45 protein-coding genes and 1 pseudogene are annotated in these 50,584 nt (G+C 38.6%); 6 read left to right on the top strand and 40 right to left on the bottom strand.

What is annotated here, in order from left to right:
- A partial coding sequence (locus SYJ56_RS23490; RefSeq protein WP_323838526.1) for a PAS domain S-box protein occupies window positions 1–506 on the bottom strand: 506 nt, incomplete at its 3' end.
- Between the two features lie 827 nt (window positions 507–1,333).
- Here SYJ56_RS23490 and SYJ56_RS23495 point away from each other — a divergent pair.
- From SYJ56_RS23495 to SYJ56_RS23510, 4 genes are all read left to right on the top strand, one after another.
- Complete coding sequence (locus SYJ56_RS23495; RefSeq protein ID WP_323838527.1) at window positions 1,334–1,864, top strand: DUF4402 domain-containing protein; 531 nt, start codon at window positions 1,334–1,336, stop codon at window positions 1,862–1,864.
- A gap of 63 nt (window positions 1,865–1,927) precedes the next feature.
- A complete protein-coding gene (locus tag SYJ56_RS23500) occupies window positions 1,928–2,788 on the top strand; it encodes a fimbrial biogenesis chaperone (protein WP_323838528.1) in 861 nt (286 codons plus the stop codon).
- Window positions 2,788–3,309 carry a DUF4402 domain-containing protein gene (locus tag SYJ56_RS23505; protein WP_323838529.1) on the top strand — a complete coding sequence of 174 codons (522 nt, stop codon included), beginning with the start codon at window positions 2,788–2,790 and terminating at the stop codon, window positions 3,307–3,309. Before SYJ56_RS23500 ends, SYJ56_RS23505 begins: the two co-directional genes overlap by 1 nt.
- 18 nt (window positions 3,310–3,327) lie before the next feature.
- Window positions 3,328–5,922 (top strand): hypothetical protein, encoded by a 2,595-nt coding sequence (locus SYJ56_RS23510; RefSeq protein ID WP_323838531.1) that lies wholly within the window; start codon window positions 3,328–3,330, stop codon window positions 5,920–5,922.
- Window positions 5,923–6,077: 155 nt separating this feature from the next.
- On the opposite strand, the gene SYJ56_RS23515 is transcribed toward SYJ56_RS23510, so the two are convergent.
- The 9 genes from SYJ56_RS23515 to SYJ56_RS23555 form a co-directional block, all read right to left on the bottom strand.
- On the bottom strand, window positions 6,078–7,046 hold the full coding sequence (locus tag SYJ56_RS23515) for a transposase (RefSeq protein WP_323838533.1): 969 nt from the start codon (window positions 7,044–7,046) through the stop codon (window positions 6,078–6,080).
- A gap of 71 nt (window positions 7,047–7,117) precedes the next feature.
- On the bottom strand, window positions 7,118–7,609 hold the full coding sequence (locus SYJ56_RS23520) for a transposase (RefSeq protein ID WP_323838535.1): 492 nt from the start codon (window positions 7,607–7,609) through the stop codon (window positions 7,118–7,120).
- A gap of 86 nt (window positions 7,610–7,695) precedes the next feature.
- Window positions 7,696–8,082, bottom strand: coding sequence for a response regulator (locus tag SYJ56_RS23525; protein WP_323838536.1), 387 nt, complete (start codon window positions 8,080–8,082; stop codon window positions 7,696–7,698).
- Window positions 8,075–9,085 (bottom strand): response regulator, encoded by a 1,011-nt coding sequence (locus SYJ56_RS23530; protein WP_323838537.1) that lies wholly within the window; start codon window positions 9,083–9,085, stop codon window positions 8,075–8,077. The genes SYJ56_RS23525 and SYJ56_RS23530 overlap by 8 nt, the downstream gene beginning before the upstream one ends.
- Window positions 9,086–9,103: 18 nt before the next feature.
- On the bottom strand, window positions 9,104–9,544 hold the full coding sequence (locus SYJ56_RS23535) for a response regulator (protein WP_323838539.1): 441 nt from the start codon (window positions 9,542–9,544) through the stop codon (window positions 9,104–9,106).
- A 9-nt stretch (window positions 9,545–9,553) separates the two neighbouring features.
- A complete protein-coding gene (locus SYJ56_RS23540) occupies window positions 9,554–10,897 on the bottom strand; it encodes a sensor histidine kinase (protein WP_323838541.1) in 1,344 nt (447 codons plus the stop codon).
- Window positions 10,898–10,900: 3 nt separating this feature from the next.
- The gene (locus SYJ56_RS23545) at window positions 10,901–16,084 is read right to left on the bottom strand and encodes a PAS domain S-box protein (RefSeq protein ID WP_323838544.1); all 5,184 of its coding nucleotides are present in this window, start codon (window positions 16,082–16,084) and stop codon (window positions 10,901–10,903) included.
- A gap of 2,114 nt (window positions 16,085–18,198) precedes the next feature.
- Window positions 18,199–19,182 (bottom strand): polysaccharide deacetylase family protein, encoded by a 984-nt coding sequence (locus SYJ56_RS23550; RefSeq protein WP_323838546.1) that lies wholly within the window; start codon window positions 19,180–19,182, stop codon window positions 18,199–18,201.
- Window positions 19,183–19,383: 201 nt separating this feature from the next.
- The gene (locus SYJ56_RS23555; protein ID WP_323838551.1) at window positions 19,384–20,481 is read right to left on the bottom strand and encodes a hypothetical protein; all 1,098 of its coding nucleotides are present in this window, start codon (window positions 20,479–20,481) and stop codon (window positions 19,384–19,386) included.
- Between SYJ56_RS23555 and SYJ56_RS23560 the strand changes: the two genes are divergently transcribed.
- Entirely contained in the window at window positions 20,482–20,679 is a 198-nt protein-coding gene (locus SYJ56_RS23560; protein ID WP_323838554.1) for a hypothetical protein, read from the top strand.
- Window positions 20,680–20,698: 19 nt separating this feature from the next.
- Here the strand turns inward: SYJ56_RS23560 and SYJ56_RS23565 are convergent, their stop codons facing one another.
- The 6 genes from SYJ56_RS23565 to SYJ56_RS23590 form a co-directional block, all read right to left on the bottom strand.
- Window positions 20,699–21,091: a four helix bundle protein gene (locus tag SYJ56_RS23565; protein WP_323838556.1), complete on the bottom strand. Its 393-nt coding sequence runs from the start codon at window positions 21,089–21,091 to the stop codon at window positions 20,699–20,701.
- 248 nt (window positions 21,092–21,339) lie between these two features.
- Window positions 21,340–22,569 carry a glycosyltransferase gene (locus tag SYJ56_RS23570; RefSeq protein ID WP_323838558.1) on the bottom strand — a complete coding sequence of 410 codons (1,230 nt, stop codon included), beginning with the start codon at window positions 22,567–22,569 and terminating at the stop codon, window positions 21,340–21,342.
- An 81-nt stretch (window positions 22,570–22,650) separates the two neighbouring features.
- Window positions 22,651–23,733 carry a glycosyltransferase gene (locus SYJ56_RS23575; RefSeq protein WP_323838560.1) on the bottom strand — a complete coding sequence of 361 codons (1,083 nt, stop codon included), beginning with the start codon at window positions 23,731–23,733 and terminating at the stop codon, window positions 22,651–22,653.
- Entirely contained in the window at window positions 23,715–24,800 is a 1,086-nt protein-coding gene (locus tag SYJ56_RS23580) for a glycosyltransferase family 4 protein (RefSeq protein WP_323838562.1), read from the bottom strand. The genes SYJ56_RS23575 and SYJ56_RS23580 overlap by 19 nt, the downstream gene beginning before the upstream one ends.
- Window positions 24,797–26,404, bottom strand: a complete 1,608-nt coding sequence (locus tag SYJ56_RS23585; protein ID WP_323838564.1) for a glucosamine inositolphosphorylceramide transferase family protein — start codon at window positions 26,402–26,404, stop codon at window positions 24,797–24,799. The genes SYJ56_RS23580 and SYJ56_RS23585 overlap by 4 nt, the downstream gene beginning before the upstream one ends.
- Window positions 26,401–27,630, bottom strand: coding sequence for a glycosyltransferase family 4 protein (locus SYJ56_RS23590; RefSeq protein ID WP_323838566.1), 1,230 nt, complete (start codon window positions 27,628–27,630; stop codon window positions 26,401–26,403). Before SYJ56_RS23590 ends, SYJ56_RS23585 begins: the two co-directional genes overlap by 4 nt.
- Window positions 27,631–27,798: 168 nt before the next feature.
- Between SYJ56_RS23590 and SYJ56_RS23595 the strand changes: the two genes are divergently transcribed.
- Window positions 27,799–28,569 (top strand): methyltransferase domain-containing protein, encoded by a 771-nt coding sequence (locus tag SYJ56_RS23595; protein ID WP_323838568.1) that lies wholly within the window; start codon window positions 27,799–27,801, stop codon window positions 28,567–28,569.
- Between the two features lie 17 nt (window positions 28,570–28,586).
- Here the strand turns inward: SYJ56_RS23595 and SYJ56_RS23600 are convergent, their stop codons facing one another.
- The 24 genes and pseudogenes from SYJ56_RS23600 to SYJ56_RS23715 all read right to left on the bottom strand — a co-directional run.
- A complete protein-coding gene (locus SYJ56_RS23600) occupies window positions 28,587–29,462 on the bottom strand; it encodes a glycosyltransferase family protein (RefSeq protein WP_323838570.1) in 876 nt (291 codons plus the stop codon).
- A 2-nt stretch (window positions 29,463–29,464) separates the two neighbouring features.
- Window positions 29,465–30,352: a glycosyltransferase gene (locus SYJ56_RS23605; protein WP_323838572.1), complete on the bottom strand. Its 888-nt coding sequence runs from the start codon at window positions 30,350–30,352 to the stop codon at window positions 29,465–29,467.
- Complete coding sequence (locus SYJ56_RS23610; protein WP_323838574.1) at window positions 30,349–31,212, bottom strand: glycosyltransferase family 2 protein; 864 nt, start codon at window positions 31,210–31,212, stop codon at window positions 30,349–30,351. Before SYJ56_RS23610 ends, SYJ56_RS23605 begins: the two co-directional genes overlap by 4 nt.
- Before the next feature lie 2 nt (window positions 31,213–31,214).
- Window positions 31,215–32,228 (bottom strand): glycosyltransferase, encoded by a 1,014-nt coding sequence (locus tag SYJ56_RS23615; protein ID WP_323838576.1) that lies wholly within the window; start codon window positions 32,226–32,228, stop codon window positions 31,215–31,217.
- Complete coding sequence (locus tag SYJ56_RS23620; RefSeq protein WP_323838578.1) at window positions 32,225–33,217, bottom strand: glycosyl transferase; 993 nt, start codon at window positions 33,215–33,217, stop codon at window positions 32,225–32,227. The genes SYJ56_RS23615 and SYJ56_RS23620 overlap by 4 nt, the downstream gene beginning before the upstream one ends.
- Before the next feature lie 11 nt (window positions 33,218–33,228).
- A complete protein-coding gene (locus SYJ56_RS23625; RefSeq protein WP_323838579.1) occupies window positions 33,229–34,293 on the bottom strand; it encodes a glycosyltransferase family 2 protein in 1,065 nt (354 codons plus the stop codon).
- Window positions 34,286–35,398 carry a glycosyltransferase gene (locus SYJ56_RS23630; RefSeq protein WP_323838581.1) on the bottom strand — a complete coding sequence of 371 codons (1,113 nt, stop codon included), beginning with the start codon at window positions 35,396–35,398 and terminating at the stop codon, window positions 34,286–34,288. Before SYJ56_RS23630 ends, SYJ56_RS23625 begins: the two co-directional genes overlap by 8 nt.
- Window positions 35,386–36,087: a class I SAM-dependent methyltransferase gene (locus SYJ56_RS23635; RefSeq protein ID WP_323838583.1), complete on the bottom strand. Its 702-nt coding sequence runs from the start codon at window positions 36,085–36,087 to the stop codon at window positions 35,386–35,388. Before SYJ56_RS23635 ends, SYJ56_RS23630 begins: the two co-directional genes overlap by 13 nt.
- A complete protein-coding gene (locus tag SYJ56_RS23640; protein ID WP_323838585.1) occupies window positions 36,084–36,998 on the bottom strand; it encodes a class I SAM-dependent methyltransferase in 915 nt (304 codons plus the stop codon). Before SYJ56_RS23640 ends, SYJ56_RS23635 begins: the two co-directional genes overlap by 4 nt.
- Window positions 36,998–38,239, bottom strand: coding sequence for an ABC transporter ATP-binding protein (locus SYJ56_RS23645; RefSeq protein WP_465038401.1), 1,242 nt, complete (start codon window positions 38,237–38,239; stop codon window positions 36,998–37,000). The genes SYJ56_RS23640 and SYJ56_RS23645 overlap by 1 nt, the downstream gene beginning before the upstream one ends.
- 167 nt (window positions 38,240–38,406) lie before the next feature.
- The gene (locus SYJ56_RS23650; RefSeq protein WP_323838588.1) at window positions 38,407–39,147 is read right to left on the bottom strand and encodes an FkbM family methyltransferase; all 741 of its coding nucleotides are present in this window, start codon (window positions 39,145–39,147) and stop codon (window positions 38,407–38,409) included.
- Between the two features lie 21 nt (window positions 39,148–39,168).
- Window positions 39,169–39,897 carry an FkbM family methyltransferase gene (locus SYJ56_RS23655; RefSeq protein ID WP_323838590.1) on the bottom strand — a complete coding sequence of 243 codons (729 nt, stop codon included), beginning with the start codon at window positions 39,895–39,897 and terminating at the stop codon, window positions 39,169–39,171.
- On the bottom strand, window positions 39,878–40,822 hold the full coding sequence (locus SYJ56_RS23660; protein ID WP_323838592.1) for a glycosyltransferase family 10 domain-containing protein: 945 nt from the start codon (window positions 40,820–40,822) through the stop codon (window positions 39,878–39,880). Before SYJ56_RS23660 ends, SYJ56_RS23655 begins: the two co-directional genes overlap by 20 nt.
- Before the next feature lie 39 nt (window positions 40,823–40,861).
- Window positions 40,862–41,662, bottom strand: a complete 801-nt coding sequence (locus tag SYJ56_RS23665; RefSeq protein WP_323838594.1) for an FkbM family methyltransferase — start codon at window positions 41,660–41,662, stop codon at window positions 40,862–40,864.
- A gap of 78 nt (window positions 41,663–41,740) precedes the next feature.
- A complete protein-coding gene (locus SYJ56_RS23670; RefSeq protein WP_323838596.1) occupies window positions 41,741–42,685 on the bottom strand; it encodes a hypothetical protein in 945 nt (314 codons plus the stop codon).
- Window positions 42,685–44,247 carry an MBOAT family O-acyltransferase gene (locus SYJ56_RS23675; protein ID WP_323838598.1) on the bottom strand — a complete coding sequence of 521 codons (1,563 nt, stop codon included), beginning with the start codon at window positions 44,245–44,247 and terminating at the stop codon, window positions 42,685–42,687. Before SYJ56_RS23675 ends, SYJ56_RS23670 begins: the two co-directional genes overlap by 1 nt.
- 611 nt (window positions 44,248–44,858) lie before the next feature.
- The gene (locus SYJ56_RS23680) at window positions 44,859–45,188 is read right to left on the bottom strand and encodes a hypothetical protein (protein WP_323838600.1); all 330 of its coding nucleotides are present in this window, start codon (window positions 45,186–45,188) and stop codon (window positions 44,859–44,861) included.
- Window positions 45,181–45,342 (bottom strand): hypothetical protein, encoded by a 162-nt coding sequence (locus tag SYJ56_RS23685; RefSeq protein ID WP_323838602.1) that lies wholly within the window; start codon window positions 45,340–45,342, stop codon window positions 45,181–45,183. The genes SYJ56_RS23680 and SYJ56_RS23685 overlap by 8 nt, the downstream gene beginning before the upstream one ends.
- Window positions 45,343–45,613: 271 nt before the next feature.
- Window positions 45,614–45,844 (bottom strand): hypothetical protein, encoded by a 231-nt coding sequence (locus tag SYJ56_RS23690; RefSeq protein WP_323838603.1) that lies wholly within the window; start codon window positions 45,842–45,844, stop codon window positions 45,614–45,616.
- 402 nt (window positions 45,845–46,246) lie between these two features.
- Window positions 46,247–47,260: pseudogene (locus SYJ56_RS23695) on the bottom strand (ATP-binding protein); the annotation flags it as partial.
- A gap of 27 nt (window positions 47,261–47,287) precedes the next feature.
- On the bottom strand, window positions 47,288–47,437 hold the full coding sequence (locus SYJ56_RS23700; RefSeq protein ID WP_323838605.1) for a hypothetical protein: 150 nt from the start codon (window positions 47,435–47,437) through the stop codon (window positions 47,288–47,290).
- Between the two features lie 633 nt (window positions 47,438–48,070).
- Complete coding sequence (locus SYJ56_RS23705) at window positions 48,071–49,387, bottom strand: RNA-binding domain-containing protein (protein ID WP_323838607.1); 1,317 nt, start codon at window positions 49,385–49,387, stop codon at window positions 48,071–48,073.
- A 180-nt stretch (window positions 49,388–49,567) separates the two neighbouring features.
- Window positions 49,568–49,786, bottom strand: coding sequence for a hypothetical protein (locus SYJ56_RS23710; protein WP_323838609.1), 219 nt, complete (start codon window positions 49,784–49,786; stop codon window positions 49,568–49,570).
- 607 nt (window positions 49,787–50,393) lie between these two features.
- On the bottom strand, window positions 50,394–50,584 hold a 191-nt coding region (locus tag SYJ56_RS23715; protein ID WP_323838611.1), incomplete at its 5' end, for a hypothetical protein.

Raw genomic sequence — 50,584 nt, forward strand, 5'->3', positions numbered from 1 at the left:
TCTCCAAGGACTTGAAAGCATTGCTTCAAATCCTGAGACCAATTGTTTGACTTCAATAGAATTTCATGAATTGAACTTATGACCTCAAGAAATTGCCGTTGTTCTTCAATACCCCTTTCCTGGTTGTACCTTTCAGTCAGATCAATTGCAGTTACAATTTCAGCTTTTTTACCATCAAAATTTATCAGATTACTCTTGATCTGTACGTGAATGACACTTCTATCCTTCTTTTGATGTCGGAAAAGCCCCTGCATAAAGGTCTCGGTTCTAGAACGTGCCTCTTCTACTGCATTTTCTAATTTTGGAATATCCTCTATGGGCCGTATATCCTTGATCGTCATTTTTAAAAACTCCTCTTCTGTATACCCATAGTGACGGACAGCTTCCTGGTTAACTGACAGAAATTCATAAGTTTTCAGATCATAAATCCACATTGGAAATGGAGCCAGATCAAATATTAAGTTGTAAGATTCGGGATTTCTTATGGTCAAGTTTTCAACAGACATTTTTCCTTATTTATTATAAAAGGTCGGATACTGCAAATATATCAATCTATAATTTAAATAATTGAAAAAGGTATTAGAAATACTGACAAATAAACGAATAATTATGTGTCTTTTTCTAAAAAAAAAATTCGATATCCAAGTAAATTAAAATAATAACGCTATAATTTTGGTAGCAAGGAAATTGAATAGTTGTTGGACAATATTTTAAGTGCATTATAATCCCCAGACTGAGGTAGTAATTACGCAATAGTTAACCCCTTTCTATATACAGTATTATTAACTAGAGTCAACTATTAAAAAGGTTTTATTCAACTGAAAATCAGTAGTTTAACACTTATTTGAAATGATATTACCACAATACTATCAGATTTCCATTAAACTCGTGTAGCACACTGAAATTACACAATAAATAAACAATGTAAATATTTCAAGAACTAAAATAAATAAAAAATAATTAATTTATTTTCGCATGCTAAAATTGACTCAAGATACATAATAGGGTATTGACAATGCATTTATTTTTTACAATCTTCTAAAACCATGAAATTGAAAGTAAAAATCAGCAACTCCTTTTATATAAAACTAAATGATTTTCACAAAATGTAATTTACATTTCAGCCCAATTTAATATTATTTTTTTGAATATAATATTAAAATTATCTTATTCATCTTGATATAATTGTCTATTTATAGACATCATACATACATTAAATTTTAAACTTGATTATGAGATTTTATTTCACATACATTTGAGCTGTGCATTTTCAATAAAGATGATTTATGTCATCCAAACAAATGCTTTAAAAACCCTCTAATACAATTAAACTATGAAGATCAATTACAAAATCCTCCCAGCCATCGCTCTACTTGTAGTAGGTCTTGCATTCAGTGCGACTGCGCAAACTGGCGATCCAGTAGAAGGAACAGCAACTGCAACTGCTACTATTATCACTCCATTGACGCTTACACATGTAGCTGATATGAATTTCGGAAATATCACGGCTACAACAGCTGGAGGAACAGTGATACTAGCTCCAGCAGGCGGAAGAACTGCTTCCGGTGTACAGTTACCTGGAACTACAGGAACTGTGGCAGCTGCTTCGTTTACCGTTGCCGGAGAAGCGAGTTATGCTTACACGGTTAATTTGCCTACTGCGCATACAATAACCAAAGCAGCCAGTACAGAAACAATGTCACTAGGAACCTTTACTAGTAGCTTGGTAGATAATACAGCTTCCCTGGACGGTACTGGAGCTGGTGCGTTTACGGTAGGTTCGACTTTGACTGTTGGTGCAAGCCAAGCAAGTGGTACCTATACTAACGCGACAGGTTTTACAGTATCTGTGGTGTACAATTAATCACCAGTAAATTTTATTGAATGTACCCCGAGGGATTCCTCGGGGTACTTTTACCATTAGAATATGAGCATACATATGAAATACGCAGGATGGTTGTTTGGAATGTTGATACTCCTTACGGATTTAAATCAGACCTATGCTCAAGGGGATTTGATGATCTATCCAAGACGCTTGATATTTAGTTCGAATCAAAGGTCAATGGACATTACCTTGGCCAATTCAGGATCGGATTCATCTTCTTATGCTTTATCTTGGAAAAATTACCAAATGTCTCCTTCAGGTCAGTTTATAGAAATTTATGAACCGGATTCAGGACAGTTTTTTGCCGAATCGGCACTCCGTTTTTATCCCAGAGAAGTTACCCTTGCCCCGGGAGAATCTCAAAAAGTAAGAGTTCAACGGATCAATAGCAGACCTATGGCAGCAGGGGAATATCGCAGTCACCTGGAGTTTAGATCAAGCAAACCCATGGAATCCATTCAGGCGCCGCCAACAACGGGTGTCCAAGAAGGAATCCAGACCAAACTTAACATGCATTTGGCTATCACTATTCCGGTTATCATGGAAATAGGAGATATCCATGCTCAAGTGACTCTAGACAATGCGATACTTGTTATTTCGGAAGACAGGAGACACAATCTTCAATTTGATATCAATCGAAGTGGCAGCAAATCCTCATTTGGAGATTTTATCCTTTCTCACAAAAGCCCTGATGGAAAATTAACTCAAGTGGGTCTGGTAAAAGGCGTCGCTGTGTATACTCCTATAGGAAGCAGGCGCTATTCAATTCCTTTGGCTATTGAGGAAACTGATATTTTGAATTCAGGAACATTACTTCTTGAATATGTTTCTCAAAAAAGGCGCAGGGAAGTATTGGCAAGTTTGGAATTTCCACTCGCTCAGTTACAGTCAAAACTAAACTAATGACCTCTAGGCATTATGCTAAAAGAAAATTAACATTTCAGTCATTAGGATTTCTTTCCTTTTGGAGATTTCTTTTGTTCATTTTCGTAAGTGTACTCCCTATAGTTTCAGAAGCGCAAATTCAAATATATCCGGAAAGCCCGCTCAACTTTGGAGATATGATCCTTTCAGAGACTAGCGGGACAGTGACTATTAATCCCGCGGGAGATCGAACTGCTACCGGAAATATCATTTTATTGAACAACTCTGAAATCAATCCTTTGATTTTGAGTGTGGAAGCTCCCTATGGGTCTAATATTCAGATCCAATTTGGCACTGAGCAATTACTTTACGGATCAAATGGAGGGCAGCTAGGACTAACTCTAAATGCCTCAAATCCTGTTTCCCCTTTTACCAGCTTGGCAACACCACCCCAAAGGACAACAATTTATATTGGGGGCACCTTGTCACTCGGAACAAGATCTACTTCTCCTGCGGGAGTTTATTCAGGATCGGTAACTCTGGTTTTCATACAGGAATAAATCAAACTACTGAATTTCATGGGAAGCCAAAACATGCGCAGGTTTTTCAAAAAACCCAGACTGGGGATTCTGACTCTTGGGTATATTATTTTTTTTCAAGCATTACCTCATTCCGCCTTATCTGAATCTAGGACATTTGATCACGTTTTGATTTCCTTAAGAGCATCAAAACTAGGAACCAGCGAAATCCCTGGATTGATTGAGGGGCAGACACTCTATCTGTCTGTCACTGACCTTTTCGATTTTTTAAAAATTAAATCCACATCTATATCTGATGGTATAATTGAGGGATATGTAATGGATCAGAATGATGTTTATCACATCAATTTATACGAAAACAAGATTACCTATAAGGACAGCATTTATATTCTACCTGCAAGAGCATTACAGCAGATGGACGGGTTTGTTTTCCTGAATTTAAACTCCTTTGGGGAGGTGTTTGGCCTATATTGTGAGTTTGATTATAGAAGTTTGGCTGTTACCCTCAATACTGAATTGGAACTACCAATCTACAGACAAATCCGTAGAGATTTGATGCGGAAAAATATGGGAATAGGCCAAATTGACAACGCAGATACAGTCCTTCGCAATAAATATTCACTACTAAAGTTGGGAGGCCTTGATTGGGATTTATCCATGAATAAATGGGTTGGACTGGCACCAAAGGAGGAAGGAGAATCTAAAAACTCATCAGTTCCGTCACGAGGATCATTGAATCTAGGAGGGGAGCTTGCTTATGGAGATTTTCAAGCGAGAATCACTTGGTTTGGCAGTCCAAAACTGGATTATAGAAATTTAAATTTTAGGTGGAAAAAAGTCCTGACTAATCAAAAAGTGCTTTCCCAGATTACATTGGGAAGGATAAATGGTGTATCATTTTCTTCGATTTTTCAGCCGATCACTGGAGTCACCCTTACAAATGCTCCTCCTGTCGCTCGAAAAGCCTTTGGGTTTCACACCATCAGGGATTTTACACGCCCTTTTTGGATAGTGGAGCTCTATCTCAACAATGAACTAGTAGACTTTGTCAAAACTGACGAAAGCGGGCTTTATCTTTTTGAATTTCCACTGAATTACGGAACCAACAAGCTTCAACTGAAATTTTATGGTCCCAATGGAGAGGAAGAAATTCAAGAGGAATCCTTGTTTGTGCCCTTTATTTTGCTTCCAAAGAAGGAATTGATTTACCAGATCAATGCAGGAGTGGTGCATGGCTCGAAGTTTGAAAAAATTGTGAATGCTCAATTAAATTATGGATTGACAAAAACAATTACGCTTGGAGCGGGATTAGAGTATTTTTCAGGATTGGGAGATCGTCTCTTAATACCCAGGCTTACATCCTCCACTAAGCTTGGGAAGAATATGATGCTTTCTTCGGAATGGTTGCCTGGTCTCCAAACATCTGGAGTTTGGAATGCCCGGACAAATAAGGGAATAGTCTTAGATTTGAGTTTTGAAAATCTAAAAGAAGGCCAAGAAGCATTTCCACAATTGAGGTACCTGAGTCTCTTGAGATTTTCAGGAATGATTCCCTTTAAAACAAAAAGAAAAGTCTACAGCTCGAGAATCAACCTTACGGAGTTTGTTTATCCCAGTTCTATAATCCAAACTCTCCAATGGTCAATAAATGGAGATCTATTTGGTGCATTTTCTAATTTTTCCACTTATGCATCAAGATATAACGGGGAGATTTTCCTAACCTCCACACTTCAGCAGACTTACAGATTACCCGCTAATTGGCGTTTGAATGGTAGAGTTCAAGTCAATTTCCAAAGGATGGATTATAGTAATCTGATGATGGGATTTGAGAAGGCCTTATCTAGGGATCTTCGAATAACTTCTTTTTATCAGACTGACTTTAAGATCCGAAAACCGCTTATGGGATTTAGTCTTAAGTTTAATTTGGGGATCTTTCAAGGAGCTACCAATTCAAGGCTACAAGGAGACCAATTGCTGATCAATCAATCATTGATGGGTTCAGTATCGCATGATGAGGTTAGCCGGAATCTAACTTTCTCCAGCAGATCAGAATTAGGCAGATCCACATTAATCATCCTCCCATTTTTAGACATCAACAACAACGACATAAAAGATAAAGATGAACCCTACCAGTTTGAACTGTCGGTAAAAGTAAAAGGAGCTAGTCCCTCCAAGGATCCCAATTCTGGAATAACCCGTATCAAAAATCTAATTCCTTACGAAGATTATCTCATCGAGCTGGATGAAAATTCTCTTGCAGATATTTCTTGGAGACTTGACCACAAAAAGATTCAACTGAATATAAAGCCCGGAAACTCTAACAAACTGGAAGTCCCAATCAAGGTGGTACATGAAATCGAAGGGAAAGTATTGCTAAACAATGAAGCTCTAGGAGGGATAAAGGTTCAGTTTTTTAATCATCAAAATCGACTGATAAAAGAGGTTGTTTCCCAGCGTGACGGCTCATTTTACTATTCAGATTTGAAAACCGGTAGTTATACTTTTCAACCTGATACTAGCCAGTTAGAAACACTGGGAATGACTTGGCATCCAAAAAAATCATATATCCAGTTTGAGGAAGGTAGCCAAGGAGAGTATAGTTCGGGCTGGGTGATAAAATTGTCAAAAACATAAAACGTAAAGCTATCCAAGAGTAATTAGAGAGTTTGATGATAACCTACTTATTGCAAAATCCGATGATGATGACCTCCTACTAACGATTTATGCTGACCCTTTTCCGCTAACAAGATCTTGCTCTACCGGAAATTATTTAGGGCCTGCTGAAAAACTCAAGCCGCCCAAGTTATAAAACCCAGTCCAGATTCGCAGTTGGACTGGGTTTTTGATTTCAGAGAGACAGGCGTTGTTCTTATACCGGAATTAAGCTTGTAATTCAGCCATTCCCATGCTGAAAAACTCAGACATACCAGTGCCATCCCGGCCAGTTTGACCAGGTTCAGCACTAGGATTATGGAGGCAATCCAGGATTGGCTGGTGTTTTTGAGTCTTGCCCTGATCCGGTTCATTCCGTATCCGTTTTTGGCCTGACCAAACTTCCCCTCAACTGGGTTCCTCTCTCCGGGTCTTACGTGGTTTGCCACTGCCTTTGCCGAAGGACGGCCTAAGGGTTTGGCCGCCAGTCGGATGTTTAGGTCCTTCAGCCACTTCCTGTTTGTCCTGGTACAGTAGATCTGGTCTGCCAGTACTTTTTCAGGATAAAAGCCGAAACGTTTTCTGTAATTTTCCACATAGTCTTGCAGGTGGCTCCCTTCGTTGAAGGCATCCCAGGAGATGGTATCCAGAAACGAAAACCCGTCTACCAGACTCAGGTGGATCTTGGCTCCGAACTCGGTCTTTGCCCTGGCCTTCCCCCGGACGATGGGGCGGATATGTGGCTGATCGATACTGACTATCCTATGCTCCACCTGATGAATTCCGGCTTCAAACATCTTCAGCTGCTGGGCATATACGGTCTGGATGATCCAATACCTGCGCTGCAGCCGAGGAGACAACGGAAACAGGGTAAAGCCATCGAGCTGTTTTTCAATCGTTTTGAAGTTCCTCCTGAGGTATTGAAGCTGGGATTTGATGCCTTTGAGGATGACTTTCCTAGAGGGGTTTCTATTTTGGGCTACCTTCAAAAAGTACTTTCTGGCTATTTTACGGTAAGTCCGGGGCTTCTTCCCCTGTGGATTTTCCGCATGGAGTTCATCGATGATCGCTTCTGTGATCTCCCGGGATCTGTTCAGCAATCCCACATCGGTGGGATAGGCTATGTCCTGGGGACAGGCAGTGGCGTCATAGATTACTTCGCCTTTGTTGGTGCAGGCTACCGCATCCCCATCGGGACAGGGAGAGGCTTTATCTTTTTTTTTACAGTGCCGGCCTTAGAAAATTTAGGAATCTTACCGTTCATCTCAGCGAGCAGTTCTTCTCCGAGGCGCTTTCTGACATCCACAAACAGCGAGGCATCGAAAGGTGGTTTTTTGATATAGGAACTGTAGCCGAGAAAATATTGCAGGTACATGTTTTCGGTGATCTGGGTGACCGTCTCCCGGTCGTCCAGGTTGAGCATGTGCTTGATGATCACCGCCCCGATCAATACTCTGGGGTTTAGCGCAGGCCTTCCTGTGGATTTAGGCGGATTACGTTTGTTGAATAGGTTTACCAGCCCGTCCCAGGGAATCTGTGAACTGAGCACAACCCAGCGGTTGGAGGGATCCAGACCATTATAAAAAGGGGTTTCAAATCCTGAAAAGGAAAGTTGACTTTGGCTGGTGTATTCGCTGCGTGGTGCACGCCTTTTGGGAGTCTTTTGCATAGTTCCTTGCACTTGGCTTCCCTTAATTTCTAAATATAATCCCTTGATTCAATCATATGCCCACTTTTTTATTTTCTAAGCAGACCCTAATTACTATTCAAAATTTCGATTATGTTATTACTGTTTAATGGTTTGTGATAAAATTTTTTAACGCATGAATATTGTTTGGCTCTTTCTATATCACTCTTGTCTATTGATGATGACAAAATATACAGTGTAATGTTTTGGTAAGCGCTCAATTGGCTGGAATCTATTTCGTCCAAAAAGCCCCATCCGTCTAAGACGGGCATGTTCAAATCTAAAAGAATAATACATTTGGAAGAAGCTTCAAGATGGTCTTTTAATTTATTCAAGCCTACTTTCCCGTTTTCGCAGTGAATAACAACTAAAGGACTATAAACTTTACCCATCATCTTCTCTACAATTAAACGAAGGAGTGGGTCATCATCTATTATGAAAACAGTTTTATTCATTGTTTCTATTTAGTTGGATATATTGAGATTCTTCTGTGATCTTTCTTACGATAGCATCCATTTCATCAGAAGAAATTCTTAATTGATTGAGCCAAAACGTCAAATCATCCAAACTATCCCGTTGAGTTTCAATTAAATTGATAATTCCCAAAATTCTTGATAGCGGAGCTCTTACTACATGTGATTGTGTCCAGGCAATGTTTTTTAATTTTTCATTTTGTTGTTCAATCGTTTTGACATGATCTATGATGGTTGTTATGTCAGTAGATTGCACAATGATGCCTTTTCTGCCTGTATTGAATATCATTTTTTTTAAGGATAATTCAACCTTAATCTCCTCTCCATTTTTCTTCAGTTGTGTAAATTGGTTATTAGCGTTCTGAGCAGGGATATCCACCAGTTTTCCTATCAATAACTCACTTTCTTGAGCCGGATGTAAATCCATTAAAGTAAGTGATAGACATTCATCAAGCGAGTATCCGTACTTTTCAATTGTTGCTTCATTGACATCTAAGATTCTAAAATTATCTGGATGCAGCAGCCACATAGGCTGTGGGCTAAGGTTGAATAGGCTTTTGTAATTTTCACGCTCTCCCTCTAACTGGCTTGTGAAATTCTTTCTGGAAAGTGAGAAATCGATACTTTTTTGAAGTAAACTTGGATTAATTTCATCCTTGATCAAAAAGTCATATACACCTAGTTCGATACTTTGCCTGGCAAGGTTTACATCCCCGTATCCTGTTAATACAATTATTGGCGTGTTTTTACAGATTTTCAACATTTCGTTGATGAGTTCAATACCGCTTAAACCGGGTAAATTTAAATCCAATAAGATTGCAGTGTATTCGTTGTTCTGTTGTATTAAGTCTTTCTTCGCGGCATCAAAGTCAATACAATGTTGGATATGTATTTTTTTATAAGATTCAATTAAAAAATCCTCTACCAAAATAAAGTCTCCCTCATTGTCTTCTATGACCAAAACGGAAAGATTGCTATTCTTCATATTCTATTGCGTATTACATTATTCAGATAATACTGATAGCTGCAACCAAAACTCTTCAATTTTCAGAACAGCTTCCATAAACTCTTCCATTTCCAATGGCTTTTTCACATAGCTGTTACAGTAGTTTTTGTATGCCTTTTCAATGTCTTTTTGATTGGAGGAAGTAGTGAGCATAATTACCGGTATTTTTTTTAAGCTTTCATCCTGCTTAATATCTTCTAATACTTCCAGCCCATTGAAGATGGGGATATTAATGTCCAATAAAATTATATCTGGTCGGTGAGCATTGGAGAACTCTCCCTTTTGGTATAAAAAGTCCAAAGCTTCCTGCCCATTTCTGGCAACACTAACTTGAGTCACTACTTTGCTCTCTTCAAATGCCTCAAGTGTGAGTAGAATATCGCCTTCATTGTCTTCTACAAGAAGGATATGTGCTAATTTTAAATTCTTTGTGTTCATATAATCTGATTATTTGTTTTTTGCAATTGTAAAATAAAAAGTAGTGCCTTCGCCCACTTTTGATTCAAGCCAAATCTCACCTCCAAGGAACTCTACACTCCGCTTGGCAATGGATAGGCCAATACCGGTACCATCGTATTTCTTTCTATTGTGAAGCCGTTGGAAAATGACAAAGATTTTGTCGTGGAACTTTTCATCAATGCCAATTCCATTGTCTTTTACAGCAAACTCCCACAGGGTCTCTTTTTCTTTAGCAAGAATTTCAATGCGGGGGGGAACGTTTTCTTTCACGTACTTTAAAGCATTGTCAAGTAAACTATGAATAACCTGAGTCATGGGTACCCTCATCGTTTGTAGAATGGGAAGCCCGTCAAATGTAATTGAGGCAATCTTTTCAGCGATCACTTTTCTTCTCAATTGCGTGTATTCATCTACGATCTCATTCAGGTTTAAAGGCTCAGGCTTGCCGACAGGCTTGTTGACACCGGAGTAAAGCAATAAGTCCAGAATAATCTGTTTCATCCATTTGGCTCCATCGGTAGCAAAATGAATGTATTGGAGGGCCTTATCTTCTAATTGATCTGCATATTTCCGTTTCAACTTATCCATAAAACTGGTGATCATTCGAAGAGGTTCCTGCAAGTCGTGTGATGCAACATAGGCAAACTGTTCCAATTCCAGATTCTTAGACTTCACTTCTTCGATCGACTTCTCAAGCTCTAAATTTGTTTTATGCACAGATTCGAGCAAGTGATTTTTTTCGCCTAAAATCCCTTCCAGTTTAGAAAAAAAGAATGGTATTATCAATGAAAAAACTGCTGACATAAACCACACATTTGAAGAAACAGCAATCCACTCCATCACATGGTTTTCATGATTGGCCTGAATTTCAACAAAATCATAATGAATTAAAAAGCCATAAATAACACATAAAATAAGTGTTAGAATGAATGGTGCAAAGGTTTTTTTGCTAGGAAATAGAAGTAAGCTAAGAATAGTACCAGAAAGTAGATAAGCCAACCCTGGCCCAAAATTCCCTAATTCTATTAAAAGAACAAAAGCTGTCAAAAACAGCAATAAAATCAAGAGTATTTTTCGGGTTTTGACAGATAGAAGAGGAACATAGCCAACAAAAACCAATATCAACAAACAAAAAACATCAAACCACAAGATAAAATAGTTTTCGATTTGGAGGCAAATAACTATTGCAGGAACTATAGCCAACAAACTAAGTGGTGCCAGAATAAAAACAATTTTAGCAAAAACCACATCGCTCCAATAGGCTAATGTTGTGATATTCTCAACTTTGGAAATACAATTACCTTCTACAATTCTCTTTAATTTATTTATCATTATTTATTTAGCAATCGTAAAATAAAAAGTAGAGCCCTCTCCCACAGTGGATACAAGCCAAATTTCACCACCTAAGAACTCAACACTTCGCTTGGCGATGGATAAGCCAATACCTGTACCATCGTGCTGATTTCTGTTGTGTAGCCGTTGGAAAATGATAAAGATTTTGTCGTAAAACATTTTATCAATGCCAATTCCATTGTCTTTTACAGAGAATTCCCAGTAGGTCTCCTTTTCTTTGGCAAGTATTTCAACGCGAGGGGGGACTTTTTCTTTCACATACTTCAAAGCATTGTCGAGTAAACAGTGAATAATCTGTATAAGTGGTGCCCTATAAGTCTCCAATACAGGTAGAACATCAAAAGTGATAGCCGCATTTTTTTCAGCAATGAGTTTTCTTCTCAACTGAGTATATTCGGATACGATTTCCTTTAAATCTACCTCTTGAAGTTCTTCGGATGGTTTGTTGGCTCTGGAGTACAGCAATAAATCCAGGATAATCTGTTTCATTCGTTTAGCTCCATCCGTAGCATAGTGAATGTATTGCAATGCCTTATCATCCAATTGATCAGAATATTTCCGTTTCAATTGATCCATAAAGCTGGAAATCATCCGTAAGGGTTCCTGCAAATCGTGTGAGGTGATAAAGGCGAATTGCTCCAATTCTTCATTGGAGCGCTCCAGTTCTTTTGCGTGACTTTTAAGGGATTCATTGATCTCCAGAAGCTCTGCTTCCTGTTTCTTCAGTTGGGTAAAATCTGACAAGGCACCCAACATGCGAATGGCCTTGCCTTCCTGATCCCGTAGAATAATTCCCTTGTCATATACAAAAGCAAAGGTGCCGTCTGCTTTTTCATAGCGGTACTCCCCCGACCAGATGGTGACATTTTTATTATCGATAGCTTCAAACAGGGTTTTTTCCACTTGCTCAAGGTCGTCCGGATGAATATGGCTGATCCATGATTCCAAGGTAGGCGTTATCTTATCTACTTCATACCCAAACATAGTTTTAAAGCCATCCCCCCAAAAAAGCGTGTTTTCCACGATGTTGTAATCCCAAATGGCATCATTGGTGGCCCGGGTGATGATTTCGAAGCGTTTATTGGCCTCCAATAACCGGATGTCGGCCCTTTTCCTTAGTGTAATATCCTTAAAGTAGATGGACAAGCCGTTTCCCGAAGGATATACTGTAACTTCTATCCACATATCCAAGGTTGGGTAATACTCTTCAAAACTGACGGTTTCTCCGGTGTCCATAGCCCGGTGGTATTGAATGTAAAAATCGGTGTCAATGGCATCAGGAAATTCCTTCCATAAGTTTCTGCCGAGTACATCCTCTTTCTTTTTGCCAACTACTATTTCCGCCTGCTTGTTCCAGTAGGTTACTGTCCAATTCTCATCTACGGCAAAAAAGGCATCCCCAATACTCTCCAGGATTTCATTTTTTTCTTTGAATGCCTTCACAAGACGCTGATCTGCCTCTTTCCTCAGTGATATATCACGGAAAAACACGCTCAGTCCTTCTTCGGTAGGATATGCATTTACCTCTAACCAAACTCCGTAATAATCTTCAAATGTGATGGCTTTGCCATGTTCTAGCACCTTATGATAGTTTTCGTAGGAAGGGATCTCTATAGCATCAGGAAAAACATCCCAAAGCACACGGCCTACCAAATCCTCTCTTTTCACCCCGATCAATTTTTCGGCAGATTTATTCCAATACGTAACCGTGAAGTCCTCTTTCATGGTAAAAAAGGCATCTCCAATACTTTCGATTATCCGGTTCTTTTCGTCATGGGCCTTTAGCAGATCCGCTATGGCCTTTTTGTGCTCATCAATGTTCTTGAAATAGGATGATATGCCTCCTTTTGAAGGATAGGCGGTAAGCTCATACCATGACCCATCTCCAGGATAGAGGTACTCAAGGTTTTCGGATTTGCCCGTTGAGGCCACTCTTCTATACACATCTTCCAGAATAGTCCCTTTGGCAGGAGATAAAATTTCCCAAATATTTCCACCCAGCACCTCATCTGCACTTTTCTTCAAAAGGTTTTCAGCCTCCCGGTTGAAGTAGGTAAAATTCCAATCGGCATCTACGGAATAAAATGCGTCCGATATACTCTCGAGTATTTCCGTTACCCTAAGCTCATTGGATTTGGCTACTTGAATATCCTGAAAACTGCCGTATATTCTTGTGCTTTTACTATTAACATGCTCGCATTTACCGATACAGCGTATCCATTTTTCTTTTCCAGACTTTGTGATAATGAGTAATTCCAGATCAAACTCCTGCCCCGTTTCTATCAATAAATTAACAGCCCGCTGAATCTTTTCTTTATCTTCAGCAGCATAAAATTCAAATCCACCTGTCAAGGATGGATTGTAGCTGTCATCCACTTCCAAAATCTCCCGTGTCATGGGTGACCAATACATGCTGTCATCTTTCTGGTCGACCAAAGTCATTTCCCAGCTCCCAATTCTCGCCATGTTAGTGGCCTGACTGAGCAATTCCTCCGTTCTTTTTTCTTCCGTGATGTCCAAAATCAAAGAGTTAAAAATAACTGTTCCATCAGCCAGAAATTCGGGAGATCCGTGTCCTATATGCGTTCTGATTTCTCCTGTTGGCAAAGGATATTTCCATGTGGCATTCCAACGGCTTTTATTCCGAATCGAATCAGCAATACTTCCTTTGACCAAATCCAGATCCCCACCTGCCTCTATTCGATCCCAAATTAGCTGATTATTCGCCATTGCCACTTCGGGCTCAAATCCCCAGATCGTTTTTGCCCCCTTGCTTACAAAATTGAGCTCATCTTTTCCCTCTGGATAAATCACATATTGGAATACAACACCTGGTACATTATCCGAGAGGTTTATTAGCCGGGATTCTACCTCCTTTCGCTCTGTGATATTTTCACAGATAGCCACTGTTTTTATAGGATTTCCACCCTCATCTCTAATAAAGGCCAGATGAATACGAACCCATATAATCGATCCGTCTTTTCTAATATGACGTTTTTCATTGCGGTATTCAATTTCTCCCCGGGCTGCTTTGCTAAACAAATCCCAGTCTTGTTTCCGATCATCAGGATGGGTTAGCTCTGTAAATTTCATTTGCAGCAATGCCTCATGGCTATAACCCGTCATTTCTTCAAAATAAGAATTGGCGAATAGAATCCGTCCATTTGCAGGAGATGCCTGAACAATCCCCAAGGAAGCAATTTCGAATATCGTCCTGAAATTGGCTTCACTCTCCCGAAGAGCCTCATCAAATGCCTTTCGATCATGGATATCCTGAAAGCTTCCATAAACCCGAATACATTTTCCATTTAGAAATTCGGGGTTTCCAATAACCCTCACCCACCGTTCATTGTTTTTTGCCGTGACCAATACAGCTTCAAAATTGAAGGGAGTTCCATTAGCCAAACAATTTGAGACCTGCTGCTTAACCGTTTCCCGAAAATCTTCCCGATAAAAATGAATGCCAGTCTCCAAGTCAGGAGTGAAGCTAAGGGGATCAGTCTCATGCAATACATGCACCATATCTGTCCAAAAAAGCTTATCATTAACTACATCAATCTCCCAACTACCAATCTTTGCAAGGGAGGAAGCCTGTTTATTGAGCTCGCTTAATTTTTTCTCCCGGCTGATGTTCTTTGCTGAGGCATATATTAACCCCTCTTTAACCTCAGAATTGCAACTCCAGTTTAGCCAAATAATTTTGCCCGATTTGGTAATGTATCTGTTTTCAAATTGAAAAGTGCTTGCACCTTTTTCAAGCTTCTCCAATTCATTGAAAGAAACATGTTTATCTTCAGGATGAACAAATTTCTCACAGGAATGAAACAGGATTTCATCTTCTTTATAACCTAACAATTCACAACCAGCAGGATTCATTTTCAAGAATCGTCCATTAAAATCGGCAATACAGATAATGTCTGGAATGGCTTGATATAAGTGCTTGAGATCATTCTCTAACCTCTTTCGGTTGATTTCTGATCCAATAAATTTTTCTAGTCTATTGAACGTTGGTTGATATTGCTCCAAATAATCCGACTTCCCCTTGGTGCTGATAAGCAAAACGCCCACCAATTCATTATTAAAGGTCAGGGGTATTCCAAGCATGGCTTGAAGCCCAATATGAGTAGCCCCTTTTTTTCGGATGAAGTATTTATTTATTTGTTCATCATCCCAAAGGATCGGTTTGCCTTCTTGCCAAACTTTCCCCGGCAATCCTTCGTTCTTTTGGAATGAAACTCCCGGCTCAAGTTCATAGAAATCATGGTTGTGAGGTCTGCGACCCATTAATTTGATTTGGGTCTGCTCCATATTAAGGCACCAGAGTTCTATCAAGTCAAACTTACCGAATGCATAAAGATTTTCACATAGGCGGTTGGCGGCCGGAATCAATTCCTCTTCATTGTTGAAGCTTTGGCTGATCTGATTGAGCAATTCCTTTTTTGCTTCTTCTTCGACTTTTTCCTTCGCATCCCGCGCTACACAGTAGATCAGTTTGGACGTTTCATCCCTGCGAATTGACCACAAATTATAGGCGATATCTCCATTTTTATGGCGGAATCGATTTGAGAAAGATTTAACATCTCTCCCAGCCATAATTTCAACAGCCACCAGATCTATTTTTTCGAGATCCTCCTCAATAATCAGGTCTCTGTAAGGCTTGCCTATCAGTTCTTCAGGATGGTAGCCCCAATGATCAGAGGAAACAGCACTCACAAATACAAATTTCCCAGCTTCATCAATGGTACAGAAAACATCCAATGAAGCATTCATCAGTTGATTTGCATTCGATTTATGTTTGACTATCCATGTAATATCTGTCGAGCGACAGGCCACAGTTTGAATTTTACCAGGTTCATCTAGGATGGGGGAGAAGGCAATATGGCCATACTGCATCTCTTTGGTTTCAGGGTTGTAGATAGGTTCCTCGGTTTCAAAATACTCTCCTAAAAGCGCCCGCTGGTAATAAGCTTTCCATTTTTCAATATACCCCTCTCCAAAACCTTCGACTAAGATGGGAGTATTCAGTTCTTTCTCCACTCCTCCTACTTCCTTCATCATGTTTAGGTAGGCTTTATTGGCATAAACCAATAATAAATTACGATCAACTACCCAAACAAGGTCTTTGGTTTGGTCGAGTAAAAGGTCGCTATAGTGATTTTTTTTCATCGGGTGAAAATATCTTAACTACTTCATTTTGTCTAAGGAGACTTATGTTTTGATTGTTATACTTGTAAATAACGGCAGTTCGTCTAAAAATCTCCATTTATTTAAACTGTCGTCCTTTAGGTGGTTATTTTGCTTGGTTTTAGGCCGCACTCAGAAAACTATTTGAATCCCAGTCAAAAATCTTAATAACTAAAAGGCTTGTGCAAGAAAAAGAATAAAATAATAGAAAAGCATACCATAGTACAGGGTATTTTTACTGCCTCATCCCATCCTTCTTCCCGATACGCTTCTGCTCCCGAATCACTTTGTTCTCGGGATTGAAATATCGGGACAGGCTCCCCGCAATACTGCGGGGCAGGCATTTAGGAGAAGGCGATTGTGATATTGTATTTTTCAAGCTAGTGCTTCCACTAGCTTGAGTGGTCCCCGGATTTAAGCCCGGATGGGTGTGATAAAAGTTGGCTGTTCTTGGCTGTTAGTCTTCTACTAAAAGGCTTGTGCAAGAAAGGGAATAAAATGATACCAGAACATACCCTGTACTGGGTATATTTTTGGAAAAATGGGAGAAAAAGTGAAGGAAGTGCGGTGTTTTAATCATTTTTATATTCAATTCCAAAATGTTGTAAATATTCCTCTATTGGTTGTAATCCAATTTCAGCTCGCCTTTTGACCTACTATGGATAAATTAAAGTTTGGTTGCTGCGATACTTTTGGGATCCCTCCTGCGGCGGACAGGCAATAGTATCTCCTCCTGAGGCGGACGGGCAAAAATCTTCGCCCGAAATCAGCTTTGAATTGCCTTCGGACAATTCATTTATTGGATCATAGTCCGGCTAAAAACAAACGGATCTCCTTCGCCCACTCAGGAGCTGGTTGTTTTTTAACGCCTTCACCACTCTACAGCCTGGCCAAAGCCTAAATTCTTTCACCGAAAGAATTTTCAACGGCTTGTTCTCCAATAAACCAGCTGCTTCCAAGGGCATCGTCCTTCACACTAAACTTAGGTGCTGAATCTGAACTGTCTTGTGGAGGTGGTTGAGATGGAACGTCGAGTAATCAACATGCCTGTTGAAACGAGTGGGATTTGGAGCAGATTCACGGTAGTTTTCAATTCGACTAGATGAGCAGTCTGAAGACTGCATTATGCTGGGTCCAAGCCTGCCTACCGGTCAGGCAGGTCAAGAGACTTGAACCAGATAGAGCCGTTCGTGATGACACGAACGGCGGCTATAATTTTGTACTATCCCTTATATGAAAAACAGCGTAAGGGCGAATAATCATTCGCCCCTTTATAAATTGAATCTGGCCTGAAAGGTCCAGCGATGGGTGGAGCCCATCGCTATTTGTGCATCACCTAATCCTAGCCCTGAAAGGGATAGATATTTCTGTAAATGACCTAAAATTAATATCTAGATTCTGGAGCATCTATCACTATTTTCATGTGATTATAATTGTTTTTCAATGGTCATAACCTGTCCCGAAAATCGGGATGGAATCACGCTAATGATAATCATTTCTCCATGTATTGCTTTCAACATGCTCGATTTCTCTGATACTTTTGAGACCAAAAGTATCCAAAAGTCTTGCTGCAATAATGCTTCTCCCCGCATACCAACCGCCTGCCTCGCTATTGCAGCCCCCTCCCCGCCCTAAACACGAGCGTTTCTGCTATTTGAATAGCTAAAGATAGATATAGTGGTCTTCTCCTGTTACTGGTGCAATAATGCCAAGACAGATACTTTTACTGAGGAGGAGTCAATTGCATACGTAAACACAAGTCTGAAGACTGAGCTAGATAGGAGTAAACGGAATTACAAATTCCTGGAATATGAGATCGGGATTGCAAATCCCGATCAGCGTGGAGAACTACGGTGATTTTCATTTCGAGTGGAGTTGGAAGAGCAGTCTGAAGACTGCATTATGCTGGGTCCAAGTCAGGAGACCAGATAGAGTATAAGTCTAGGTTGGGATATACCTTAAGCCAATCTATGCCGTTCGTGATGATACCAATGTGGTGTAAGGGCGAATGATTATTCGCCCTTACTGAATAAAGTGGTAAAAACAAAAGCCCCGATTTTTATCGAGGCTTTTTAGGATGGGAAGTGGTATAAAAGCTAGACTGTCAATGTCTTCTCTTTTACTTGCTGTCTTATGGTCTGCATATTCATGGACCTCATTCCATATTCGGTTTGCAGCCTTGCAAAATGACTTAAGATTTCGTCCAATTCATCCAGTGAACTTTCGGGACTTGCTCCGAAATTATGTGGGTGCCACCAGAGATGATAGACTTCCTTATGCTTAGCAGCATATTCCATTTCTGATTTGATCCGCAGTAATCGACTTTTGTTCATTAAGAAATTATGCTGCTGCTGGGGACGGAGAATTCTGGATGCCGGTAAGATCAGCGGCTCATTCTCGACTACTTTTATTTCGTCCAAGGAATAAGATGTCTTTGCTCCAACCTGAAAAAAACAGTCTGCTGAGCGGAAAAATTTCTTACTTAAGTTCTCATGCTGGGTTTCCTGCCAGAACCAGTTGCGGGGATTGCCACGCACAACATTATACCCTTCCTCCAGACAGATACCTAAATACAATTCATTGATGTGGTTGCGGGGAAAAACCAAGGATTCCAGCGTTAGGCCAAATTTATCCTGGGAGATTTTCTGGGTAGCCTTTAGGTCCTCACGAAACTGTTCAGGGCTTTGACCACGCATCAGTGTATAATAATGCGCATAGGAGTGTGAGCCTAATTCTTGTCCGGGAGTGTCTATTATCTGTTGGATTAATTCTGGGGCAAAATGAACCTCTGGTCTGATTCCATGTTTCTTTACCCACTCATAGGCAGAGTATTTTCTATCCCTGTATGAGGGTAAAAACTCCGGTGAGTAGGTGCGCCACTCTTCCTCATTTTCTGCAAATAGCATCCCTACTGTGGCCCAGGTGGCCTGGATATTTGCTTTCGCAAACTTCTCCAGCATAATGGGGACAATCTGTCTGGTATTTAAGAAGTATGAAGGCTTGTAGTCAGTGCCTACTTTATCGAAGATTCCCCAGAGGAGTTCGAAGTCTAAGGAGATGGTGAAGATGCCGGGGGACATGGGATTTGAGATATTGGGAGGTTAAGAGATTTAGAGATTTAGAGATTGGGAGATTGGAGATTGGGAGAATGGAGATTGGGAGATTGGAGATTGGGAGAATGGAGATTGGAGATTGAGAGAATGGAGATTTAGAGATTGGAGATTGGGAGATGGAGGTTCTTTACTCTCTTATTCTCTTTTCTCTAAATCTCTATTCCCTTCTTAAACTGACTTCTCTTCCACCAACTCCCGATTCCGCCTCTCCTCTTCCACAATTCGATTAAAGATTTCAGCTCGCTTTTTGATGCGGGTGGTTTTTTGCCAATCCATAAAGGCAACTACCACAAAGAGCATAAAGTACATAATCTGCGACTTCTGTCGGATGATGATTCCGAGATTAGACATCACGAAGGTCATGGAGATGGAGATGGAGATAAATACTACCGCCGACATCTTTACCATGGCCGGTGCAATTTTGATATAGGTAATAAAATCCTTATGAACTATTTTGCTAAACATGTAGATGTAAAGCGCATTCTCAAAGGAAATCGCAATACCCAAGACATTTGGGGAATCTATAAATAATGGCCTAAACCAGAAAGTAAATAGCTTCATAGGCATGCTATAGGATCCCATATCTACTCCCGAACCAGAAGACTGCAATCGTCCTCTATTTAACGCAGACTCCTCCTCAAAAGAATCAATCAGATTATTGGGGTCATAGCCTAGATAGGTAATTAAATCCTCATAAACGAAAATACTCATCCCTATAGCAAAAAAAACGACGAGATACTTCTGATATACAGGCACCTTTTCTTTCCCAAGAACAAACCCCACTCCCATTCCTATCAAAATAGCGAAGAGAATATGGGGTCTAACCATATAAGTTAAGAAACTCCCAAAAGCTATATGTAGGTAACGCTTTGCCGGCCAGGAAAGACCATAAACCAAAAATCCTATTCCTGCAAAAATCACAGCCCCTTTTCCCAGAGAAGCTGTCCAAAAGTGCATATTGGGAAGAAACATAAATATGGTAATGGCATCCCAACCTTCAAACTTAGGGTTGAATCGCAAGTTCTCTTTAAAGAATAGGTAGAAATAGACAAAGCCCCAGAAACCCAACCAGGTGGTCAGGAACATCATCATGTCGTAATTGAACCCAAACCAATTAATCCATGGAAAGGCCATCCATTCTATAAAATCAGTTCCCTCCGCAAATGCATCAAACCAGTTTTTCCAAATTTTAGTTTGATGAAAATAATTTACAGAATCTGAGCGATTAAACTGGGCATAGGCCCAATACACCAGTCCAAAGAACATGTGGTACCAGAAGATCTGGTTAAGCATACCTGCCTTTACCCATTTGTGCTCACGCTGGAGATTGCCGAGTATGGGTTGGCTAATGCCGAAAAGAAGGAGGATAAGGACTACAGCGCCGAGCAAATTATATTAGAGATTGGGAGATTGGAGATTGGGAGATTGGAGATTGGAGATTGGAGATTGGAGATTGGAGATTAGAGATTGGAGATTGGAGATTTCACCCCTTTCTTGAATTTTTTACATGTTCTCTCTTTAGGTAGAAAATGAAGCCATTTAGCACTTTGAGAGTTTCAATAATCATAGACCTGTTTTTTAAATAAATGTCTTCAGAAATGTATTCTTCATCTCTGGCCTCGATTAAATGATCTAAAACCTCGGAAATTGATCCTCTGGAATTATAGTAGAATTTATTACTATCCAAATAATGGAATCTACCCCAGCCTTCAGCAATATTTGCAGTTACAGATCTGACTGCTCTAATAAGCTGAGATTTCAGCTCATATTTTTCAGATGAAGGAAAATTACTTATTACTTCCTTTTTAATACTCTTTTTTAACTCATAGGCTAACTGCCAACATTTAAGGTTTTCAAAAGTCTCGGATCGTTCCATGGTTGCTGATAGTAAAAATGAACTTATTGCACTAAAATAATGAATCTTAGTTAAATGGAGATTGGGAGATTAGAGATGGGGAGATTGGAGATGGAGAGATTGGATATTCAGAGATTTAGAGATTGGGAGATTTAGAGATTGGCCATTTGAGGGCCTTTAATCTCTCACTCTCTATTCTCTTGTTCTCTATTCTCTATTCTCTCACTCTCTTTTCTCTTATTCTCTTACTTTCTCTTACTTTCTCTTCTCTATTCTCTCAGCACCATCTCATACACTTCCTCCAATTCTTTCACCAACCTATTCATACTGAATTGCTTTACTACTCTTTCTCTGGCGGCAGTAGCCATCTGGGAATGGAGGGCTGGAATCTGGATTAAGTTGACACAAAAATCAACCAGTTCCTCGTATTCATCAATTTCGGATAAAAAGCCCTGTACGCCGTGTTGTACCACCTCTCCTATTCCTCCTGCACGGGTTGCCACTACAGGAACTTCGCAAGCCATGGCTTCCAGCATGGCAATAGGCAATCCCTCAAATTCGGATGTACTTAGGTAAATATCCATAGTAGATAGGTAAGGAACCACCTGCTTCTGTACACCCACTAAGTGAAAATGGGCAGCTTTGCCTGATTCCTCAATTTGCTTCTCCAGACGAGACCGCCATTCCCCATCACCTACTAACAGGAAATGGGTTTCGGGACATTTTTGTAGGATTTTCAATGCCAGATCTATCCAAATCCAAAGGCGTTTTTGATCACGGAATACGGCGACGATGCCTATTACTTTTGAGGAAGGGGGGAGGTTGAGATTGGGAAGTTTTAGAGATTGGGAGATTGGGAGATTGGGAGATTGAGAGATTGGGAGATTGGGAGATTGGAGATTCTCTATTCTCTTATTCTCTATTCTCTTACTCTCTTCTCTCTCACTCTCAATTCTCCGAAAAACTTCCGTATTTACTCCATTCTGGATGACCTTAATCTTCATTCTTCCGCCACGCTGATAGGGATCCACCATGGAATTAAGCTGCATGGAGAGTGCAACTTCGTTTGAGACCGCAATGGCAATATCCTGCTTTTTAAATGTTAATCTATTACCCCAATAGGAGAACTTATTATATCTTTCCCATGTGTTATGTTCGGTATAGACTATTGGGATATTAAGTTTATTCCCAACAAAGCGAGCCATAATTCCCGCCCAGGGCAGGTGGGCATGAATGATATCAATTTTCCATTCCTTAGCAAAAGATCTGACTTTATTCACCTGAAAAAACAGCCCCAAGTTTCCAGAAGGAATTAAATGCACCTGAATTCCCGCCGCTTCCAGCTCATCTACTATATTGCTTTTTTGATGGTAAAAATACAGGCAATGAAACTCAAAGCGCGTTTGATCATGGATTAAAGCAGTTTCGGGTATCAGCTTCTCTGCTCCTCCACGGCCGAGGGATTTGATTAGATGGAGGATTCTGATTTTGGTGGGCAAGGGGGGGGCAGAGATTAGGAGATTGGGAGATTGGGAGATTGGAGATTGGAGATTAGAGATTGGAGATTGGAGATTGAGAGACTATTGGATGACTCTACAATAAAACCCCTCAAAATCCTTTGCAATTTGATCAATTTGGTAGTCTTTTAAAACCAGTTCCTCGGCAGTAGTGGTTATTCTTTCTAAGGCATCCTCCGGGAGATTCAATACCTCCTCTATAGCTTTGCGAAAGGTAATAGCATCACCTGGAGCAATGCACCATCCAGTTCTTCCACTTTTCAGAATTTCAGGAATGCCTCCTACTCCGTAAGCTATGACCGGCACCTTGCAGTACATGGACTCCAAAATCACTCCAGGAAGTCCCTCAGTTTTTGAGGGCATAACCAACGCTTTTGCTTTTGAAAGAATCGGGAAAATATTGGATTGATTTGAAATAACCTCCACTGATTTCCCAAGAACTTCTGAGTTAATTTTTTCCCTTAATCCATCTTCCAAGGGTCCTGAACCCAGGAATTTCAATTTCAACTCTGGATTAGTGTTTTGTAGCTCTCTGAAAATTGTAAGCATCCCTAATGGATCTTTTTCTGGAACTAAAGAACCTACAAACAGTATATATTCAGCTATAAAATTTTCCTGCGATTCTTTCAACTTTAATTCTATCTCCTTTGAGTCAATACCTATGGGGATAGCTGTGATGTGTTTTGGACTGAATAGAGTCAGGTAATCCTCTTTTGATTTATCTGACACCGAAATCACAGCATCCACCTGACTGTGCAAAAACTGATTAAAAGCCAGTTGAGCTCTATTGCGAATAAAGTTTGAAATCTGATTGGCATTTCGATAGATCAACTTATACTTCTTTTTAGAGAAGAAATTGGCTCCAACAGCATATCGTAGCGTATCTGCAGCATTGGCCTGAATAATTTCAGGTTTTATTTCCTTTATTTTTTCAGCCAACCTTTTAAATCCCGAAACGTCAAGTTTGCCTTGTTCCGGTAAATCCAATTGGATTAATGTGCCTGAGAAATGAAGTTTGCCCTTTCCTTTTAAAATAGAAATGATAAACACTTCATGGCCTAGATCAAGAAGATGCTCTGACAGCTGAATAGCAAAGATTTCAGCGCCTCGACGCTGGGGTCTTGTGATCAGTTGGATGATGCGCATAAGGACATGTAAAACCCTTCAAATTTCTTTGCCACTTCAGCTATACCATAGGTATCCTGTACAAGTTGAAATGCATTTTCTTTCAATCTCTCTTTTTCAGCAGATGATAATTCCATAAATCTATTAAGCTCTGCAACAAACTCCTTCTCATCCGCTTTGGGCACCAAAAAACCAGTTTGGTCTGGAATAAGTAAATCAGGAATTCCGCCAACTTGAAAAGCGATCACAGGTATTTTTGAATGAAAAGCTTCCAAAATCACTGAAGGTAAACCCTCAATTTTACTAGGTAAAAGCAGTATTGCGTTTCTCGGAATCAAAGAAAAAGGGGAGGAAACGGAACCAAAGAATCGAACTTTATCCGAAAAGGAAGACTGGGAAACCAAGGCTTCAACCTTGCTTTTCAGAGGTCCTTCACCCATAAACCATAACTGAGAGTTAGGATGAGTTTCAATGAATTCCCCAAAAATCCGAACAACTGCTTCATGGTTCTTTTCTGGAGTAAAGCCAGCTAAGTGAACCACTACTTGATACGAAGTTTTTAATGAGGTCTCAGGGAAATCTGAAAGATCAATCCCAATGGGAATCACCTGATGTTTTTTTGGATTACCAACTATCTTATCCAAATCATCTTTGGAGTACTTAGAAACAGAAATAAGTGCATCCACCTTCCTTAACAAGAAACGATTAAACTGTCTGTGAGGCCAGGATCTCAAATAAGTACTGATCACTCCCCCATTGTTAAATAGCAAAGTGTATTTTCCCGGAAAAAGCATCTTGGTAAAAACAGAGAATTTCAAGGTGTCTGCAGCATTTGCCTGCACTATATCCGGTTGGAAATCCTGGATAAGTTCGTTTAGCTTTCGCCAAGCTTTTATATCCCAAAATCTTTTCTTACTCGGTCTATTTAAGTGAATCTGTTTCCCTTTAAATGGCAGCCTAAAATCCCCTTCAAAAAGGGAAACAAGTATCAGCTGATGCCCCAGCCTTTCCAGTTCTTTAGAAAGTAAGGCTGTAAATATCTCAGCTCCCCTGGCTTGAGGCTTCTGGATAAGTTGGATGATCCTCATTTCCTGAAATAGAAGTCTAGGAACATTTTATCCTTACAATAATTGAGTGTATGAACTCCCAGCGCTCCCTCTATAAGTTCGGGATTGATATAATAGGCTGTTCTCTCGTGATAGCTTGTTTCTGAAATTTCAAAGACTTCCTGTACTGCTATTCTATGGCCATATCTTTTGCCAGAATCCTGCGCCGGACGATAAAGTGTCCCATCCTTTTGGAATAATTTCCCGGCAGGACGTGAGCATCTAACATCCGAAACTATGGGATTCATAGGATGTGCATTCCAGTGTAAGGAGTGCAGGGAGTCACAGTAATATAGGTTCAACTCATCAAATGGGGAGGATGCAGGATGTGGTTTTTCGTTGACAAAAAGCCACCACTTCCCATCTGCATAATAAAGGGTAGGATCAAAGGCTTCACCTTCAAAAAACACAGTTTTCCTCTCCCATTGGTAGGGGAAAATTGATGCCTGGTAGAAATAGAGTTTGCCGGCAGATGCTGATTCTGGAATCATGAAATGGACTCCATCTTCTTCCAAAATAGAAGGATAAGACAGATGCCAGTCTTCCACTATGACTGTCTGTAAATCATGTAAAGTATTCCCCTCCATCCTGCCACAGACAATGCTCCCTTTTTTGCTTTGCTTATCGTATTTCTCAGCGAAAACGTAGGTTTTACCTTTGTGAAGACTTGGAAAAGGATCTGCCAGATAACTTTTGGAATTATCGGCATGTGCAATCAAACTAACATCTGAAGCCTTTATGGTTGTAGGATCAGTATGATTTACAAAAGCAAGCTCCCAATGTGCTGGCTTTCGCTTTTCTTGGATTTTCCGCCACATATTTCTGGAAATCAAATCCCAAAACAGGGCAATCATCTGCAAGTTTCCCGGTGGTGTCCTTAGAGGTGATTTGTTTTTTTGAGTTGCCAGTTTTTCCGCCCATTTTTCCTCTCCTAGTTGAGCGATTGAATTGAGTACTCTGGAAACAAAATAGGCCGACTTCCAAAAGATACTATTTGCATTTCGCTGTACAGAAAGGGGATCGGTATGCGAGCAGGATTGATAGAGAACATCACCTTGGTCCAATTTCTCAGTTAAGCGCTGTAAAACTGTTCCCGTAGTTTCCCATCCAAGCATCACTTCCCAAAATGCAGGCGGGCCTCCCCTGTAAAATGCAGGATCTCCATGGTGGAAGGACCAAACTCCTAAACGGGGAAGTGTTAGTAATTCACCTGTTAGAATTCTAAAGCCAAATCGAAGGATAATATCCAACTTGAATTCTCTGATAGTATCTAAGTCGGCACTTTGAAGTTCATCCCTGTAGAGAGTCTGAATAGGAATTACGTTGATATGAAGGAGGCTTGAGATTGGGAGATTAGAGAGTGGGAGATAACTAAAAGCATCATGTGCTGATTTGAAAATTCTTCTATCTAAGGCGCGGTATGCACGGTATAGAAATCCGGATTTTTTTCCTGCAGGTTTGGGGGAAAGATTTCTGATGTCCAAAACTATCTCTGCATTCCCTTGCTGAATTATTGCATTTAAACATTCCCATTCCCAGGCTTGTAGGAAATCAGAATCTGTCAGTATGGCAATTCGGTATTTCAACCTATTGCTTTAGCTTGTGTTTTTAAACCAACTTCCTTAGCAATCCGCAATACAGTAGCTTCATAAGCTTTAGAAATTTTTTCAATATCAAATCTTGTTAAAGCCTCTTCTCTAGCCCTTTTTCCAAGGTCAACTATTAGATCAGGATGTCCTATTGCAAAAATCATTTGATCCACTAATTGATCAATATTTTGAACTTCAAAAATCAAAGAATTTTCTGAACTAACAGCTTCCAAATTCATTGGGATATTTGAAGCGATTATTGGTATTCCGGCCATCATAGCTTCTACCAAAGCTCCAGAGAAACCTTCGTACCAGGATGGGAAGAGGAAACAGTCTGAGGAGAGTAAGAGATTGGGAGATTGGAGATTGGAGATAGTATCTGTGCACTGATTCACCAATCCGCCAATTCCAAATTTCCCGGGAAGCTTGACGCTGTCCTTAAGACCAAAATTAGTAATTAATTTTTCCAACTGGTAGCGATAAGGACCTTCTCCGTAGATTGTAAGAGAGCAATTAGGATACTTCTGAAGCACTGTAGCAAAAGCCTGAATTGCATCCTGAAAGCCTTTTCGCTCCAATAATCTGCCGTAAGAAAGAAATCGAAAACCTAAATCTTTTTTATTTGAATTGTCTTTTATTCTCCCATTCTCTACTCTCTGATTCTCTGGTCTCCCTTTTTCCCACCTTTTGTCTGAAGCCACCCTCCCTCTATAAATCACAGAAATCTTCTTTGCATCCAACCCCAAGGTCTTTACATGCGAATCTGCCAAAGCCTGGGCATTGGCTATCCAGTGTATAGGAATGTTGGCAGTAAATCGATCCATCCAGTAAACCGCCTTATATTTCAATCCTTTCTTATCCTGCCAAGCAATGGGGGCATAGCTATCATTGACTAAAGTCCCAATTAATGGAACTCCTGTAATAAGAGCCGCAATGCGAGTGATGATATCTGCTCTCCAGAGACTAGAGATTAAGAGATCTGGCTTTTCAGATCGAATGAGTTTTACCAATCGAGAAACAGCCAACCAAAACTGGTAGGACTCTGGAATGTCCAAAAAAATAAGCCGTATCCCGGCATTTTCGTATGCTTCTTTTAGCTCATGCTTGGGATAGAAATAGACGAAGGAGACCTCTACTTCCTCTGAAAATCGGGATAAAATATCCAAATGACTTCGCTCTGCTCCGGCATTGACTAGGGCGTCTTGGGTAAAAAGGAGTTTCAATCGGCTAGGGAATTATACTCAAAGACAGTAGTAGTGAAATCTTGCATTTTCATAAATTAGTAAGAAGGCAATTACTAATTATCATTGTTTAATTTGAAATCTCAATTGAAAGCTATACTCAATTAGCTATTTTGCTGAACAATTTTAGTCCCTAACCACTCAAAATTTATGTCTTCAAAAAAACTTTATAACGAAAGTTTTTATAAATCCAGAAATTCAAATACCAAAGATTCTGCAATTCAAGTCTTATCCTTATTATTTAAATACATTTCCCCAAAATCCATGGTTGACTTTGGCTGTGGAGTAGGAACTTGGATTAAGACCGGGCAAGAACTGGGTGTAAATAAAATTTTAGGATTGGAAGGCAATTGGCTTGATACAGACCACCTTGTCATCTCCCTCGAAGAGTTTAAAAACGCAAACCTAGCTAGCGAAATAAACCTTGATACTCCATTTGACTTAGCTATTTCACTTGAGGTGGCTGAGCATATTGATGAAAAATTCTCAGAAATATTCATCGATAATTTAACTAAAGCTTCCGAAATCGTATTATTTTCAGCTGCTATACCAGGCCAAAGGGGTTCAGGACATGTAAATGAACAATGGCCGGAGTATTGGATAGAAAAATTCAACTCAAGAAATTATGTTGCTCTTGATATTATTAGGCCATTCATCTGGAGTGAGCCTAAAATCAAAAGTTGGTACAAACAAAATACTATTCTTTTTATGCATAAAGATAGAGTTTCGGACTATTCTGCTCTTGTCCCGTTTCTAGACGAGTCAAGAAATATTTGGTCGATAGTTCATCCAGATGTTTTTGTGAGGCAAATTCAAATTTCACATCCCAAATTCTCCAACTTTTCACAAGTTGTAGGTAGTTTACCTATTGTCACTTTTCGATCCGCAAAAAGATTTTTGAAAAATTTAGTTAGAGGTTAGATAAAAACATTTAATCATTAGGAATTTTCAGGATCAAAAACTTTACCCCTTATTCCAACCATTGCATGAAAAAAAGCATAGAATTTCAGCTTTAATCGCTTCAATTTTTGATCCTGAAATCTCAATATGGAATACGTAAACTTCGCCTCTCTAACCATCCATGCCCATATAATACCTGTATCTTTTCTCTTAATACCCAAGTGCAAGTGATTTCGAGTATTGTAATATTGTCGCCAAGGCGGAGTACCCCCTATTGACCCGGATTTTTCATCCTCAATCATTCCATTTGGAATTGTATATATCTGAAAGCCATGATCCTTTGCCAAAAGACAATAATCAAACTCGTAAGTACCCATAAAATAACCGGGATCACAGGTACCTATCTCGCTGATCATTTTCACTGAAACCAAGCAAGCATCAAAGGTGACTAAATCTGTCGCAATAAGCTTTTGAGAAACAGGCACATAGGCAGGTAATCGCCTACCATTCCAATATTGAAGTACTGCCTCCCCCCTTTTATTCAGGTTCGCTAATTTTACCATCCCCGCATCCGGTTGATCTAATGTTTCAGCATGATCAAGAATAGAGTCCAGGGAGCCCCCGATTGGCCTAGAATCATCATTAAAAAGCCAAGCCCATTCGAGACCGCATTGAAAAATCTTAATCATCCCCAGGGAGAAACCTCCTGCAGAAGCAATATTCTTCATAGACTGAAAAATATTTATCTCTGGAAACAGAGTACGGACTATCTCTAATTTATCCCCGATGTCATTATTTATTACCCAAATATGCTTTTGTAAAATCCCCTGCTCTAAAATAGCTTCTAAAGTTTTAACCAGCTGAATAGGTCTTTTGAAAGTAACCACGACTGCTCCAATTGTATTTCTAGTCATACTTATCCTAGTGGAATAGTCTTTCCCTTAATCCCAAACTGGTAGTGGTATAATGCCAAGAAAATCATCTTAGCATTGCGGTAACCATAGCCAAACCCATATTTGAATCCAAACACTGATTTTGCCAGCCATTTTCTGATCAGCTTGGATTTCATTTTATTCAAAGTAAGACTATCTGATATCATTAATAGGTTTCTTAGGCTATAATATTCTCTGGCAGGGTTTTTCTTCTTCTGATAGATCGGGCGTTCAAAATCTGTTCGTTGATGTAACTTGCGAAGCTCTAAAAACAAGCCGCAATGAACAAGAATGGCGTAGCCCTTTCTTTTAGCCTTTAGACAAAAATCAAGTTCTTCAAATCCAAAAAACAAGTCCTCATCCGGAAATACACCAGATTTGATGACAGCCGAATTTACCAGCATAGTCATCCCCCCTGCCACATAATCCACCTCAACCGTTTCTTTTTTTTCAAGAAGCCGGGATTGAATCCGTTTTATGACACCCTTTTTCCGATCAAAGAAATGTCCAACAGCTCCTATTATCCCACAAAAAGGATTTACCTCTCGAATGGAGAGTAGACGCTCAATAGTATCTGAAAAAAATGGGGGGTCATTATCATCTGCCCAAAGAATCCAATCCATTCCCGAATCAGTACAAAGCTGTAAACCCTTTTTTGCAGCTCCAGCCGGGCCGGCATTATAGCCCATTCGGAAATAGTTGATTCGGGAGTCTAAAAGGCCAGCAATCGCATGGTCAGTTTTTAAGTTATCCGAATTGTCAATAATCCATAGCAATTCCGGAGGATGACTTTGATCAAATAGCTTTTGGATAGTTTCCAGCAGAATTTTAGGTCTATTGTAGGTAATAATAAAACCTCCAAATCGAATCATTTCCTGAATTCAGATTTATAAAGATTACGTGCAAGCAGAGGCAGAAATGAAATCACAAGTCTTGCCAAAGTCGCCATTTTATAGGGCTTGAAAATCCATGCTTTCCAAAGATGTGAACGTGCAATCGGGTAATTCTGAAATCTCATCAAATTAACCCCCACTATCTGATGGTACAGATGCTTCACATGAGTTGTAAGATAGGAATCATGTTTTTGCAGAATAATCAGGATGGAATCAATCATGTTTTGAAGGTTTTTGCTTCCCCCATTTACTGATTGGTTATAGATGAAATTCACCTTTTCGATGTATCCAATTTTAAGGGCTAGCTGATCCAATCTGAAAAACAACTCGGTATTTTCTGCAAATTTCAAGCGCTCATCAAAGCCTCCTACTTTTTCAAAAATCGATTTTCGAATTATCCAGGCACCCGGAATTACGACCCCTCTTTTATTGGTGGAAGCAGAAGCAATCGTTTCTTTCTTGTTCTGATCTACTAGTAACATATTGCAGTAGGTCAAGTCGGCAGATGTTTCAGTTGACTCTTTAAAATCACTCAGCCATTCTGAAGTAACTGCATCATCGTCATCCAAAAAAATTAAATATTTTCCCTTTGCAAAGTCTGCACCTACATTTCTTGCGGAGCTTACACCTAGCTTTTCTCCCCTGTGAATATAATTTACACTTTGACCCGACCAGGAATTGATTTCATCGGAAAGGCTTTCATTACTATCATCTATAATGATCAATTCAATCTCATCATCCATGTACTGAATCAACTCCTGTATCAGCTTTTTCAAAGCTGACGGTCGGTTCAGAGTTGGAATAATAATTGAAATTTTCAATTTTAAAAGCTTTTGCAAATTCAGTTAAACCGGCTGTAACCCGGAAAAAATCTCATCAACTCTTTATACAACCGGATAGATCTCTTTCCATTTTCAAGGAATGAATTTTTCCTGGACTCAAGAATCCGAAAACCCAATTCTTTTTCCCAGCTTTTTTTCACAAATGGCCTTAAAAATGCATGTTTGGTAAAGACCAGAAAGCTTTTAAAAAGCTCATTGGCATAGGCCAAAGTGTACTGGATAGAGTTCATTTTCGGGTTCTTCAAATAACTGGTGTACCCAAAAAGAATCCCGCTTCCTGATGCAGTACCTGATTTCAGTTTGATATAATAATTCTCATTTAGTCTTTCTTTTGACAGCAGATGATAGAATTGAAGGCTTTTTTCATACGCTATATCATACCCTTTCAATCGCATAAGCCAGGACCATTCTAAATCATCTCCTGAAATGAGTTTCTCTTTTTTCCTCCCTGTCAGAGCTAGCTGATATCCCGATTGAAGAATTTCCAGCATGGGTTCTTTTCTGAAAAAGGTACCTGCTCCATATACATACCCAACAGCCTTCTCGATAATTCCTGACTTTTCCGACTGTGGTCCAACCGCATAGCTTTGGCTGTATCGATCAAACCATTCTGGTTTATCAATCTCAAAAACAGGAATCCCGAAACCTCCTAATACCCCTATTTCTGGATTGGCTTTAAGAATTCGGTATCCCAAATCGAGGTAATCTTTGAAAAGCTGATTGTCATCATCACAAAAAAGCACATACTCAAAGGATGACGCAGAAATTCCCGCTATTCTGGCATGACTCAAACCGGGCACAGGTTCATAGATTATTTTCCAACTCAGATCGGGACATAGCTCAGTCAGGTAATTCCTTACCCACTCCGAAGTGCCATCGGTGGAGGCATTATCTACCAAAATCAATTCCCGGTCAATTCCCTCATACAATTGATTGATTGCTGCCAATGTCTGAGGAAGCCTGTTTTTCCCGTTGAACGTGCAAACTATAATACTTATTCCTTCATTGCTCATTTAACTCCAAAAATGCGGTAGATCGCATTCCTCGTTTTGGAACTCAATTTCCGACCTATCCTGTGGCGTAGGTCATTTGGCTCTTCTCTGAATTTAATCAAAGGCTTTATTTTACTGAGTTCAAGAAAACCACGCGCATACAAGGTGTCCTGATACGCATCAAAAAGCATACGGAGCGGGCCATCGCTTTCCATATCAAACTCGGCAGATTCTATTCGCCAGGTCATGGTAGATACACCGGGCCGGAATCCGCTGAAATGGAAAAAGATAAGTTTATCATTCAGCGAGTTTACAAAGTAAGTTCCTTCTTCGCTGATCAGTTTTCTCTCAGTTAGATTCCACCAAGCCATATTCCATCCCGGATGCTTCACAGATTTGATATCCTTGAAAAACAGGGCAGCTATATCCATCCATTTCTGGTCTACAAAGATCCCATTACACTTATCTAGTTTACAATGATGCGTCAGGCGTTCCTTCCACCAGGTAACAATTTTCTGTCCTTCTTCACTTCTTGCAATCCCTATAAACCCAAGGTTATTTATTCCATGCTTCAGGGAAGCCAGTTCTCCTCTTACAGTTTTCTCCGGGAGATATAGAAGATTTGGCGTCAAAACCGCAGATGCATTATCCCAGGCAGTTTCAATATTCTTAATCGATTGATAAAATAAAATGTCCGGATCTATGTAATAAATCCGATCAAGATCAGGTCTGGTTTTAAACAAATACTCAAAATAGAAAGGCTTTACAGCAGTGTTAAACTCGATAATATTGTACCGAAGCAGCATCTCTTGAAACTCGGGATAGCCCAGCTCAAGAAAAGGGATTATATCGAAACCCGAAAACTGACTATAATCTATAATAGAATCTGCCTTATCCACTAAACCAATAATAAATTCTACTTCAGGATCGAATTGCCTTATCGAATCTCCAAGTGAAGCAGCATGGGCTAAATAGTTATTTGAGCAAAGGGTAAAAACTAATGAACTCATAACTATCTAGGTTAAAATTGATTCTTTAAAACATTAGGGACTTTACAAAGAGATGTTTCTTTCATCTTATTGTAATCTAAAAAGTAGAAAGGGTTCCTTTTTCTAAAACCTGAAGGAATTGACCAGAAAAAAGGGTATTTATTCGATAACTTAATTGTCCCCACATCAAAAATCCCGAGAAAAAATGAAAATCTTGACAGAGAAGACAAACCGAAAATTGTTTTCCATTTTGAAATAAACGAACCAAAATCTCCATGCTTTACCCAAAATTGGGCTGCAAAAAAGTATAACGAAGAGCAGACCGTAAATATCTCCTCTTTATTTAATCCAGGCCCATTCAATTCTGAAATTTGAATAATCCGTTCAATAAACTCAATCCTTTTCAATAAAATATCCTTGTCAGCTGTAAAAGGAGTAGATCTGCTTAATGAATTTTTATCTCCTTCTCGGATATATACATCAGGGGGAAGATTATATAATTTCAAATACTTGCCACCTGAAATTATCGCTCTTAAATGAAGGTCATAATCTTGCCAAAAAGCTAGATTTTCATCAAATCCATTTATTCTATTTAGAAATGATTTCCGATAAATAGGACCAGTAGTCTGCCATAAAGCATCCATTCTTAAAAACCTGACCAAGTCAGATTCATTAGTTTCTATATTCCAAAGGTTGATTGCATCATCAGTAACTTGATCAAACATTAATGATTTAAAAACCCAAAAATCATTTTCAGGAAAATCATTAATTGATTTAAAACGTTGTTCCAAACAGAAATCGGCCAAGACATCATCAGAGTCCAAAAAAATGCAATACTCGCTTTTTGCAAAACTCAAGGCATAATTTCGACAGACATTCCCACCTTTTAGGAGCTCATTCGGTCTTCTAATTATTTGAAACCTGGAATCCATAGCAGTAAATTCCTCCAGGATCTCCCAGGAATTATCTGTACTATGATCATCAACAATTATACATTCCCAATTTTGGTAGGTTTGATTCAAAACGGAATTTAATGTCTCCTCTAAAAAAGGGGCTTTATTGTAGTTGGGGATAAGAATGGAAACGGATTCAACCATTTACTAAGTATTCCTTAATCAAAACATTAATTTTTTCTTGATAATTTTCTAAACTAAAATTAATGGCGATAAAATGTTTTCCGTTTTGACCCAATTTCATCACAAGAGTCCGGTCCATATATAGTTCTATCAATCTTCGAGACATCATTTCTACATCACCCTCAGCTACCAAATGTCCATTAATCTCATCATTAACCACCTCAGGTATTCCTGCATGAATGGTACTGATTACGGGAAGTCCCGCAGCCATAGCCTCCAATATCGCTACCGGGGTACCCTCCTTATCACCATTTGCCGCTTGCTTACTATGCTGGATAAAGCAAAAAGACTTGCTCATTTCTGTTGCTATTTCTTCAGGGGATAAGACCCCTACAAAATGAACATCGCTTATTTTCAACGCCTTAGAAAGATCTTGACAAACAGTCATTAGTTCTCCAGATCCCACAAATTTTAAACATAAATCGGGACATCTTTCCTTTGCTTTTTGAAACGCCAATAAAATCAGATGTGGGGCTTTTTTCTCCACAAATCTCCCAATTGCCAATACTTGATTACTATGATAATCCGGAGTAACCTTTAAAAATAAAGGGTTGGGAGAATAAGTCATTTTGAAAATCTTTTCTACAGGTGCACCAATAGCTATAAGATCTTTTTTCATCTCTTCTGATACTACAATAATTGCTCTGGCAATTGAGAACATGCGCTGATAAGCTATATGGTATTTCCTCAATACCTCATAAATAGAAGCGTCAAATCCATGAAAATGAACAATCAAGGGAATATTGAGTTCATCTGCTATAGGAGCCATTACGGCACCAGATGGGCCGTAGTTAGCAAAAATCAAGTTAATGCGGTGGGACTTAATATACCTGATCAGGTAATGTTCTTTTAAGGGTCTTTTGATTAATCCGGTTCTTTTCTTGATCAAATCAATTAGTGGAGGAGTCTTATAACTTTGAAGTTTTTTGTCTTCTGACAAATGGGGAAATGCATCACCGTAGCAATGAAAAATCTGAGCATCAAGCCCACTCTTTAGATTTTGAATAAAGGTTTCAGAATAGGCATTCAGAGCCGTGGAAGTAAAACAAATTCTTATTTTTTCCATCCCACTACCCCTATGTTGGTAATCAAGTTCTGTTCATTCGATTCATTTAAAATTCTGTCTTTTTTCAATAAATATTGAATTACCGGCCTTATAATAAAGAAAAGTAGTTTCTGATATACCTTACTCATTTTTCTGCGCTTTAGCCAAAGCCCGAGGACTTGCGCTAAAGATGCATCCCATCCTCCCAGGCAAGTAATCTCAATATCCTGAAATCCTGCCTTTGTCAGTAAATGCCTAAGCCCAAAAGGTGTATATCTGTAGAAATCATAAGGAGCCTCATGGGTAGGCCAGATAAACGGGACAGTCAATATCAGAGGGGAATCCTTCTTAAGTATTCTATGGATTTCTGTTAAAGTAAGTAAAGGATCAGGACAATGCTCTAATACTTCTGTAGCCATAGCGGAGTCATAAACTGAATCATCAAATGGAAACGTAATTCCATCCCAAAAAAAATCTGGCTTGACTCCTACTTTGTATTCATGTCCACCTATCAAATCAATTCCCGAATAAGAACTTACTTTTGAATTTGATAAAATCATAGATTCATATGGCTTTTCTCCACACCCTACATCAAGAAATTTTCCAGTTAGAACGCTCTTTTTAGATTCAAGAAATCTAAAAATGGAACGCTTAATATAGAATCTATCAATATTTTCAAAAGTTATTTTTTGGGGGTTAAAATCGATCATATCTTTTCTAAAACGACAAATAGATTCCTTCCTTCTAAAAATCTATTTCTAAATAAAGTAGCTATCCTCGGTCTTAATTTCAATGGGAATAGTGCATAAACTATTTTCAAAATCCCGTATTTGAGATTCAGCTTAAGTAAGTCACTGACCCTGGAATTTTCAAATAAATAAATCAACTCGTAATCCGATAGTCTTTCTGTTTGACAATCAATCAGTTTAAAACCAAATTCTTTTCCTACCAATCTAACAGACTCTTTGTTCCAGAGTCCCATATGATGGGGAGGAAGATTTAATGTATGAAATTTATCAAATACATATAAATATGGATTTGAATTTGGTACAGAGAAAATAATCTTCCCATTTGGCTCTAATAAGTCGGATGCTTTTTTAAAGAATAAAGATATATCCCACATATGTTCTAAAACCTGAAATAATGCAATAACATTAAATTTACCCAACTCATTTATTGAGGTGAAAAAATCTTTGTTTACAACATTTAAACCTATAGCTCGGGCATTATCTACTTCAACTTGATTAAGCTCAAGACCAGTGCATTCCACATCCTTATTTGCTAATTGTTTAAGGAAATATGAATTCCCAGATCCAATCTCGAGCCATTTATCAGGCTTTACAGCATACTTCAAAGCTTCTTTGTGCTCCCACCTACTATGGTAATAATTATTTTTACTATTACTTAAAAGTTCATAAAACACTCCATCCCCTACAATAGTAAACGGGAAATAAAATCTATACTTTGTCTTTTGGCATTTGTAAATTTTTATATTTTCAATATCTTGAAAATATTCACTTACATCTAGATTAAATTGGCTTTTGTATTGATTTATTATTTCTTCAACATTATATGAACCCTCAACTTTTAATGTGTAGTCCTTATTTATGGGGTTTTTCATTAAACGAACCATTTACCATTAGCCACATACTTAGCAGCGCCTGGCTGCCAATAATAATCTCTAATTTCTCCCATAACTTCAACTTTAAACGGACAAATATTTGAGACTGTATCAATTTTTTCTTTTGTGTAATTGTCAGCAAAATGAATTTTCAAAGTATATAATCCTGGATACAATTTCAATTCATTCAATTCTGATCTGACTGTCAATTGATTTTCAGCTTTAGTAAAATTCATTTCAGAACCTATGTATAATTCATGAATAATAGCATTTTCATATTCGTCAAAAATTTGATAGGCTATTGCAGGATTAACTAGATTTGCCGGTAAGTCAACCGTAACTTCTATTGACAGCATTTCGCCGAATCTATGGACATTATTTGGTTCAGAAGTCTTTAATTCTACTTTTAATATCCCAGATTTCAGATCACTATTAAAATTCAAATTATCTTTTCTGCCAGTATTAAGGTAGGATCTAACGCCACCCTCAGTATTTCCAAGGTAAATACATCTCCCATTTTCTAATACAAGAGATTTATTTGTCAAAGTAGTAACAGCTTGTAAATTATGACTAACAAAAAGTACCGTTCTACCCTTTCCAGCCACTTCTTCCATTTTCCCTAAGCACTTTTTCTGGAATTCGTAATCACCTACCGCTAGAACCTCATCGATTATAAGGATTTCAGGTTCGAGATGTGCAGCTACGGAAAACCCCAAGCGTACCTTCATTCCTGAAGAATAAAATTTTACAGGTGTATCAATAAATTTTTCCACACCGGAAAAATCGATGATTTCATCCAGTTTTGAATCAATTTCCCGACGTGTCATTCCGAGAATTGTCCCATTCATATAGATGTTGTCTCTACCGGATAGCTCTGGATGGAATCCTGTCCCTACTTCCAAAAGCGAAGCAACTCGGCCATGGATTTCTATTTTACCTGAAGTAGGCTCGGTAATTTGAGAAAGGATCTTTAATAGGGTCGATTTTCCTGCACCATTTTTCCCAATGATTCCCAAAACCTCCCCTTCCTTTACTTCAAAGTTAATTTCTTTCAAAGCCCAGAAAACGGATTCATCTTCTGATCCAAAACGACTGAGCTTTCTAAGCTTTTGAAGATTATCCCAAGGTGATTTTAGAATATTAAACACTTGCCCGGCCAAGGTATTTGCTTTATTTTCTTTTAAGCCAAGGCGATAACGTTTGGATAGATTTTNAAGATTATCCCAAGGTGATTTTAGAATATTAAACACTTGCCCGGCCAAGGTATTTGCTTTATTTTCTTTTAAGCCAAGGCGATAACGTTTGGATAGATTTTCGACTTTGATTACTGTCTTACTCATTTAATGTTTTTACAAATATTTTGCTTTTGCAAAATGTGATTTTTCATGTTTAATTTTCAACAAAAAAATTATTTCTTGATAAATATCGCATCTACTTGGCGTAATTGGCCTGGAGAAGAATAAGAATAATTGTATAATCCCACTAACTGAAAGCCAACCTCTTTAAACAACATAAGGGTATCTTCCAGACCTATTTGACCGATGTAGGTTGGCATGGTGATAATTTCGGTATACACAATTTTAACTCCCCCATCCGCCAAAAAATTCTCAGCCCCCTTTAGGACTTTGAACTCAGCTCCTTGAACATCCATTTTAAGAATATCAATAGACTCAATTCCAAGTTCCGAAACCAACTGATCAATTGTTCTAGTTTCAATTTCCAATATCTCCTTTGTCTCTAAAAGACCATCTCCCCAAGTTAAATTACCTTTTACATCAGATTCTAAAATTGAATTGGTCATTTCAAATTGATTAGAATGAAATAATGATTTTCCTGAAGAATCACTTAACCCAAATTGAAAAAGTTTAAAGGATGGTTTATTAGACAAATTTGCCTGCAAATGTTTAAATGATTCGGAAAAAGGTTCAAAGCAATAAATTGTGGAATCTGGAAACAACGATTTGTATTTCGATGCAACATGCCCATGATAAGCACCAACATCAAAAATTATTGGATTCAAGTTCAAACCATTTAAAATTTGTTTTTGTACAAGAAACGGATCATGTTTTGTAATAAAAGGGGAATTTAATTTGACAACTTTTAGTCCGAGGTCTCTTAAAACAGATTTTAGAAGGTTTTTAAAATTCATAAAGTAGATAAAAATTAAGGGCTATTTCTTTGTATATCGTTTGATTTTTTGGAAAACCCTCCAAGAAAATATTCGAAATTTAACAGACAAAGTTAGTAATTCAGATAATATATATATTTCATCACAACCTATTTTAATAACCTTCTTATAACCAAAATCAATTAAATAGCTTGATATATTTATATCTTGATAATTATTTTCTACAGAAATAACTTCAATTCGATTTATTTTAAAGTCAATTGACTTTAAAATATCAAACTCATTACCTTCTGTATCTATGGATAAATAGTTTACCTTATTATTCATTATTAAATCATAAGAAGACAACTCCCTTACAGGAACCTTAATTTCTAAAAGGCTCCCTCCCTTTTCTTTCAATTCCTTTTCAATTCGAGAAATATGCTTGTCATCAAAACTGCTTTTCATTCCACTTAGCATCTCAGAATAGCCAGAGATTTGCCAAAATAAAACTTCTCCATTTGCTGTTCCAACACAACAGTTTTCATTAATGCTATTTCTATTTTCTACCAATTGGAGAAATACTTTTGGGTTAGGTTCAAAACATATTCCTTTCCATTTTCTTTTCCTTTCTAAAAAGTATGTGTTACTAAATGAAATTCCATCATGTGCTCCAATGTCTATAAAAAACCCATTTTCTTTTTTATGAAAAATAACTTGATCAAGAAATTCATCTTGACGATGTTGCGAGTAATAATTTTTCATTCCATTATCAATACCATACCCTTTCATACCCACCAATTCTTCTTTTAATTTTACTTTCTAGAATTAATATTTGCCGAATCACTAACCCTTTAGCTTTTCGTAACCCTTTCGACCTTGTCTGAAATGTGCCATTAAATATTTTCTCAAAAAATGACCTTAATCTTTCTTGGTCAAAATAAACACTAAGTTGATTCCCGTTGAGGATAGGCTGTAGGATAAATTCCTTGTAGGCTTCCTCATCCTCATTTAGGAATTTGATCTTTTCTATAAAAGCTTCGTCAGTTTCAAAATTAAGTCGATTGAGAATTCTGCTTGGGTTAAAATCAAGTTCAATACAGCTACTCCCCCAATAGATCGGAATACACCCAGCTATAAAGCAATCCATTATCTTTTCCGTTACATATCCCGGGTAGCTGCTGTTTTCATAAGCAATACAGAATTTATATGGTCGCATAAATTCTATTTTATCAGGTACGGAACCACCAATATTATTTAGCACTTTACCTCCAGAATCCACTCTTTGATACTTGCACAGTTTTTCAAAGAAATTATTTCGCTCCACTGCTCCTGCATTGGAAGCGATAAAACAGCAGAACTTTGATTTGGGATTTTGATCAATAATCTGCTGATGCTTCGGGAAAATTAATGTGGAGAAATCATAATACCACAAGATGGAATATAGTGGAACTCGTAGATAATCAGGTCTGCTGAGAAAATCAAAACCTAAGGCATAATCGCATAAATAGAAGTTAGGCCGGTGATTTTCTCCAGTGTAAAAGATCTTTGGGCAGTCGTATTTTAAATGCTCATTTCCCCAGGAAGAGTAAATTATAAAATCCGGATTTTCACTTAGTTCTACGCGGAAAAATCGCTTTAAAAAAGTGAAAATTCGATCATTTTCAGGTTTGAAATTTTTATAATGATCTACGAATTTTAGTTTAATTGACTTCATTCAAATTAAATTCCAAAATACAAAACTTGGAAATCGTCTTTAGGATAAACTTGAAATTAGCTTCACTTCATTCTTCAAAATTGCCACATAGTTTGAAATGACAAAGTTTTCTTTGGCTACCGAATAAGAAGAAAACTCTATCGATTTTGGGAATAATTTACCAATTAGGTATCCATTTGCCTCAAATAAAGAATAGAAGTCTTTTAACAAAAACCTGCTCTCCAAGCATATTTCTCCATATTCAAATTGAATTATCCTTATTTTTTGTCTTTTTATCATGCTTTCAAATCCTCCTAGAACTTTGGATTCATATCCTTCCGTATCAATTTTCAAAAAATCAATTGTTTCAATTCCCTTATTGTTACAAAAATCATCTCCCTTTGTGGACGAAACAACTATTTTTTTAGGATCCTGAGAACTTAGTGGATGGTCATAGGCGGAAGAAAAAAATGAATATTCGGAGTAATAGTTGAATTCCATTTCACTTGCAGTGTCAGATAAGGCAAGATTAATAGGAAAGACATCTGATAAAGAATTTGTATTCCTTTTCAGTATCTCAAAGGTTTGAGGAACTGGTTCAAAAGCATAAACTTTTGCATTTTCATTGTACTTTTTCACCTCAAGTGTCCATTCTCCGATATTAGCTCCAACATCAACAATTGTCTCTATCCCATTGCCTTTAAGTTTAGAGATCAACCAAAATTCCCCATTTGTTTTAAAATCATTGTTCTTATTCTGTTGAGCATGAAATATAGTATTGGAAATATCCCCTAAGAGCATCCCTAGTTTAGTGTCCCTATTTGAAGTAATCCAAGTATAAATTTTTTTCTTAATACTCATAAATGGTATTAAATAGTAACTGATTTTATGAAGGAGATTTTTTTAACAAACCAATTCTTTCGAATGATTTTTGAGTTTTTAAAGACTAGCATTTTTTTGGGTATCTAAATTCTCAAAAAATGATTTGGTGAAAATATACCTTCCCTGATTATTCAGATGCCCCTGATCTTGGAAAAGTGATTTGTTAACCTCGATTGATTGATCCGGAACAATTTGTACATATCTGAGATCAGAGATAGCTTTTTTCAAATAAACATGATCCCCGAGATAAATGGGTGCAGTAAATAATTTCAAGTCTATTTCTTTCTTTTCCGCAAGCTGAATGATTGTTTGCAAGTATTTCCAGTCATCCTGATCAATAAATTCGGGAGCTTTTCTCAGAGCTATTTCCACCTTTGCCACCTCCACTGATCGAGATGAAGAACTCATCCCTCCCTTCAATGCTGAGTATGGATCTTGTCTCCCAGAAGACATCAGGAATTTGCGAGCAATTTCTTTTGGAGAGAAATACTTATTGAAGTAGAAGTACCTCCACTCGGGGAAAACATCAGAAACCCAATTATCCAAAACTGGTAACTCTTCTTTCAGCACAGTTTTGACATCTTCATCCTCCCAATAAGGCATAAATGTGAAAGCATGAAACTCATTACTGAAAGACTCTTTGGAATTCAAAGAATGCATATCTACCTGGAGATACAATTCTTTAGTAGAATTTGATTTTAGAAAATGAGTAAGCACCAAATAATTATCCTTAAATCCGCTTCCATTACTTCCCAGATTGATTCCACTTTTTCCGGTCAGGCTATCCAACAAAACCATATCAAATGCCCCGTAAGCCCTACTGGAACCTAAAATGGCATAATCAACCGAATTACCCTTTTGAGCCAGGACCCATTGCTTCTTTTCTGAAAGATCCAGGAATCGATCCTGTGTAAAAAAGAAGTTACAAAATGAGCCGTAGACATAAATAAACAGAACGAGAAAAACGGCACTAATCGCAATTTTGGATAAAAACTGAATCATCAAAATTGGAAGTAGATGAAGTCCTGAGGATTGAAGAATACTCCATAAAACAAGATTAAGCCTATCACTGCAGAATAACTGAAGTACCTCAATACAGGTCTTTTGAAATTGAGGACAATCATACTTCTCATGACCCACTCTGATAACAGAAGGATCATGACTAATGAAATTGACAATAGATAAGTACTGATCCTTAAACCCTCCGTAAATGGGTTTGCTGCAATACCGCTTAAATATCCCCAAGCACTTTCAATTGATTCTGCCCTGAAAAATATCCAGGCCACGCAAACCAGAATGAATGTGACAAGAATCTTGATAAACTCAGAAATCGATGGAAGCAGTCTATTTTCCCCTGCTTCATCCAGATGAACTCTGTTCTTCCCTATTAAGAAAATCGGAATAAATAGCGCCGCATGAATCCCTCCCCAGACAATAAAGGTCCAGTTGGCCCCATGCCAGAAGCCTGAAACGAGAAATACTATAAAGATATTCCGGATAGCTTTGGCTTTGGGTACGCGACTTCCACCCAGTGGGATATATACATAATCCCGAAACCAGGTGGAAAGAGAGATATGCCATCTACGCCAGAACTCGGCGATGTCCCGGCTGAAATAGGGTGTTCGGAAATTGGTCATGAGTTGGAACCCGAAAAGCATGGCCACACCTATTGCGATATCAGAATACCCTGAGAAATCTCCATAGATCTGAAAGGCAAAGAGAACCGCTCCCATGATGAGCTCGAGTCCAGATGCTGTTTGGTAATTCTCAAAGATGGGATTGACCACGAGGGCACAGTTATCCGCGATCACCATTTTCTTGAATAGTCCCCAGAGGATGAGTTTCATCCCATCAGAACCCTGCTGATATTCGAATTCCCGTTTTTTGAAGAATTGAGGAAGGAGATTTGATGCCCGCTCGATGGGGCCTGCTACCAGTTGTGGAAAGAAGGCCACAAAGGTAAAGAAGGCAATGGGATCTTTGGTAGCTTCCATTTTACCACGATAGACATCGATGGTATAGCTCATGGTTTGGAAAGTGTAGAAGCTAATACCAACTGGGAGGATGAGATTAAGCGTACTTGTATGGGCTTGGAAGCCAAAGAGGGTGATGAATTCGGTGGCTGATTCAATAAAAAAGTTGAAGTATTTGAAGAAGCCAAGAAGGCTGAGGTTGAAGGCAATGCTGATTGTTAGGTAGAGTTTGCGACCATGGAAAAGACCGGAGACAGAAGACGGTAGACGGAAGATGGAAGAAGAATTGTCCGATGTCAGATGCCCGATGTCCGATGAGGCGACCGTTTTCCCTTTATAGAGATTGATTCCCTCCTCCTTCGCTCGATTGGTATCGGAAGACGGTTCACCCATTTTTAATCCGCAGAAATAGTCTATAGCAGAACTGGCGATAATCAGGCTGAGGAATCTCCAATCCCACCAGCCATAGAACACATAGCTGGCAAGTAGTAAAAAGGCATTCTGTAGCTTCAAGTTCTTCTTAAATACAAACCAGTATAGTAGGAATACTACAGGTAGGAAGAGAAGGAAGGTGAAGGAGTTGAAAAGCAAGGTTGGGTGTTGGTTGTTGGGTGTTGGTTAAAGGTTAAGGGTTAAGGGTTAAAAGGTTAAGTTGTTGTTGGGTGTTGGTTCTGCCACGGTGGACAAGTGTCGGTTGTTAGAATTTAAAATGAAGGAATTTAAACGGTGGACGAGTGTTAGTTGTTAGAATTTAAAATGGGTGACTGACTACTGATTCTGATATCGAGAGTAATACATACCAATTACCCTGGTCGAACTAGGGAATTTGAGATGCGATATTAGGAACTAAAGGTTTCAGGAAATCGGGAAAGTCATGTAACAGGATAAGCTTTCCTTTAGTCAGGGAAAAACAAAAGATTGGTTCAGATTTATGCCCTGAACAATCAAAAACGTCCACAGAATCAAAATAGGTAAAATTGTCATTTAGATTTTTAAAACCTTCAAAATACCTTTTAAGTATTTCGTTTTCTGGGACAAAGTGTCCTCCATTTTCCACTCGAATTGCGACTCTGGTTATGGCTTGTTGGACAGAATCTAAAATGAAATATATTAAATGCAATTCGTATCCTTCCCTTTTGAATCTTTCTGGCCAATAGAGTGGAGTTGAATTAAAATTTGTTTCATCTGTTTATAATTGTTTTTCAATGGTCATATGGAATCTCGCATACATTATAATCATCCCAGTGTGTGACTCTTGAGTCATGCCTGCCTGTCCGGTAGGCAGGCTCGATTTCATAACAAAAATCTTTTTTTTTCAGAATGGCCTCATTAACCTCTATTTCCAATTCTTCAAAGGCCTGATTGTGTGCCATTTGATCTCTTATCTCTGATTGCTGAAGTTTTGAATAAAATTCCAAGAAATACTTATCGTAATCGAAAGGAGTCACGTTTCCATCAAAAAATGCTTGGGAAAAGGAAGATTTTCCTGCGCCATTACAACCTGCTACAACCCATAGTTTTGGTTTATTCAAGATTGAATTGTGGGGACGGAGTTGGATTTTTATTCAGAGTCCCTGCTTTCAATGCTAGTTCGTAAACTTCAATTTCCTTAATAACTCGTGGCATTTGAGCTTTAAGTTGTATTTGAAACTTCAGGATTTCTTTTTTTTTCTCCTTGATATTCATGAAAGCAAATTTACTATTATTTATCGAAGGTGAGGCTATACTACTTTACAACCATCCATCACCTGTGTTTGAAGTCTTAGTTTAACCCGGAATATGCATTAGCAATTCTATTGCGGTCTTTAATTGCTTCAAAATCAGCCACTACGTTGCTATTTTCGACTTAACCATAGCTTCGGCTATGCCTCAGTCTCCAAACAGCCTGATTTTCTTGCAATTACAGCCCTCATTACGAAACCTAATACATAATCCGGGTTTAAAAACATGTGAAAATTTAATCACCATATTTTTCAAGCATAGCATTTAAATTCTCTTCAAGCTCATCTATAGAGATTGAGGTATTCATATTTTCTTTAGAATGAGCGTAATCTGATTGTACAGCTGCTTTAAGTGCATTGAAGTGTTCGTTGCCAACTATCTCCAATTCATTAGGGCTGATTTTTTCAAGCAACTCCATCAACTGCTGGTATGCTGAATCACTTACTTTAAGAGTTATAGTCTGCATAAGAAATGAATTTTTATTAAGATAAATTACGATTGGAAATTAAACAAGTTGCTTTTAAATAATTGACTAACATTAATCAAGGTTGGCTTGTGATTGGTTATTGATTGTCCCGATAGCTATCGGGAGTTGTTGGTTTTTAGTTGTTGGTTTCGCCACGGTGGGTAGGTGTTATACGTTAATGGTTAAAGGGTTAAAGGGATCCTCAAAAGAGTGAGTTAGTTCCGCCACGGCGGACGAGTGTTAGTTAGTTCAGTATTTACCCCCGGCCCCTAAAGGGGAGATGGGAGTTATTGGTTAAGGGTTAAGGGTTAAGAGGTTAAAGGGGTTAAGGGTTAAGAGTTAAGGGTTAAAGGTTAAGAGGTTAAAGGTTAAAAGGGCTCCTGAAGCAAAAGGCATTGTATTTCAATACAAAAATCCAAATAGCCAAAGCGGAATTTTCGTACCAAAACCGATCTCAATTCCATCTGCTGCTACAAAGTAACCTGCTAATTCAGGATCTGATAAATCTTTATTTTTTCCTCCAACTTCTATGGTCCATTTCTGATCAATTTTAAAATCAGCATTGACCGGCAAAGTAACTTTATGTTTATAACTCACTTGGTTTAGAAAGAATGTCTCTCTTAGATTTCCAACATCGACATTGTTTCCAAGGGAATAGGCTAAGTTGGTATTTTCCAAATAGAGTTTTTCCGGTTTTTGCAATAAGGAAATGCCTTCGTTGGAAGAATATAAATTATTAGTCAGTTTACTTTCTTTTAAGTAATTGAGATAAGTCAGCAAAGTGGTTCTATTGATTCCGATTTTTTGACTCAGTTTGGAGATGTTTGGAATAAAGGGAACTGAGTCAGCAATTACACTTAGAAGCTGTTTGATTTTTGGCACATAGGCCAAATCAAATTTTCTCAATTGGGGTAGTTCTACCTCAAGAATTAGATTCACTACTGATCTTACTTGCTGATCTGTAAGGTCTCCAAAATCTCTATAAAATGGATAATACCCATAGCTTAAGTAGTTTGGGAAATATTTTAACGGTCTAATTTGACTGCTTATTTCACTTGCAAGTGCTACATGTTTCTCAAAAATAGCTTCTAATGAGATCCTTGATAGTTGCAGGCCATTCTCCAAATTCACATACTCCCTAAAGGAGAGACCTGTCATTTGATAAATAAATGCTCTCCGACTGAGGTCTGCCGAAGCATTAAGAATTTCCAGAAGCGATGATCCTGTGAATACTACTTTTATTTCTGGGTAAAAATCATAGATATTTTTAATCTCTCTTGACCAATTTGGGTATTTATGAACTTCATCCAAGACTAATTGAAGACCACCTTGTTTTGAAAATTGATCTACAAGGTCGGAGATTGTATGAGTCGCAAACCAAATGTGGTCCAAGGAAACATATAAGGATTGTTCTTCTCTTCCTTTAAATTCATTTTTTAAATATTAAAGGATTAAGGTGGTCTTACCCACACCTCTTGATCCGGTAATCCCTATCAAACGAGTATCCCATTTGATATCCTCCATAATGCTTCTCTGAAATCCTAAATCAGTTTTTGAGAGTAGCTTTCTATATAATTCGTGAAGGACTTGCATTATTGTTCATCTTGGTATACAAAAATAGGCAAAATATGTATATCAAGGTGTACGTTTTCATAAGGAATTGAGATTCCAAAACGGCGAATGGGTGCTTGGTGGTTAAAGGGTTAAAGGTTAAGGGTTAAGGGTTAAAGATTCCGCTATGGCGGATGAGTGTTGGTTGATAGTTTTAGAATTTAAAATGAAGGAATTTAAACCCACCTTCGGTCGGCAGGATTTACCCCCAACCCCTAAAGGGGAGATGGGAGCTAAGGTGGAAAACTGATGGTTGTTGTTAGTTCCGCCACGGTGGGTAGGTGTTATACGTTAATGGTTAAATAGGTTAAGAGTTAAAGGGATCCTCAAAAGAGTGAGTTAGTTCCGCCTCGGTGGACGAGTGTTAGTTGATAGTTTTAGAATTTAAAATGAAAGGAATTAAGACCCACCTTCGGTCGGCAGGATTTACCCCCAGCCCCTAATGGGGAGATGGAAGCTAAGGTGGAAAACTGATGGTTGTTGTTGGTTATTAGTTCCGCCACGGCGGACGAGTGTTAGTTGTTGGTTCCGCCTCGGTGGACGAGTGTTAGTTGCTAGAATTTAAAATGGCTGACTGACTACTGGTTCTGATATCGGGACTTACTACTTAACTTATCAATTCTTCTTTACAACCACCCATTTACCATTTTTTGTAGAACCTACCCGGAAGACGATTCCAAGTGTTTTGAGTTTTTTAATATTATATTCGACACCTCTTACGGAAATCCCCAACTGGTCAGCTAGCTCATCTCTTGTAAGACGGGGATTTTGAGCCATTAAATTGATTAAGGCTTTCGCTGTTTCTCCCACAGTTTCTCCCACAGTTTCTCCCACAGTTTCTCCCACAGTTTCATTCTCAACTTCCAAACTTGGAAAAGTCATTCTGATATAGTTTTCGGAAAAGTGAAAGCATTCTTTTCCGTATGATTGGAGAATGCGGGGAACACCAGAACCTAGCTGCTCCACCAGCTCCATATCCCGAAAGACACGCATAAGTTCTTTACTTCGAGGGATAGAAATACCCTCAAAAAATTCAAGTTGTGATAATCCCTGGGGTAAGCCACCGTAGGAAGTAATTTCAAATCGATCAGCAAAGAATTCGAATTTAGGAGCCAATTCATAGGTATAATCATTGTGCACCATTGCATTAATGACTGCCTCTCGAAGAGCAAGAGAGTTCCATTTCTTCTTTTCAATACGTTCTTTCGAAGTGATCTTGGTAAATGTTTTGTTTTCGACCTCAATTTTATCTAAAACCTGTTTTGTAGCTTTAACAAGGGAGCAGAAACCAAACTCATCACTTTGAATTAGATCCACCCGATTTGTCGAGGAGTATTTAGCCACTTTAACCGATACCGTATTATTGTCTGCAAGCAAGTAAGCGACATAATTGAGCAGTCGATCTTCATTGAGGAGTTCTAGGGTTTTCGTAAAAGGCAGGTTGAGCGGCTTCGCAACAGACTCATAATATATGCGGAGTTGCTCAAATTTCAGATCTTGACTTGGAGATTTGATTTTTCCGATAGAGTTTCGAATCCTTTTTGCGAAGAGTTCTTCGATCATTCGAGGAGGCATTGGTTCGGATGCGCTCCCCTTGCGAACAAAGGTTCCCTTCTCAGACATCCCATATTTTTTGAGGTAATAGGGACGTTCCTGACCACTTGCGACGATAATTTTAAGAATAGTCTTTTCTTTGCGGATTTCAGTTACAATATCGAATAGTCCTAGGCAAGAAGGGGCAATATTATGTTTGATCCTGTCTTTGATCTGAAGCTGAATAGCATCTGGGTTTTCTACTCCAACTTCCTCCCCTGATCCATCTACCCCAAGGTAAATGGTGCCACCTCCTAGGTAATTGAGAAAAGCGACCACCTCTTTTTCGAAGTTGTCTGTAAGTTGGCGTTTGTATTCTAGTCGATTATTTTCGCTCAAGGAGCCATTTGTTTAATTTATAATTTGTTGAATTGAAAAACTTGACAAATTGATTCACAACAATACTAGAGGCCTTGCTATTATGAAGGAGATGTAACTCTTAATTTCTGATTTCTGAGATCAATGTAGATTTCCCACTTCCGTTAGGCCCTGCAAAAAGTCTAAATTTATACGCTGAAATCAATTTTGTAATTTAAAAATGCCTTTACTTGCCTTTTTACTTTTAAATCTTGATTCTTTGATTGTCACTTCAGTTCCGTTAGGACTTATTTGAATTATCTTATTATTTCTTGCTACTATATCCTCTAGACCAAGAACTCTAATCAATTTTTTTGCCTTTTGATTTGCCCTGTTTTGAGCAATGATAAGTTCTTTAGCTGTAATTTCTTTCTTGCTCATTGTTTGGGTGCGTTATACGTTTACTTCCAAATCACTAACGGAATACCAAAATACCTGGTTTTTGTTTTAATGGATATCTTGCCTTCGACCGTTGTTAGAGAATTCTAAAATGCAGGGATTGAGAATTTAAAATACCCAGAGCCGGAGTCGAACCAGCAAGATGCTATTAAGGCGTGATCCTATCAGAATCTAAAAGGTCTGAAAATATAGCAGTTTTGTGGGTGGAACTCCATTTCTTATTACTGCATCGTCTTGAATCTAGTGTCTAGACTCTTAGTTCTAAACTCCTGCCTTCGTTAGGCAAGCCTGCTACCTGCTACCTGCTACTCAGAAAACACAGCTTCGCCCTTTGAGTCCCATTTCCGGGCATTAATCGAGGAGTTGTAGAATCCAACATCCTAAGTCACAATCGAGATTGCCATCCCTTCGGGAGGCAGGCTTCGTCTGCTTTTAGGCCTTTTCGTAATGATGCTTATGACTGAGTAATAAATTTACTCGGTAGTTTTTGAAAAGCAAACTTTGGTGTTGGAAGTTTGTAGGTGTTTGGTGTTGGATGTCAGGTGACGGGTGTTGGGTGTTGGGTGTTGGGTGTTGGTTGTCATTGTTGTTAAGGATTATAGATCCGGCTTCTAGAGAAGCAGGATAACTCGGAAAACAGACTTTCGGAAAAGCCATTCGTGCGACACGAACGGCTAACGTTAATTCTGACCTGCAGTCCGGAGACGAGCGCAACTCCCCCTTCAGCACATATATTGTCATAGAAAATTATCCTTGCCAAAGGGGGCTCGGGGGATTTTG

This window comes from Algoriphagus aurantiacus, assembly GCF_035156405.1.
GTDB classification, from domain to species: Bacteria; Bacteroidota; Bacteroidia; order Cytophagales; family Cyclobacteriaceae; genus Algoriphagus; species Algoriphagus aurantiacus.

Coding starts and splice junctions, on each gene's coding strand:
- SYJ56_RS23615 (WP_323838576.1), bottom strand. CDS start 32,228: ATGAGCAATGAAGGAATAAGTATTATAGTTTGCACGTTCAACGGGAAA.
- SYJ56_RS23690 (WP_323838603.1), bottom strand. CDS start 45,844: ATGCAGACTATAACTCTTAAAGTAAGTGATTCAGCATACCAGCAGTTG.
- SYJ56_RS23595 (WP_323838568.1), top strand. CDS start 27,799: ATGTCTTCAAAAAAACTTTATAACGAAAGTTTTTATAAATCCAGAAAT.
- SYJ56_RS23605 (WP_323838572.1), bottom strand. CDS start 30,352: ATGATTCGATTTGGAGGTTTTATTATTACCTACAATAGACCTAAAATT.
- SYJ56_RS23495 (WP_323838527.1), top strand. CDS start 1,334: ATGAAGATCAATTACAAAATCCTCCCAGCCATCGCTCTACTTGTAGTA.
- SYJ56_RS23535 (WP_323838539.1), bottom strand. CDS start 9,544: ATGAACACAAAGAATTTAAAATTAGCACATATCCTTCTTGTAGAAGAC.
- SYJ56_RS23510 (WP_323838531.1), top strand. CDS start 3,328: ATGGGAAGCCAAAACATGCGCAGGTTTTTCAAAAAACCCAGACTGGGG.
- SYJ56_RS23545 (WP_323838544.1), bottom strand. CDS start 16,084: ATGAAAAAAAATCACTATAGCGACCTTTTACTCGACCAAACCAAAGAC.
- SYJ56_RS23700 (WP_323838605.1), bottom strand. CDS start 47,437: ATGCAAGTCCTTCACGAATTATATAGAAAGCTACTCTCAAAAACTGAT.
- SYJ56_RS23530 (WP_323838537.1), bottom strand. CDS start 9,085: ATGAAGAATAGCAATCTTTCCGTTTTGGTCATAGAAGACAATGAGGGA.
- SYJ56_RS23550 (WP_323838546.1), bottom strand. CDS start 19,182: ATGTCCCCCGGCATCTTCACCATCTCCTTAGACTTCGAACTCCTCTGG.
- SYJ56_RS23555 (WP_323838551.1), bottom strand. CDS start 20,481: ATGTTCTTTGGACTGGTGTATTGGGCCTATGCCCAGTTTAATCGCTCA.
- SYJ56_RS23540 (WP_323838541.1), bottom strand. CDS start 10,897: ATGATAAATAAATTAAAGAGAATTGTAGAAGGTAATTGTATTTCCAAA.
- SYJ56_RS23620 (WP_323838578.1), bottom strand. CDS start 33,217: ATGAGTTCATTAGTTTTTACCCTTTGCTCAAATAACTATTTAGCCCAT.
- SYJ56_RS23655 (WP_323838590.1), bottom strand. CDS start 39,897: ATGAAAGGGTATGGTATTGATAATGGAATGAAAAATTATTACTCGCAA.
- SYJ56_RS23525 (WP_323838536.1), bottom strand. CDS start 8,082: ATGAATAAAACTGTTTTCATAATAGATGATGACCCACTCCTTCGTTTA.
- SYJ56_RS23660 (WP_323838592.1), bottom strand. CDS start 40,822: ATGAAGTCAATTAAACTAAAATTCGTAGATCATTATAAAAATTTCAAA.
- SYJ56_RS23625 (WP_323838579.1), bottom strand. CDS start 34,293: ATGGTTGAATCCGTTTCCATTCTTATCCCCAACTACAATAAAGCCCCT.
- SYJ56_RS23520 (WP_323838535.1), bottom strand. CDS start 7,609: ATGCAAAAGACTCCCAAAAGGCGTGCACCACGCAGCGAATACACCAGC.
- SYJ56_RS23685 (WP_323838602.1), bottom strand. CDS start 45,342: ATGAATATCAAGGAGAAAAAAAAAGAAATCCTGAAGTTTCAAATACAA.
- SYJ56_RS23580 (WP_323838562.1), bottom strand. CDS start 24,800: ATGAGGATCATCCAACTTATCCAGAAGCCTCAAGCCAGGGGAGCTGAG.
- SYJ56_RS23600 (WP_323838570.1), bottom strand. CDS start 29,462: ATGACTAGAAATACAATTGGAGCAGTCGTGGTTACTTTCAAAAGACCT.
- SYJ56_RS23635 (WP_323838583.1), bottom strand. CDS start 36,087: ATGATCGATTTTAACCCCCAAAAAATAACTTTTGAAAATATTGATAGA.
- SYJ56_RS23650 (WP_323838588.1), bottom strand. CDS start 39,147: ATGAATTTTAAAAACCTTCTAAAATCTGTTTTAAGAGACCTCGGACTA.
- SYJ56_RS23505 (WP_323838529.1), top strand. CDS start 2,788: ATGACCTCTAGGCATTATGCTAAAAGAAAATTAACATTTCAGTCATTA.
- SYJ56_RS23575 (WP_323838560.1), bottom strand. CDS start 23,733: ATGCGCATCATCCAACTGATCACAAGACCCCAGCGTCGAGGCGCTGAA.
- SYJ56_RS23630 (WP_323838581.1), bottom strand. CDS start 35,398: ATGGAAAAAATAAGAATTTGTTTTACTTCCACGGCTCTGAATGCCTAT.
- SYJ56_RS23500 (WP_323838528.1), top strand. CDS start 1,928: ATGAGCATACATATGAAATACGCAGGATGGTTGTTTGGAATGTTGATA.
- SYJ56_RS23665 (WP_323838594.1), bottom strand. CDS start 41,662: ATGAGTATTAAGAAAAAAATTTATACTTGGATTACTTCAAATAGGGAC.
- SYJ56_RS23640 (WP_323838585.1), bottom strand. CDS start 36,998: ATGAAAAACCCCATAAATAAGGACTACACATTAAAAGTTGAGGGTTCA.
- SYJ56_RS23710 (WP_323838609.1), bottom strand. CDS start 49,786: ATGAGCAAGAAAGAAATTACAGCTAAAGAACTTATCATTGCTCAAAAC.
- SYJ56_RS23565 (WP_323838556.1), bottom strand. CDS start 21,091: ATGGAACGATCCGAGACTTTTGAAAACCTTAAATGTTGGCAGTTAGCC.
- SYJ56_RS23670 (WP_323838596.1), bottom strand. CDS start 42,685: ATGATTCAGTTTTTATCCAAAATTGCGATTAGTGCCGTTTTTCTCGTT.